At 42.7% G+C, this 57,671-nt stretch carries 30 protein-coding genes (1 of these 30 only partly in view); 25 read left to right on the forward strand and 5 right to left on the reverse strand.

Annotated features, from left to right (window positions below):
• The first annotated feature begins 97 nt into the window (after window positions 1-97).
• From HWQ44_RS02090 to HWQ44_RS02155, 14 genes are all read left to right on the forward strand, one after another.
• Window positions 98-5,545 (forward strand): phytase, encoded by a 5,448-nt coding sequence (locus tag HWQ44_RS02090; protein ID WP_292714077.1) that lies wholly within the window; start codon window positions 98-100, stop codon window positions 5,543-5,545.
• A 617-nt stretch (window positions 5,546-6,162) separates the two neighbouring features.
• Complete coding sequence (locus HWQ44_RS02095; protein ID WP_292714079.1) at window positions 6,163-10,935, forward strand: esterase-like activity of phytase family protein; 4,773 nt, start codon at window positions 6,163-6,165, stop codon at window positions 10,933-10,935.
• Window positions 10,936-11,322: 387 nt separating this feature from the next.
• Window positions 11,323-13,998, forward strand: a complete 2,676-nt coding sequence (locus HWQ44_RS02100; protein WP_292714081.1) for an alkaline phosphatase family protein — start codon at window positions 11,323-11,325, stop codon at window positions 13,996-13,998.
• An 852-nt stretch (window positions 13,999-14,850) separates the two neighbouring features.
• Window positions 14,851-16,878 (forward strand): non-ribosomal peptide synthetase, encoded by a 2,028-nt coding sequence (locus HWQ44_RS02105; protein WP_292714083.1) that lies wholly within the window; start codon window positions 14,851-14,853, stop codon window positions 16,876-16,878.
• A gap of 3 nt (window positions 16,879-16,881) precedes the next feature.
• Complete coding sequence (locus tag HWQ44_RS02110; protein ID WP_292714085.1) at window positions 16,882-21,834, forward strand: type I polyketide synthase; 4,953 nt, start codon at window positions 16,882-16,884, stop codon at window positions 21,832-21,834.
• A 277-nt stretch (window positions 21,835-22,111) separates the two neighbouring features.
• A complete protein-coding gene (locus tag HWQ44_RS02115) occupies window positions 22,112-23,248 on the forward strand; it encodes an acyltransferase (protein WP_292714087.1) in 1,137 nt (378 codons plus the stop codon).
• 75 nt (window positions 23,249-23,323) lie between these two features.
• A complete protein-coding gene (locus HWQ44_RS02120; RefSeq protein ID WP_292714089.1) occupies window positions 23,324-26,605 on the forward strand; it encodes an amino acid adenylation domain-containing protein in 3,282 nt (1,093 codons plus the stop codon).
• Entirely contained in the window at window positions 26,602-30,897 is a 4,296-nt protein-coding gene (locus tag HWQ44_RS02125; RefSeq protein ID WP_292714091.1) for an amino acid adenylation domain-containing protein, read from the forward strand. The genes HWQ44_RS02120 and HWQ44_RS02125 overlap by 4 nt, the downstream gene beginning before the upstream one ends.
• Window positions 30,898-31,411: 514 nt before the next feature.
• Window positions 31,412-34,054, forward strand: a complete 2,643-nt coding sequence (locus HWQ44_RS02130) for an FG-GAP-like repeat-containing protein (protein ID WP_292714093.1) — start codon at window positions 31,412-31,414, stop codon at window positions 34,052-34,054.
• A 577-nt stretch (window positions 34,055-34,631) separates the two neighbouring features.
• Window positions 34,632-34,787, forward strand: a complete 156-nt coding sequence (locus tag HWQ44_RS02135; protein WP_292714095.1) for a hypothetical protein — start codon at window positions 34,632-34,634, stop codon at window positions 34,785-34,787.
• 85 nt (window positions 34,788-34,872) lie between these two features.
• Window positions 34,873-37,884: a peptidase domain-containing ABC transporter gene (locus HWQ44_RS02140; protein WP_292714096.1), complete on the forward strand. Its 3,012-nt coding sequence runs from the start codon at window positions 34,873-34,875 to the stop codon at window positions 37,882-37,884.
• An 88-nt stretch (window positions 37,885-37,972) separates the two neighbouring features.
• Window positions 37,973-39,556: an HlyD family efflux transporter periplasmic adaptor subunit gene (locus HWQ44_RS02145; RefSeq protein WP_292714098.1), complete on the forward strand. Its 1,584-nt coding sequence runs from the start codon at window positions 37,973-37,975 to the stop codon at window positions 39,554-39,556.
• Between the two features lie 216 nt (window positions 39,557-39,772).
• A complete protein-coding gene (locus HWQ44_RS02150) occupies window positions 39,773-40,270 on the forward strand; it encodes a DUF427 domain-containing protein (protein ID WP_292714190.1) in 498 nt (165 codons plus the stop codon).
• 37 nt (window positions 40,271-40,307) lie between these two features.
• Window positions 40,308-40,835 carry a GrpB family protein gene (locus tag HWQ44_RS02155; RefSeq protein ID WP_292714100.1) on the forward strand — a complete coding sequence of 176 codons (528 nt, stop codon included), beginning with the start codon at window positions 40,308-40,310 and terminating at the stop codon, window positions 40,833-40,835.
• 445 nt (window positions 40,836-41,280) lie between these two features.
• Here HWQ44_RS02155 and HWQ44_RS02160 read toward each other — a convergent pair whose 3' ends face one another.
• Window positions 41,281-42,279, reverse strand: coding sequence for a zinc ABC transporter substrate-binding protein (locus HWQ44_RS02160; protein WP_292714102.1), 999 nt, complete (start codon window positions 42,277-42,279; stop codon window positions 41,281-41,283).
• A gap of 762 nt (window positions 42,280-43,041) precedes the next feature.
• Here HWQ44_RS02160 and HWQ44_RS02165 point away from each other — a divergent pair.
• The 6 genes from HWQ44_RS02165 to HWQ44_RS02190 all read left to right on the forward strand — a co-directional run bounded on the left by HWQ44_RS02165 (window position 43,042) and on the right by HWQ44_RS02190 (window position 48,048).
• A complete protein-coding gene (locus HWQ44_RS02165) occupies window positions 43,042-43,377 on the forward strand; it encodes a hypothetical protein (protein ID WP_292714104.1) in 336 nt (111 codons plus the stop codon).
• 405 nt (window positions 43,378-43,782) lie between these two features.
• The gene (locus HWQ44_RS02170; RefSeq protein ID WP_292714106.1) at window positions 43,783-44,133 is read left to right on the forward strand and encodes a YtxH domain-containing protein; all 351 of its coding nucleotides are present in this window, start codon (window positions 43,783-43,785) and stop codon (window positions 44,131-44,133) included.
• 11 nt (window positions 44,134-44,144) lie between these two features.
• Window positions 44,145-44,687 (forward strand): DUF948 domain-containing protein, encoded by a 543-nt coding sequence (locus HWQ44_RS02175; RefSeq protein WP_292714108.1) that lies wholly within the window; start codon window positions 44,145-44,147, stop codon window positions 44,685-44,687.
• A gap of 267 nt (window positions 44,688-44,954) precedes the next feature.
• A complete protein-coding gene (locus tag HWQ44_RS02180; protein ID WP_292714109.1) occupies window positions 44,955-45,764 on the forward strand; it encodes a TPM domain-containing protein in 810 nt (269 codons plus the stop codon).
• Window positions 45,765-45,902: 138 nt separating this feature from the next.
• Window positions 45,903-46,532, forward strand: a complete 630-nt coding sequence (locus tag HWQ44_RS02185) for a precorrin-8X methylmutase (RefSeq protein ID WP_292714111.1) — start codon at window positions 45,903-45,905, stop codon at window positions 46,530-46,532.
• A gap of 100 nt (window positions 46,533-46,632) precedes the next feature.
• A complete protein-coding gene (locus HWQ44_RS02190; protein WP_292714113.1) occupies window positions 46,633-48,048 on the forward strand; it encodes a right-handed parallel beta-helix repeat-containing protein in 1,416 nt (471 codons plus the stop codon).
• A 352-nt stretch (window positions 48,049-48,400) separates the two neighbouring features.
• Here HWQ44_RS02190 and HWQ44_RS02195 read toward each other — a convergent pair whose 3' ends face one another.
• The 4 genes from HWQ44_RS02195 to HWQ44_RS02210 all read right to left on the reverse strand — a co-directional run bounded on the left by HWQ44_RS02195 (window position 48,401) and on the right by HWQ44_RS02210 (window position 52,472).
• The gene (locus HWQ44_RS02195) at window positions 48,401-49,087 is read right to left on the reverse strand and encodes a phosphate ABC transporter permease (protein ID WP_292714115.1); all 687 of its coding nucleotides are present in this window, start codon (window positions 49,085-49,087) and stop codon (window positions 48,401-48,403) included.
• A 39-nt stretch (window positions 49,088-49,126) separates the two neighbouring features.
• Window positions 49,127-49,963: a 4-hydroxy-tetrahydrodipicolinate reductase gene (dapB, locus tag HWQ44_RS02200; protein WP_292714117.1), complete on the reverse strand. Its 837-nt coding sequence runs from the start codon at window positions 49,961-49,963 to the stop codon at window positions 49,127-49,129.
• Between the two features lie 491 nt (window positions 49,964-50,454).
• Window positions 50,455-51,234 carry a 3-methyl-2-oxobutanoate hydroxymethyltransferase gene (gene panB / locus HWQ44_RS02205; RefSeq protein ID WP_292714118.1) on the reverse strand — a complete coding sequence of 260 codons (780 nt, stop codon included), beginning with the start codon at window positions 51,232-51,234 and terminating at the stop codon, window positions 50,455-50,457.
• A gap of 131 nt (window positions 51,235-51,365) precedes the next feature.
• Window positions 51,366-52,472 carry a two-component regulator propeller domain-containing protein gene (locus HWQ44_RS02210; RefSeq protein WP_292714120.1) on the reverse strand — a complete coding sequence of 369 codons (1,107 nt, stop codon included), beginning with the start codon at window positions 52,470-52,472 and terminating at the stop codon, window positions 51,366-51,368.
• Between the two features lie 796 nt (window positions 52,473-53,268).
• On the opposite strand from HWQ44_RS02210, the gene HWQ44_RS02215 reads away from it, so the two are divergent.
• The 5 genes from HWQ44_RS02215 to psbP form a co-directional block, all read left to right on the forward strand.
• On the forward strand, window positions 53,269-54,699 hold the full coding sequence (locus tag HWQ44_RS02215) for a form I ribulose bisphosphate carboxylase large subunit (RefSeq protein WP_292714122.1): 1,431 nt from the start codon (window positions 53,269-53,271) through the stop codon (window positions 54,697-54,699).
• 100 nt (window positions 54,700-54,799) lie between these two features.
• Window positions 54,800-55,207, forward strand: coding sequence for a chaperonin family protein RbcX (locus HWQ44_RS02220; RefSeq protein ID WP_292714135.1), 408 nt, complete (start codon window positions 54,800-54,802; stop codon window positions 55,205-55,207).
• Between the two features lie 45 nt (window positions 55,208-55,252).
• Window positions 55,253-55,582, forward strand: coding sequence for a ribulose bisphosphate carboxylase small subunit (locus HWQ44_RS02225; protein ID WP_292714139.1), 330 nt, complete (start codon window positions 55,253-55,255; stop codon window positions 55,580-55,582).
• Window positions 55,583-56,073: 491 nt separating this feature from the next.
• Window positions 56,074-57,441, forward strand: a complete 1,368-nt coding sequence (locus HWQ44_RS02230) for an MFS transporter (RefSeq protein ID WP_292714193.1) — start codon at window positions 56,074-56,076, stop codon at window positions 57,439-57,441.
• A gap of 209 nt (window positions 57,442-57,650) precedes the next feature.
• Window positions 57,651-57,671, forward strand: the 5' end (the start) of a protein-coding gene (psbP, locus tag HWQ44_RS02235; RefSeq protein WP_292714142.1) for a photosystem II reaction center PsbP. 525 nt of this gene lie beyond the right edge of the window; 21 of the gene's 546 nt are visible here — the first part of the coding sequence; it begins with the start codon at window positions 57,651-57,653; its stop codon lies beyond the right edge, outside the window.

A 57,671-nucleotide genomic window follows, 5' to 3' on the forward strand; every position in this document is an offset into this window, starting at 1 on the left:
AAAAGTGTTTGAAATGATGGCTTTTGCAAGAAACGTCTATTACTCACTCCCAATTTTCAAAGCATTCTCATATCTGAAATCTATCTCAGAATTAAACATGGTAACTACTAATACAATTCGCTTTTCCCAGTTCAACGCTTCTTTGAATCGGAACGCTGAAGGTCAGTTAGTCAGTGATTTATCTACCCCTGACAATGCTCAAGCAAAGGCGGTTGCTGAGATTATCCAGCGTAATAACCCGGATGTGTTGCTAATTAACGAGTTTGACTACTCCCCGGAGGCAGTTCAACTATTCCGACAAAATTATTTAGCCGTTAGCCAGAATGGTACAACTCCTGTTGATTACCCCTACTTCTACATCGCTCCTTCAAATACAGGTATTGCTTCTGGGTTTGACTTAAACAACGACGGTACAGCGGTTACGACCCCAGGTGCAGCCGGATATGGCGATGATGCTTTCGGATTCGGGAATTTTCCTGGTCAATACGGGATATTGCTACTGTCTAAATATCCCATCGACACTGCCAACGTCCGCACCTTCCAAAACTTCCTTTGGAAGGATATGCCCAACGCCTTGCTTCCCGATGATCCGACAACACCACAGCCAAATGATTGGTATTCTGAGAAGGAATTAGCAGTTCTCCGCCTCTCTTCTAAAAGTCACTGGGATGTACCCATCCAGGTAAACGGCGAGACAATTCACATTCTCGCCAGCCACCCCACACCCCCAACCTTTGATGGTGTGGAAGACCGCAACGGTAAGCGCAATCACGACGAGATCCGCTTTTGGGCAGACTATATTACCCCTGGTAAAGGTGATTACATCTATGATGATGAAGATAAAACAGGTGGTATTGCTGCTGGGTCAAGCTTTGTAATTGTGGGCGATCAAAATGCTGACCCATTAGATGGTGACAGTTATGACAACGCTATCCGGCAATTATTCCAAAATCCTAATATTAATACTAATGTCATCCCTACTAGTCTGGGTGGCCCCCAACAAGCAGACTTACAAGCTGGTGCAAACGCTAGTCAAAATGGTAATCCTAGCTTTGATACCGCAGACTTTGCAGATACGACTCCCGGAAACCTGCGGACTGACTATGTGCTACCCTCATCTGACCTGACAATTGCCAATTCAGGAGTATTTTGGCCTCTAAATACCGATTCCACGTTTTCTTTGGTAGGTACTTTTCCCTTCCCCAGTTCTGACCATCGTTTGGTGTTTGCAGATGTACAAGCTAGGCCAACTGAAGCAGGTAAAACCATTCCCAGTGTTGGATTTGTGGGGCAAACTACCTTCGTTACTGGCTTTATTCCTCCTGGCGCGGCGGGAACGGTAAATGGGGTACAAACTCCAGTGGGTGGACTTTCTGGTGTCACCTACGATGCTGTTAACAATCGCTATTACGCTATCTCAGACGATCGCTCCCAAGTTGCCCCTGCCCGTTTTTATACCTTTACTGCCGATTCTGGAGTGACTTTTACTAATGTTACTCCCCTAAAAGATACCAACGGCAATTTTTTTGCAACCAACAGCCTCGACACAGAAGGCATTGCTTTAACTAACAATGGCACAGTCTTCATCTCTTCAGAAGGCGAAGTTAATCCTACTGCTGGTCGCGTTACCAATCCCTTTATTAAAGAGTTTTCGCTGACCACAGGGCAAGAAGTGGCATCGCTACCTGTTCCCAGCAAATTCCTACCAGTAGTTGAAGATACCAACAGCAACGGTATTGTCGATGCGGGTGATATGCAGATATCAGGTGTTTACAATAACTTAGCCTTTGAAAGCCTCACCATCACACCTGACCAGAAAACCCTATTCACCGCCACTGAAAACGCACTGTCTCAAGATGGATTAAAGGCTTCACTCACAAGTGGCAGCCCTTCCCGGATTCTGCAATATAATCTGGTTACTGGACAACCAGAAAAAGAATACCTCTACATTACCGATGCGATTCCCGAAGCGCCCAACCCTAGCACAGGTTCAGCTGACAATGGTTTGGCAGACTTATTAGCGATCGATAATCGTGGTACTTTCCTAGCGTTGGAACGTTCCTTTGCTCAAGGTGTAGGCAACACCATCAAAATCTACGAAGTTTCTTTGCAAGGTGCAACTGACATTAGTTTCTACGATTCTCTAAATAATTTGAGTGCTGAACAACTAGCAGCAATCAAACCCGCTCAAAAGCGCTTACTGTTGAATTTAACTGACCTGAATCTGCCAACTGATGCAAACCACCCGATTACAGGAGTGGATAACATTGAAGGTATTGCCTTCGGCTCCAAACTAGCAGATGGTCGTCAGTCGATTGTGCTGGTGAGTGACAACAACTTTGGTAGCACTCAATATACCCAAATCCTCACCTTGGGTGCAGACTTAGTTCCTACTGCTGCACCCACACTAGAAACTCGTCCTGCTTTATTTGACGATGAAGATCCAGCACTACCTGCTGTAGATCAAAATGCTGATGCTGATGACCCTGCCATCTATGTCAATGCCACAAATGCAGCTGATAGTCTAGTCCTAACCTCAGTCAAAAATGCTGGATTGCGGGTTTATAACCTGTCTGGTAATTTATTGCAAACAGTTAATCCCGGTGGCATTCGCTACAACAACATTGACCTGCAATACGGTTTTAAATTAGGCAATCAATCTATTGATATTGCTGTCGCTAGCGATCGCCAAAATGATAAACTAGCAATCTTCAAAATTAACCCCAACCCCAACACCCCCGGAGAATACCTGGAAGATATCACCGATAGCAATATTGCTACTATCTTCCAAGCATCACCTTTTGAACCTCCCTATTCCGCATCAACTCGCAGTTCTTACGGACTTACCTTATACCGTAGCTCCGTAACTAATGATTACTATGTCTTTACCAGTCGCCGCCAAACTGGAGATATAGCTCAATTCAAATTAATCGACAAAGGTAATGGCCAAATTGGCGCGGAACTGGTGCGGGAGTTCACCATCCCTTCGCCCACTACAGCAGGGCGTTCTCCCCAAACAGAGGGTATGGTGGTTGACCAAGAAACAGGCTTTCTCTACATAGCCCAAGAAGATGTGGGCATCTGGAAATTCCAGGCAGAACCGGACGGTGGTACAATAGGCAAGCTGATCGATCGCGTTCGTTTTGAGGGTGGTTCTCACCTCACTGATGATGCCGAAGGGTTAACCATTTACTACGGCAAAAACGGCACAGGCTACTTGCTAGCATCCAGCCAAGGCGATAGTACCTTTGTTGCCTACACACGTGAAGGTAACAACGAATATGTGGGTAACTTTGCCATTGGTAACAATGGGCCAATTGACAGTGTACAAGAGTCAGATGGTGCTGATGTGATTAACGTGCCACTGGGGCCTAACTTCCCATTTGGTTTATTTGTCACCCAAGACGGCTCCAATGAACCCGCCAAGACCATCGATAGCGAAAACGTCAGTTCTAACTTTAAGCTGGTGCCTTGGGAGAATATAGCCAATTCTTTCCCCAATTCTTTAAATATCGACACCACTAGTTACGATCCTCGCAATCCTGTCGCCCAACCCAAACTGACTATCTATGAATTTGAAAACCTACCCAAACTAGGCACAACCTCTGAAAATCAAGATATTTTCTTGGGTGGTTTTTCTGGGTTGTATTTCCAAGGGTTTGCAGCAAATGGCAACCTGAAATTTGTCACCAACACAGATCGGGGCCCCAATGGAGAACCTGATGGTGTCAAAAGACCATTTTTATTACCCGATTTCCAGCCAGAAATAGTCAGTTTTGAACTCAACCGCACCACAGGTGAAATCAGCATTACCAACAGAACAGAACTATTCCGCCAAGATGGAACGACCCCATTAACGGGATTGCCCAATTTGCAAGCTGTAGGAAACGGTTTAGCCTACACAGATGAAATTGCTGTTGACTTAGACAACAAGGTTTTAGCTAACGATCCTTTGGGCGCTGACTTAGAAGGAATTGTAGTTGCGGAAAATGGTGATTACTGGATGGTAGATGAGTATCGTCCCTCTATTTACCACTTTGATGTTGATGGTAAGTTAATCGAGCGCTTTATCCCTCAAGGAACTGCCACAGCACCCAACCCAGATCAACCAACGGGAACTTTTGGCACTGAGGTATTGCCAGCAGTTTATGCCCAACGCCGCAATAACCGAGGATTTGAAGCTGTTGCGTTAGAAGGTAATAAATTATATGCCTTTATTCAGAGTCCAATTGATAATCCAGATGTCGCCAATGATGCGACTTCCAAAGCTTCTCTCAATCTCCGAATTCTAGAGTTTGATATTGTCAGCAAGCAGGTAACAGGAGAGTATTTATATCGCCTAGAAGGTCTACCAGCAACCGATAAGATTGGCGATGCAGTTTCTTTGGGTAACGGCAAATTTGCAGTAGTTGAACGAGATGACAATGCTACATCTGCTGGCAATAAACTAATTTACCAAATTGATTTAGCTGACGCGACCAACATCAACAACCCTGCTAAATTTACCTTGCCAGTTGGTAAAACTATTGAACAATTGACCTCTGCGGAGTTAGCTACTGCCAATATTACCCCTGTCAGCAAGAGTTTAATTGCTAATGCTGCTCAGTTGGGTTATACCGGGGTGGAAAAATTAGAAGGTCTAGCATTGGTAGCACCCAATACTCTAGCCTTGATTAATGACAACGACTTCAACATTACAGGTAATACGGCTGCGGAGAAACTTGGCATTCTCGAACTACCCAATAATCTGACAACTGTGCAGCCTACTTTCCCGAACAGTTTTGGTTCTAGCAACAGCGATACTGTCAATCTTGAGCCAGGACAATTCTTTAGTGCAGGTGACGGAGCAGACTTTGTAGAGGGTACTCAAGATAACAAAATCCTGGCTGGAAACGGAGATGACACAGTGCTTGCAGGAAATAACTCTTCAGTTTCCGGGGAAGATGGTAGCGATCGCATATTTATTGGTCAAAATGGCCCAGTTCAAAATACCAGTGTCGATGGTGGCAGTGGTGATGATGCTATTACCGTGGTGGAAGCCAGTGGTAGCAATAATTTGTTTGGAGCAGCAGGTGATGATACTCTCACAGTAATTGAAGGTTCTCGTCAATCATTATTCGGTGGTTCAGGTAACGACACCCTTAGCAGTAGCGGTAGCAATAACCGTCTCAACGGTGGTTCTGGCGATGACAAACTCTTCTCTAATGTTAATGATTCCCTGTTTGGTGGCGATGGTGATGATGTGCTATTTGCTGGTCAACAGGGTGGCGATCGCCTTAGTGGTGGTACTGGTGCTGACCAATTTTGGATTGCTAACGCCAGTCTGCCAACTAGCAAGAACATTGTGACTGATTTTACAGTTGGCATTGATAAAATCGGGTTTGGCGGTGTTGGTATCACTCAATTTAGTGCTTTAACACTGTTGCAACAGGGTAGTGACACTATCGTGAAAACCGGAAATACAGAGTTAGCTTCATTGCTGGGAATTACAGCAACTAGCCTTACAGCAAATGATTTCGTTTTTTCTGCCAGTATTGTCGCTTAATTTGTTCGCCTTGTTACAGCTTCATTACACAACTAAAGTTAATGAAGCTGTACTTCATTATTATTGCAAAAGCAATTAAAGATAAGGGTTATAAAAAAATGATTATCTGAAGAAACTGACAATAAATGCATCATGTCAGTGTAGAAAAATAATCTTTCACATCATCAAAAATATGCAAGAAGTTGTTAACTACACATTTGGTACAAGATTACAATACAAGATTTCTTAACCACCCCACAATTTTTTCACAACTTTGGCTATGTATGTTAATTAATATGCGATTTTCATCGTTAATTTTGATACAAAAATGCTCTAGTGATATCAAGTCCGGTTAATTACTTATGATTACCGCATTCGTGCAAAAATCAGGAAAACCTCTTTCTCCCTGCTCCCTGCCCCCTGCACCCCTGCGGTCTAAATGATAAGTCTTTACCCGAACATGATATGAGATATCAATTGTAGTGGTGGTTGACATTTTATAGTTCAGACTCAACAAGCTTACAAGTCAATTACATCTTTGAAGCCTAAAACTATTAGTTTTTACTCACCATATTACTTTTTTGATTCCACTGGAGCGAAGACCATCTCAACAATTAAACACAGGGAGATTCTCTTTCATGGCTAAGAACGTCATCATTATGATTGGGGATGGTATGGGCTGGGAAATGGCTCGTGCTGCATCCATCTATAAAGAGATTCAAAATGGTAAGACAGGCGCTAATCTGAGTGATTTTTATACACAAGGTAAGGGTCAAGGACTCAACTTTCAAACACTCCAAGGCTACGGTTTGGCAACCACCTATGGGACAACGATCGCTGGTATTAATGGAGTTTTTAGTACTGCTAATTCCGCTCTTGACGGGACTAATCCGATCACAGGAGAAAGCCCAGTTCGCCCTGGTTTCACCTTCGATCCAACTTTTAACCAAGGTAATACCCCAACAGGTGGTGCAAAAGTCAGTGATGCTGCTGTTGGAAACCTAGTAGGTTATGACCCTACCAAAGGTGGTGTTAACCCCTGGACTCCCGGTAACGATCCTGAATACATTAAGTACAGCTATCCTGACTCTGCAAACACCGCAACAACTCTGTACACTGGTGTCAAAACCTACAACAACGCTGTTGGCGTTGATATTTTCGAGAATCCTTTAGAAACAATTCTCAAAACTGCGAACGAAGTTGGTAAATCTACTGGTTTAGTAACTTCAGTTCCCATTGATCATGCAACACCTGCCGCTGCTGCTGCCAACGTTAATCGTCGCAGCAAGTATGATGCTGACTATCCGGCATTAGACAACATCCTGCAACAGCAACTCCGTGTCTATCAACCAACAGTATTACTTGGTGGTGGACACCCACTCTCTGCACCTGGAGACTTATTACCAGCAGGGGTTGAGCCAAATACGAGCAATGAATACATTAGTCAATCTACCTACACAGAACTTAGCACTAAACCAACAAACAACCTCTACGATTACACCTTTTTGGAGAGGGGTGAGAATGCTGCCCAGAAACTAGCTGAAACTGCGGCGACAATCGATCCAGAAAAAGGCGATCGCCTCTTCGGTCTGTACGGTGCGCGTGGTCAAAATGGTAATTTGCCTGTAAGTTCTGCTAACGGCGACTACAGCACTACTGGTTTAGATATGTTCAGCGTTTTCACTAACCAAGGTGATAACGCCAAAGTAGACACCACACGTCCCCTGCTTCCCGGAGAGACGGATGCATCTTTCATTGCCAAAGAGGTTAACGAAAACCCAACTCTCAATGACTTGACAAATGCTGCATTAGATGTATTAGGTAAAGACCCGGATGGTTTCTGGTTAATGGTTGAGGGTGGCGATATTGATTGGTCTGCCCATGATAACAACATAGACAACTTGATTGGCACCACATTGGATTTCGATAAGGCAGTTGGATCTACGATTGACTGGATTGAAAAAAATGGTGGTTGGGAAGAAAACCAACTGATCGTTACGGCTGACCACGATCACTACCTGACTCTCGACGGTAATTTTCCGACTTTAGTAAAAAATCAAGGTGCTGAAGCATTAACCAATTTGGATACTCCAGCAGAAGTTGGACATTACTGGGGGTCTGATCCCAATGTCAAGTATGGTTGGGGAACTCACACCAACCGTCCCGTACCTGTTTACTACCAAGGTGCTGGTTCTGAAGTGTTAAATAGCTTGGTAGGTAAAGGTTATAACGCCTACGGTTCTGATATTCCAGGAATTGCGGGTTTAAACGATCAAACCCACATCTACCAAACGATGTTTGCTTCAATAGTGCCAAAAGTTGAGTTAGTAGGTTTTGCCTCTTTACCTGCTGATACCTTTAGTGATGGGCCAGCTTCTGGTGCAGACGTTTCAGCAAATGGCAGAACTGGGCCTTTTCCAGGACAGCCAATTCAAGGCTTTAGCGGTGTCCAATTTGCTAACAGTAACTCTTTGTACTTCCTGTCAGATAACGGTTATGGTAGCAAAGATAATAGTGAAGACTTTCTATTGCGGATCAATCGTCTAGACCCGAATTTTAAGGGAACAGAAAATGGCGATGGCACTGTTAAAGTTTTAGATTACATTCAACTGTCTGACCCTAACAACAAAGTTCCTTTTGAAATTGTGAATGAGGGAACTACTGGAAGATTACTGACTGGTGCAGACTTTGATGTAGAGTCATTCGTCTTTGATAAAGATGGGACAATCTGGATTGGAGACGAGTTTGGCCCCTACTTGCTGCATTTTGATGCCACTGGTAAGTTATTAGAGGCTCCCATTGCTACACCCGACCAATTCAAAACGTTAGATGGAGAAGCACCTAAAGTTATTGGTCACAGAGGTGCAAGTGGCTATCGTCCAGAGCATACCTTAGAGTCTTATAAGCAAGCAATTGCACGAGGCGCTGACTTTATTGAGCCTGACTTGGTTGTGACAAAAGATGGTGTGCTAATTGCCCGCCATGAGCCAGCTTTAGCAGTTTTGAACGCTGATGGTACTGTCAATTTCAACAATACAACCACAGATGTTTACAAACATCCAGAGTTTGCCGATCGCAAGAAAACGGTAAGTTTAGATGGAAACACAATTACAGGTTGGTTTGCAGAAGACTTCACTTTAGCTGAAATCAAGACTTTACGCGCAGAAGAACGTCTACCTTTCCGAGATCATTCCTTTGACGATCAATTTGAAATTCCTACCTTCACGGAAGTGATCGACTTGGTTAAGCAAGTAGAAGCTGAAACAGGTAAAAAAATTGGCATCTACCCTGAAACTAAGCATCCAACCTATTTTGCCGATGAAGCCACTTATGTAGGCACTACGGACAAAATTAATAGAAATATCAGCCAGTTACTAATTGATACGCTCAAGACAAATAACTTCACTGACCCCAGTCGCATTTTCATCCAGTCCTTTGAAGTGGGCAACCTCAAAGAACTGCACGATCATATTATGCCTGCGGCAGGGGTTGATATTCCACTTGTCCAACTTTTAGATGCAAGTGACATTGATATCAACGGCAAAATCATCGAAAGTCAGCCTTATGATTTGAAGGTAAATGGTGACACTCGCACCTATGGCGACTTGCGAACTCCAGAAGGCTTGGCTGAAGTTGCCACTTATGCTGATGGCATTGGCCCTTGGAAGCGGATGATTGTTAGTGTCAAAGGTACTGATGCTAATGGTGATGGCAAAGCCGATGATGTGAATGGGGATGGAGCAGTTAATGATGCTGACAAGACTACATTACCTCCTTCAACCTTAATTCAAGATGCTCACAACGCTGGTTTACAGGTTCACCCTTATACCTTCCGGGCGGAAGATCAGTATTTGGCAGCAGATTACAAAGGCCAGCTAGCACTAGAAATTCAGCAGTTCTATCAATTAGGTGTAGACGCGCTATTTAGTGATTTCCCAGATATCGCGGATGAAGTACGGGATCGACTCAGAGACGATCCTCAGTATAATGTAGTGCGATCGCCACAAAACCCAGATGTACTTTCAGGTGATGCCTTTGCTAACTTGGGTGGTTCCAAAGGTTTTGAAGGTGGAGCAATTAATCCCAGCAAAACCAAGCTTTATTTCCTATTAGAAGGTACTGTTCAAGGCGATACTCCCGGTGCTTTGCGGATTAACGAATTTGATTTAGCTAGCCACAAGTACACTGATAAAAAGCTGTACTACAGATTGGATAATGCTGCAAATGCGATCGGGGATTTAGCAGTCATTAATGATAATGAATACCTAGTCATTGAACGGGATAACAATCAAGGGGCTGCGGCTAAATTTAAGAGGATCTACAAAATAGATTTGTCTAAAACAGATTCTAATGGCTACGTCGCTAAAGAAGAAGTTGCAGACTTGTTAAATATCCAAGACCCCAACGACCTGAATGGGGATGGTAAGACAACCTTCAACTTCCCATTCCAAACCATTGAAAATGTTTTAGTTGTTGACAAAAATACCATTTTGGTAGCTAATGACAACAATTATCCCTTCTCTACAGGTCGTCCTGGGAACGATCCTCAAAATCCAGTCATAGACAACAATGAGATTCTCCAACTGAAGTTAGAGAAGCCCCTTAATCTTGCTCCTGGCTTAGGTCAACCTCAAGCTGAAGAAATTGATTTTGGCTCCACTACCAGCGATGATATTACCGTTCAGCCAAATCAAACCTTATTCACAGGTGACGGAGCAGATTTTGTAGAGGGTACTAAAGGTAACACAATCCAGACTGGAAACGGTGAAGACACGGTACTAGTCGGCAGTGACTCTTCAGTGTCCACAGGAGAGGGTAACGATCGGATATTTATTGGTCAAAACGGCCCGGTTCAAAATATTACTGCTGATGGTGGCAATGGTAATGATGTTATTACCGTAGTGGAAGCCAGTGGAAGTAATAATTTACTTGGGGCGGCAGGTGATGATACTCTCTCTGTAGTTGAAGGTTCTCGTCAATCATTATTCGGCGGCTCAGGTAACGATACCCTTAGCAGTAGCGGTAGCAATAACCGTCTCAACGGTGGTTCTGGCGATGATAAACTCTTCTCTAATGTTAATGATTCCCTGTTTGGTGGCGATGGCGATGATGTGCTATTTGCTGGTCAACAGGGCGGTAATCGCCTCAGTGGTGGTACTGGTGCCGATCAATTCTGGATTGCTAACGCCAGTTTGCCAACTAGCAAGAACATTGTGACTGATTTTGCGATCGCCATTGATAAAATCGGGCTTGGCGGTGTTGGGATCGCACAATTTAGTGCTTTAACACTGTTGCAACAGGGTAGTGACACTATCGTGAAAACCGGAAATACAGAGTTGGTTTCATTGCTGGGAATTGCAGCAACTAGCCTTACAGCAAATGATTTCGTTTTTTCTGCTAGTGTCGTTTAACCAAAAGATGATTACAGCTTAGATTCAACATTCATTCATTAGTTAAGCTGTAGCGATTTTGCTAATGCGGGGGAATGATATTCCCTCGCTTTTTATATCTATTAGTAATTTTATCTTTAAAAATTCTTCTCCTTTTTGTCCTAAATCTTAACTTGTTTATAACTTTCCTTAAACATTGAACAACTATCTTTTGAGACAGTAACCAAAGTTAAGTTCATTTAATTATCTGCACTATTTTGTGTGGACACTAAGCATTTTGTCGCCAAATACTACTTATGTTTCTGTAGCCAATAATTTTTGCTGAGGTTGAGTGTAATTAATCGCTCAGTCCATAGACACACAATTGCTGTGATTAATTGTACTCACAATACTTAAGGAGTAGTCGACATGGCTGATACAAATGGCAACGGTAGAAATGTCATTATTTTTGTTGCAGATGGATTGCGTAACGGTTCTGTAAACCCCACTGATACCCCGACTTTATATAGCATCCGTCAGCAAGGAGTTAATTTCGCCAATAGTCATTCGCTATTTCCGACATTTACCACCCCGAATGCATCTGCGATCGCCACGGGGCATTATCTTAGTGATACAGGTGACTTTAGCAACACTATCTACACTGGTTTTCCGAGTCCTAATGCCAATGGTAGTGTCACACCATTCATCGAAAATGATGCGGTTTTGGGGGATATCGATGAAAAATTCCCCGGTAACAACTTTTTAGATGAAGAGTCACTTCTAGCTTATGCGCGATCGCAGGGTTTTAACACAGCAGCAGTTGGTAAATTAGGGCCTGTTGCCATCCAAGATGTTACCCAAGTTAATCGAGAAGGTGGTACTACAGGTACTATTCCTACTCCCGATACAATAATTATTGATGACAGTACGAATGGTGCAACACCGCCGACTACAACTGCTGGTTCACCTTCTGCTGTTCCACTCGATCCTGATATTGTTGCTCGCTTACAAGCCGCTGGTTTAGATGTAAAACCGACACCGCGAGTCCAGCCAGCTGGTAACAATACAACTCCAGGCACATTGGATGCCAATGTGGCTCAACAAAAATACTTTGCAGATGCCACTACCAAAGTAATTTTACCCAAGTTTCAGGAAGATGCTAAACCATTTGCATTAGTTTACTGGTCAAGAGATCCTGATGGTAGTCAACACAATCAAGGTGATAGCTTAAACACTTTGACACCAGGTATTAATGGCCCTACTTCCAAAGCTGGGGTTAAAAATGCTGATGATAATTTAAAGCAGCTTCTTGACTATCTTAAAAGCACTGGCTTAGACAAGACTACTGATGTCTTTGTTACTTCCGACCACGGTTTTTCTACCATCAGCAAACAAGCTATTGATAGCCAAGGCACAAAAACTACAAGTTATGCTGCCACCCAAACTTACACTGGCGTAAATCCGGGATTTCTACCAGCAGGCTTTGTGGCGATTGATTTGGCTCACGATCTCGGTCTACCCCTATACGATCCTAACCCTACAACTCTCCCCCCAGACCTCAACCACATCCAATATACGACTGTTGATGCCACACAAGGTCAACGTCCTATTTCTGGGAATGGTGTAATTGGTGGTACAGGTGAGGTAATTAATGGCCAACTCGATCCAGGTACAAAGATAGTTGTAGCTGCTAATGGTGGATCTGACTTGATTTATCTGCCCAATGGCAATGCTAACTTTGCTAAACAGGTAGTGAATTTGCTTTCACAAAAAGACTACATCAGTGGTATTTTTGTAGACGATGCCTATGGAACCATTCCAGGTGCTTTACCACTGAGTGTGATCGGGCTAAAAGGTGATGCTAAGACACCAGTTCCATCTATAGTTATCAACTTCAAAAGCTTTAGCACCGACCCAAGCAACCCAAACAACCCACAAGCTCAAGTAGAAATTGCTGATACAACTTTGCAGCAAGGGCAGGGGATGCATGGCAGCTTTGGTCGAGGTGATACCTTCAATAATATGGAGGCTATTGGCCCTGACTTTAAACAAGGCTATGTGGACTATGCGCCCGTTAGTAATGCTGATGTAACGCCTACACTTGCTCGGATTCTGGGGTTAGACATTCCCAGTAATGGCGATTTGAAAGGTCGTGCTATTACGGAAGCACTGGTGGGAGGCCCAGATGTGGTTCCCTCCACAAAAGAAGTCTTGACTTCGGAAGAAACTACTAATGGTCAAGCAACAATTCTGGATTCTCAAAGTGTAGGCAATACTCAGTACTTTACAGCCGCAGGGTTTGATGGTCGCACTGTTGGACTAACAACACTAGACCTTCAATTTGGTTCTACCAGTAGCGATGATGTCAGCCTTAAGCCAAATCAAACCTTATTAACAGGTGACAGAGCAGACTTTGTAGAAGGTAATAAAGGTAACAAAATTCTGACTGGGAAGGGTGATGACACGGTGGTGGTCGGCAATAACTCCTCAGTGTTCACAGGGGATGGTAACGATCAGGTCTTGATTGGCGCAAATAGTCCTGCTAGCAACACTAGCGCCGATGGTGGCAATGGTGATGACCAAATTACCGTAGTCGAAGCCAGTGGTAATAATAATTTGTTTGGAGGCGCGGGTGCTGATACTCTCACAGTAGTTGAAGGTTCTCGTCAATTATCTTTCGGTGGCTCAGGCAATGACACCCTCAAGAGCGAAGGTAGCAATAACCGTCTGTATGGTGGTTCTGGAGATGATAAACTCTTCTCCGGTGTCAATGATTCGCTGTTTGGTGGGGATGGTGATGATGTGCTGTTTGCTGGTCAACAGGGTAGTAATAACCTGAGTGGTGGTGCTGGTGCTGACCAGTTCTGGATTGTTAACGCCAGTCTGCCATCTAGTAAGAACATCGTGACTGATTTTGCGATCGGTATTGATAAAATTGGGCTGGGCGGGATTGGCGTCACTCAGTTTAGTGCCCTAACCCTATTGCAACAGGGTGCTGACACTATCGTAAAAACCGGAAATACAGAGTTGGCTTCATTACTGCAAATTACCGCAACTAGCCTGACGGCAAATGACTTCGTTTTCTCTGCTAGTGTTGTGGCTTAGTTTGTTGGCCTAGTGCAGCACGGCAGAAATAACTATCAGTTGAAACAGCGGTTTTCAATTACGTAGACTACAGCAAATAGTTGGTTATTGTGGGGTGGGCATTGTAATGCTCACCCTATTCTCGTTTCGCTGGAGTCCAACCTACCTCGAAGAGTTTACATTACTTATCAGTTGCTAAAATCGCAGTATTCCTTGTTCCTCAAGGTATTAATTCTTCTTGTTATCTCAAAATAAGTCTGCGTACAGTTAATATTCCCATTGCAAACATCTCTAAAGTTTTAATTTTCAATGAAGATGTATTGAAATTAACTACGATTTTGGGGAAATAGGTCAGAATGAGAGAACTAAATCTTAGAGTCAGTGCCATTTCATACAAAAATTGTAGGATTGCGGCATAATTTGTTGTTAAATTAGTTTTTTAATATCATTTCAAAGAAAATAGTATGACCATAAAAGCTAAGTAAAACTACTAATAATAAAACATAGAAAAGTGCTTTTTTTCTTTTAATTTTATCTGTTTCTCTAAATACGAAAAATAACAACATCATCTTAAATACAATAAAATTCTCGTTACGCATTTATCTCGGAACAATATCGGACTCGATTTACATGGTTCACTAGGTTATCCAAAAATCTATATCATTAACATACAAAAATATCTTTTTTGTGAAGTTTGGAACAACCTTTAATCTTTTTCCGTCAGTCCGTCAGTAATCATTCTGGTTTTGTATATTCTAGTTTTAGTAGCAACATCAACTGCATCGCTAACCCATAAATCTGTTTAGTTAAAAATGCAGTACTACTTAAAAACCAGACGTTTTGTAAAAAATATATTTTTGCTTCAAGTTAAATATGAAACTAATAACTAATTCATTGGCTGAAAATCAAAATGACTTGCTGGCAGATGAGGGTCAAATCTCATTATCACAAAATAACTTAGAACGAGATAATTTAATATTACCTATTTTACAAAAATCCGAAAAACACCTGCTGTTACAGTGGAATCATACTCAAACTGATTATCCTCAGCAAGCATGTATTCATCAGTTGTTTGAAGCACAAGTAGAGAAAACACCTGATGCTGTAGCATTAATCTTTAATAATCAGCAGCTCACCTATAGAGATTTGAATATTCGTGCTAATCAACTAGCACAATATCTGCAAACACTAGGGGTAGGAACAGAAACTCTTGTAGGCATCTGCATAGAGCGCTCCTTAGAAATGGTTGTAGCACTTTTAGCTATCCTCAAAGCAGGTGGAGCTTATGTACCATTAGATCCAGGGTATCCACAAGAGCGTTTAGCTTTCATGCTATCAGATACTCACGTACTAGTACTATTGACTAAAAAAGAACTAGTTGCCAAATTACCTACTCATACAGCATTTGTAATTTGCCTAGATACACATTGGAATGGAATAGCCAAAAATAAAACAGAGAACCTAAGCACTAGAGTAACTGCTGATAACTTGGCTTATGTCATGTATACATCAGGTTCTACAGGTACACCTAAGGGTGTTAGTGTTATCCATCAAGGTGTAGTTAGGTTAGTCAAAGAAACTAATTATGCTCATCTCACGGCTGAAGAAATAATTCTGCAACTTGCTCCTATTTCTTTCGATGCTTCAACTTTTGAAATTTGGGGTTGCTTGATTAACGGCGGGAAATTAGTAATTTGTCCTCCTCATACACCATCTTTAGAAGAATTGGGGCAAATTATTCAGCAATACCAAATTACTACTCTTTGGCTGACAGCCGGCTTATTCCATCTCATCGTGGATGAAAAAATTGATGCTTTAAAATCCTTGCGTCAACTTTTAGCGGGTGGTGATGTTTTATCTGTTCCCCATGTGCAGAAGTTTCTGCAAACTGTAGAGAACTGTCAGCTAATTAATGGTTATGGACCAACTGAGAATACAACTTTTACCTGCTGTCATCTGATAACAGCGCCACTACAAGCAAATGTTTCGATTCCTATTGGTCGCCCAATTGCTAATACCCAAGTTTATATATTAGATAACAACCTCCAATCAGTATCAATTGGAGAAGCTGGTGAATTGTACATTGGTGGTGATGGATTAGCTAGAGGCTATTTAAACCGTGCCGATTTGACTGCCGAAAAATTTATTTATCACTCCTTTGATAGTAATTTAGCAACGCGCCTTTACAAGACTGGAGATTTAGCTCGTTATCTTCCAGATGGCAATATCGAGTTTTTAGGTAGGATTGACAACCAAGTAAAAATTCGTGGTTTCCGAATTGAACTAGGAGAAATTGAGCGGGAGATTGCACAACATCCTGATGTTCGGGAAATTGTCGTTTTAGCTCGTCAGGATGAAGCAGGTGAAAAGCAGTTAACGGCTTATATTATTCCTCAGTATAACAGTAAATATACGCACAATAAATTGCGGGGTTTCTTACAGCAGCGACTACCTAATTATATGGTGCCATCGGCGTTTGTGATGTTAGAATCACTGCCTTTGACTGCAAATGGCAAAGTAGATAGACATAAATTGCCAGCACCAGGTAGAGAACGTCCGCAACTCGAACAAGCTTATATTTCTCCCCAAACCGATTTAGAGCGTCTGCTTGCAGGTATTTTATCTGAACTGCTCAAAATCGATCGCGTTGGGATTGATGATAATTTCTTTGATTTGGGAGCAACGTCAATCTCAATTCTACAAGTTGCTGCGCGAGTGCAACAGGAACTTGGTATTGAGCTATCTGCTGTGAAACTATTTCAATATTCAACAATTGGCTCTTTAGCAAACTATTTGCATTCAAACCAGAATAGTCAACCGTCTTCTGACAAGCTGCAAAATCGCGCCCAACGTCAACAAGCAGCTCGGAATCGTCGCCGTAATCATCAACAAGGTGTTTAAGTAATGGTAAATATGCAAACCTCAGATAACCAAGATCCTATTGATGGTGTCGCCATTATTGGCATGGTAGGAAGATTTCCTGGCGCTGGAAATGTAGATGAGTTTTGGCGCAATCTGTGTGAGGGATTAGAGTCAACGACTTTTTTTCAAGATGAAGAACTAGACCCTAGTATTGACCCGAACCTTTGCAAAGATCCTAGCTACGTGAAAGCTAGAGGAATCATTCCTGGGGGCGAAACTTTTGATGCTGCTTTCTTTGGTATTAATCCACTGGAAGCTGTGGTGATGGACCCACAAGCCAGAGTTTTTCTAGAGTTGGTTTATGAAGCCCTAGAAAATGCTGGTTATGAATCAGAGTCTTTTGAGGGTTTGATTGGTTTATACGCTGGTTGCGGTCAAAATACTTATTTTGCTAACCACATTTCTGGACGTATGGAAATTGTCGATCGCATCGGCGAGTTCCAGACGATGCTAGCAAATGAAAAAGACTTTTTAACAACCCGTGCTGCTTACAAGCTCAACCTCAAGGGGCCGGCTGTCAGCGTTAATACGGCTTGCTCTACTTCTTTAGTAGCAATTATTCAAGCTTGCCAAGCCTTAAGCAGCTATCAGTGTGATATGGCTTTAGCTGGTGGTGTATCTATGACTACACCTCAAAATAGCGGTTATATGGCTCAAGAAGGCAGTATGCTGTCTGGGGATGGGCATTGTCGTCCCTTTGATGTCAGCGCTCAGGGCACAATGTTCAACAATGGCGCAGGAGTGGTTGTTCTAAAGCGTTTAGAAGATGCACTCAATGATGGCGATCGCATCTATGCTGTAATTCGGGGTTCTGGTATCAATAATGACGGCGCTGATAAGGTGAGCTTTACGGCTCCCAGTGTAGACGGACAAGCAGAGGCCATTGCAATGGCGCAAGCTGATGCTAACTTTCACCCAGAAACCATCTCTTATATTGAAGCTCACGGCACGGCTACACCTTTAGGTGACCCGATTGAAATTGAAGCGCTGACGCAAGCATTTCGGGTACATACAGATGCTAAACAATTTTGTGCGATCGGTTCTCTTAAAAGCAATGTCGGACATTTAGTTGCGGCGGCTGGAGTAGCAGGGTTAATTAAAACCGCTCTCGCCCTGCATTATAAAAAGATTCCACCTAGTTTAAATTTTGAGGCTCCCAACCCGAAGATTGACTTTGCCAACAGCCCATTCTATGTAAATACCAAACTAGCTGAATGGTCAGAAGGTGAAACTCCGCGACGAGCCGGTGTGAGTTCTTTTGGTGTCGGCGGGACTAATGCTCATATTGTGCTAGAAGAAGCGCCACAAATCCAAAGTTCAGGATCTTCGCGCCCGCAGCAGCTATTGTTGCTCTCAGCAAAAACTAGTGAAGCTTTAGAGGCTGCAACAGCAAATTTACAGCAGCATTTGCAATACAATGCCGAAATTAACTTGGCTGATGTAGCTTATACCCTACAGCGAGGGCGCAAAGCTTTTAACTACCGACGCAGTATAGTTTGTCACGATATAACAGATGCGATCGCAGCGCTGCAATCTTTAGATTCAAATCAAGTAAATACCCGGCATATAGAAATCCGCAATCCAGCCGTTGTCTTCATGTTCCCCGGACAAGGATCGCAATATGTGAACATGGGACTGAATCTCTACAACCGCGAACCTGTGTTTCAGGAGGTAGTAGATGAATGTGCTGAAATCCTTAAACCTTTGCTGGGTAAGGATTTACGAGAAATTATGTATCCAGTAGCGAGCGATGCCTACGGCGGGCTACGCCTACGCGAAACTGCGGCTATATCCCTACGGCAAACCTGCTTTACCCAACCAGCATTATTCGTCATTGAATACGCTTTAGCGCAGTTGTGGCAAAGTTGGGGAGTCAAGCCCCAAGCCATGATTGGCCACAGTATTGGTGAATTTGTCGCTGCTTGTATAGCGGGTGTATTTACCTTAGAAGATGCGCTGATGTTGGTTGCAACTCGCGGTCGCTTCATGTGGGAGTTACCAGAAGGGGCGATGCTCTCAGTCCGCCTCCCAGCCAAAGAGGTAGAGCCGCGATTGAGTGCAGAACTAGCGATCGCTGCAATTAATGGCCCTTCCTTGTGCGTAGTTTCTGGCCCCACAGAGGCGATCGCGGCTCTGCAAAAACAACTAGAAAACGAAGAAGTTGTTTGTCGCTATTTACACACTTCCCACGCTTTCCACTCTCCCATGATGGATAGCATCATTGCCCCCTTTGCTAAGGTAGTTGGGAAAGTTAAATTATCGCCACCCCAAATTCCCTTTGTATCCACAGTTACCGCTGACTGGATTACAGCCCAGCAAGCAACTGATCCGATGTATTGGGCAACACATCTGCGTCAGACTGTGCGATTTGCGGAGGGCGTACAAACTCTATGGCAGCAACCAGAACGCTTACTGTTAGAGGTCGGGCCACGAATCACAACTACAACCTTAGCCCGCCAACAAGCAAAAGATATTAAACAACAGATAGCGATTCCTTCTCTGGGTGATAATGCTGACAACGAAGCCGAATGGACAGCATTACTCAAGGCAGTAGGACAACTGTGGCTAGCAGGAGTATCTATTGACTGGAGCAACTTCTATCAAAGAGAAACGCGACAACGAATTTCCCTGCCTACCTATCCCTTTGAACGCCAACGCTTCTGGATTGATCCTCCACCTCATCCCAATCGTGCAGCAACTCCTAAACTACCAAATCCCCAATTATTAAAAAAGACCCAAGCTATGACAACATCCCCTCAGCAAAAGCTCATTCCACTGCTCAAAGAAATTATTGAAGAAACTTCAGGCTTGGAAATCGCTAGTGTTGACGACTCGACAACATTTTTAGAAATGGGATTAGATTCCTTATCTCTGACGCAAGTTGGGCTAGCGTTGAAGAAAAAATTTAAAGTCAAAGTCACACTTAGGCAGTTACTAGAAATTTACCCCAATTTAGGAACACTGGCTGACTTTATCAATTCAGCCTTGTCTACTGAAACTTTATCCGCATTAGGATTAATAGAAACCGTTGCAGACTCCATTCAACAAGCACCATTACCAGCACCTGTAACCACATCACCCACTTTGGTAGTGCATGAAGTTCATACAAATGGATCTGCACCTCAGATTTCCCCCCAACCTGCTGCATCCAGTTTCCTAGAAAATGTGATTAATCAGCAGCTGCAAATCATGACTCAGCAATTGTCACTATTGGGTAACAATAGCCAATCGCTAACAATCCCAGTTGTACCTGCGGCGACATCTCAAAATAATGGTGTCAAGCCACAAAATGCTGTATCTATTCCCCCAACTCAAATCAGCAAAGAATCAGCATCGGTAGAAACAGAGTCAAATGGTGCTAAAAAGGCATTTGGTGCGGCTGCTCGAATTGAAAAGACACAAACTAAAACTCTGACAGCGCAACAACGCACTCATTTAGACAAAATTATCCAAAGATATACAAAACGGACTCAAAAATCCAAAGAATATACTCAAACTCATCGCCCTTACTTAGCAGATCCCAGAACTGTTTCCGGGTTTAATCCGACGATGAAAGAGATGGTTTACCCCATTGTGGTGTCTCGTTCATCTGGTTCTAAACTTTGGGATGTTGATGGCAATGAATATGTCGATTTAAGCAATGGCTTTGGCTTGAATTTATTTGGTTGGTCGCCACCTTTCATTACCGAAGCAATTGAAGCACAACTCAAACTCGGTATGGAAATTGGGCCACAAACTCCCCTAGTTGGAGAAGTAGCAAAGCTGATGTGTGAGTTGACTAACTTTGACCGAGCAGCTTTTTGCAACACAGGTTCGGAAGCGGTGTTAGGAGCGATGCGGATGGCACGCACTATCACAGGACGTAACTTAATCGCCATCTTTTCTGGAGCTTATCACGGTATTTTGGATGAAGTCATTGTTCGGGGTACAAAAAAACTCCGATCAATTCCGGCTGCTCCTGGTATCCCACCCGAAATGGTAGAGAATATTTTGGTGGTGGACTATGATTCGCCTGAGTCTCTAGAAATCCTCAGAAGTCGGGCTGATGAGTTAGCAGCAGTGATGGTGGAATCTGTGCAAAGCCGTCGCCCTGAATACCAACCCAAGGAATTCCTCCAGCAATTACGTGATTTCACGGAAGAAGCTGGTATCGCTCTGATTTTTGATGAAATCGTTACCGGATTCAGAATTCATCCAGGTGGCGCTCAAGCACATTTCGGTATCAAAGCTGATATAGCAACCTACGGTAAAATTGTGGGCGGTGGGCTACCAATTGGAGTCATTGCTGGCAAATCACAATATATGGACGCTTTGGATGGTGGGTTTTGGCAGTTTGGCGATGACTCCGTTCCAGAGGTAGGCGTGACTTACTTTGCCGGTACTTTTGTCCGCCATCCTTTAGCACTAGCAGCCGCCAAAGCAGTACTTCAGCATTTAAAACAGAGTGGCCCCAGCTTGCAGCAAAATCTTAACGCCAGAACCGATAAGTTTGTAGCGGAACTCATGGGTTATTTCCAGCAAGTTCAAGCACCGTTCACAGCCTATAATTTTGGCTCCCTGTTCATGGTGAAATCTGCACCAGAGTTTCCCTACGGAGATTTACTATTTTACTTGCTACGGGATAAAGGAGTGCATACTTGGGATCACCGTCCTTGCTTCTTGACGACAGCCCATTCCGAAGCCGATCTGGCTTTTGTAATGGCAGCCTTTAAAGAAAGTATTGCCGAAATGCAATCTGCTGGCTTTTTGTCTGCACCGCCTATAGAAGTAACAAACTGCGATCGCAATGGAGCAGAAATTACCAATAACAGCCTACGCAATCGTCCTCCGCAACCTAATGCCAAATTAGGACGAGATCCCCAAGGAAACCCCGCTTGGTATATTCCCGATGCCGAGCGTCCTGGGAAATATCTACAAGTTGCAAGTGTTTCCTGAAGTGTTTTGAAACAGTAATTTTCTTCAAGAAAGGAGCAAAAAATCTTCCGCCACTAAGCTTTTGATATGACTTTGATAGCTTCCTTTGATAAAAATTTACCTCACTAGGCTATGAATTAATCGATAGTTAAACATGAGGTTGTACCTGTTACATTCCGTTGTTTTGGTCAGGTCAAGCTGACCAAAACATAAGTAACTGATAAAAAGTATATTCAGTAAACAAGCAAATAATAGCCAAATACTTACATTTCACTCATGATTAAACTTAAAAAAATCAATGTATAAACACATTAAATCTCTTACTTCTCTGCGCGGTATAGCAGCTTTTTTTGTTGTTATACACCATTTCTCCTATTACACTTTACCTAAAACTGGTTCAATTCTATCAGCCTATAGCGATTTTTTTAAAAATGGATATCTGTGGGTCGATTTTTTCTTTATCTTGAGTGGTTTTATCATGACCCACGTTTATGTTGGGGATTTTTCATTAAAGGTTAATTCGTCTAATTATCGTTCATATTTGTTATCACGTTTTGCCAGAATTTATCCTCTGCATATATTTATTTTGTCTCTATTTGTTGGATTAGAAATCATAAAAATATTTTTACTACATACTTCTGCCTTCACGGGTAAATTTAACTTAACAGCCCTTTTTGCTAACGGTTTCCTTCTACAAGCCTTCGACTTAAATTGTCCACCTTTATTTTGGTGTGATACTTACTGGAATGAACCTGCTTGGTCAATTAGCGTAGAGTTTGTTATTTACTGTATCTTTCCATTTTTATTATTCTTCTTATTAAGAAATAGCCCCAAAAAAGATTTAATAATTTATAGTTTTACTCTCCTTAGCATATTACTAATAATCGCCTTTACCCGCGGCAATTTAGATAGTATTATTGGCATACCTTCAATAGCTAGATGCGGGCTAGAGTGTGTACTCGGTATTATAACTTATAAAGTCTATTATAGAGGTAATTATAAAAAGTATTTCAATCTTAATTTACTAGCAATTATAGCTATAACTTGGATAATTCTGATTATGAATTACTACTGGTCTTATTGGCGTAGCCTTCACGATTGGCTAGTTTTACCAGCTTTTTGTCTCCTGATTTTAGCTTTTTCTGTCAACAATAATAGTGTGATATCAAAGTTTTTGAGTTCCCAGTTGATGCTATATCTCGGCACTATATCTTACTCAATTTATATGGTTCATTGGTTTCTTCAAGAGTTGTTAAAAATATTTTGGCTTTATGAATTTCACAACGCCTTTGGCAAAGGATTTACAGAATATGAAACATTGACATCTTTAGGACTATTTCTTATGATTGTACTATTGACAGCATCATTGACATATAGATTTGTAGAAGTCCCTGCGCGTAATTATTTAAAATCTACAATCTTCGCTAAACAATGAATTGAGCGTCAGTAGTTTATCAAGACTGATTTAAATTTAACCACATTCAATAAACTGAGAAAATAATAGAGTTTTATGAGCTTATCACCTGTAGATTACCAATCCAGATTAACTGCGGTTGATTTTGATCCATTTGCAGATGGAGAATTACTTCTAACCGCCCCTGCCACGGAATCACAAAAAGAAATTTGGGCTTCTGTACAAATGGGGGATGCTGCCAATTGTGCTTATAATGAATCGCAATCTCTGAGACTCAAAGGCGAACTTGATGTCAAAGTTCTCCAGTCTGCGATTGAAGAGTTAGTACAACGTCATGAAGCACTACGGACAACTTTTAGCACCGATGGCAATACACTCTGCATTGTTGCTTCTCGGCAAATTGAAATCCCTATTATTAATCTTTCTAACCTGGAACCACAGGAACAACAGGAAAAATTAGCTAGTATCTTGCGACAAGAGGTAGAGCAACCTTTTGATTTGGAACATGGCCCCCTATTTCGGGCAAAAATTGTCAAATTGCAGCCGCAGGAGCATCTAGCTATCTTGACAGCCCATCATATTATTTGTGATGGTTGGTCTTGGGCGGTGCTGATGCCAGATTTGGGTAAACTTTATTCTGGCTTGCAACAGGGTATTGTTCCTGAATTAGAAGAACCAGACTACTTAAGTGAATATGCGACTTTGCAGGAAGAAGAGGCGGATAGTCCAGAAGCGATCGCTACAGAACAATACTGGTTGGAACAATTCGCTGACTCTGTACCTGTACTGGATTTCCCTAGCGATCGCCCCCGTCCACCACTCAGAACTTTTAACGCCGCCCGCGAAGATTGGCATTTAAATCCCGAACTAGTTGCCAACCTCAAACAACTAGGGACAAAACTCGGTTGTAGCTTTATGACTACGATCCTGGGAGGATTTGAGGTTTGGCTACACCGTCTGACAGGACAAAACGACTTGGTTGTAGGTATTCCAGCCGCCGGACAAGCTGCTTTGGGTCAATATAATCTCGTAGGTCACTGCGTAAATTTACTACCTTTGCGTAGCCAAATTAATGGCGAAAAATCTTTCAGCGACTACTTGCGATCGCGGCGATCGGCTGTCTTAGATGCTTACGATCATCAACAATTTACCTTTGGCAGTCTGGTCAAAAAATTAGTTTTACCACGGGATTCTAGCCGCATTCCCTTAGTTCCCATTACATTTAATATCGATCAGGGTTTAGATAGTGATAAACTCCCCTTCACTGGGCTAGAGGTAGAATTTTTCTCTAACCCCCGCGCTTTTGAGAATTTTGAACTGTTCATCAACGCCACAGAATTACATGGTCAAATGACCCTGGAATGTCAGTACAACACTAATTTATTTGATGCTGACACTATCCGCCACCGCATGGCAGAGTTTGAAACTTTGTTATTGGGTATAGTTGCTAACCCCAATCAAGCTATTGCTAAATTGCCCATTTTACCAGCAGTAGAGCAACAGTTATTAGCAACATGGAACCAGACTCAAACAGACTATCCCCAACATAAATGCATTCATCAGTTATTTGAGGAGCAGGTAGAGCGTACCCCTGATGCTGTGGCATTGGTATTTCAAGAACAACAACTTACTTATCGAGATTTAGATATTCGCGCCAACCAATTAGCGCAATACCTGCAAACATTAGGAGTGGGCGCAGATGTTCTTGTAGGAATCTGCGTGAATCGCTCCTTAGAAATGGTGGTAGGTCTTTTAGGGATTCTGAAAGCAGGTGGAGCTTACGTACCTCTAGATCCGGGTTATCCGCAAGAACGCTTGGCTTTCATGCTTTCAGACACCCAGATCAAATTACTATTGACTCAAAAACAACTAGTTGATAAATTACCCGATCACGCCGCCAGTGTAATTTGTCTAGATACCGATTGGGATACAATCAACCAAAAAACACCAGAGAATTCAATTACTAGTGTTAAAGCTAATAACTTGGCTTATGTAATGTACACGTCTGGTTCTACAGGTCAGCCCAAAGGTGTTAGTGTTATCCATCAAGGTGTAATTAGATTAGTCAAAGACACTAATTATGTAAATCTCACTACCAAAGAAGTATTTCTGCAAATTAGTCCCGTCTCCTTTGACGCTTCAACCTTTGAAATTTGGGGTTGTTTGCTTAACGGTGGAAAACTAGTAATCTTTCGTCCCCATACCCCATCTTTAGACGAATTAGGGCAAATTATTCAGCAATACCAGGTGACAACCCTGTGGTTAACAGCGGGTTTATTCCATCTAATAGTCGATGAAAAAATTGATGCTTTAAAACCCTTACGCCAACTTTTAGCAGGTGGTGATGTTTTATCGGTTCCTCATGTCCAGAAATTTCTTAACACAGTAGAAAACTGTAAACTGATTAATGGTTACGGGCCGACAGAAAGTACAACTTTTACCTGCTGTTATGAAATTACAGCACCACTAAAGCCAGGGACTTCTATTCCTATTGGTCGCCCCATTGCTAATACCCAAGTTTATATCTTGGACTCCCATTTACAACCTGTCCCGATTGGAATCACAGGTGAGTTGTATATTGGTGGCGATGGTCTAGCACGAGAATATTTCAATCGCCCGGATTTGACTGCTGAAAGATTTATTGCCAATCCTTTTAGCTCAGATCCCCAATCACGCTTATATAAAAGTGGAGACTTAGCTCGCTATTTACCAGATGGAAAGATTGAATACCTAGGTCGGGTTGACAATCAGGTAAAAGTAAGCGGTTTCCGCATAGAATTGGCTGAAATTGAAATCGCATTTTTGCAATATCCAGCAATAAAAGAAGCGGTCGTAATTGTTCGAGAAGATACTCCTGGAGAGAAATTACTAGTTGGTTATTTTGTCGCAGAAGTTGGTCAAGATAACCCACAAATAATCTCAGAATTACGGCGATTCTTGAAACAACAGCTTCCAGAATATATGGTGCCAAAGATTTTTATGGCACTGGAAGCCTTACCGCTAAATGCTAACGGCAAAGTTGATCGTCGGGCACTACCAAAGCCTGATTCTTTCCGTCCAGAATTGGAAGCAAATTATGTAGCGCCTCGCACTCCCATTGAGCAGCAGATTGCAGATATCTGGACACAGGTTTTAAATGTCAAGCAGGTTGGGATTTACGACAACTTTTTTGAACTAGGTGGATATTCTCTATTAGGAATTCAAGTGGTTTCTCGACTGCGCCAAGCCTTGCAAGTAGAAATTCTCATGTCCAATCTATTTGAATTACCAACGGTAGCAGATTTGGCTGAACGAGTTGAGACTCTGCGTTGGGCAGCCCAAGGTGTTCAGGCCGCTGATAGTGAAACGGCTGATGATTACGAGGAAGGTGAGCTATGAAAACATTGGATGAACTACTATCTGAGCTACGTCAGCGCGATGTCAAACTTTGGCTAGAGGGCGAACGCTTACGCTATCGGGCAGCAAAAGATAGTCTCACACCAGAATTGCTCACCGAGTTAAAAACTCAAAAAGCCGAAATCATCAACTTTCTGCGACAAATTACTACAGCCGCCAGTTCACAGATTCCCCCAATTGTCGCTTGTGAACGGAATGGCAACTTGCCGCTTTCCTTTGGTCAGCAACGGATATGGTTCCTCCATCAGTTTGAACCCAACAGTTCCTCAAATAATATGCCCGTTGTGGTGCGTTTTACGGGGAATCTCAATGTTGCAGTCTTGGAGGAAAGTTTAAGAGAAGTCGTCCGCCGCCATGAAGTTCTGCGGACAACTTTTCCAGCAGTGAATGGAAAACCCACTCAAGTCATCGCCACTGATGTTTCTTTGACACTGCCAATAATTGACTTGCGGCAAGTACCAGATGAACAACGGGAAGCGGAAGCTCTCTTACTGGCAACGAAAGAAGCTCATCAACCCTTTGATCTCGCCAATGGCCCGATTTTGCGGTTGCTGCTGCTGCGATTGAGCGATCGCGAGCATCTGCTAATCTGGAATATGCACTGCATAGTTTGTGATGGAGCTTCTTCCGATATATTTTATCAAGACTTCACTACCATCTATAAAGCATTGTCGGCAGGGAAAGCTTCTCCTTTAACTCCTTTACCAGTGCAGTATGTCGATTTTACCAATTGGCAATATCAGTGGCTCCAAGGAGAGGTTTTAGAGTCACAGGTAAACTACTGGAAGCAAAAGCTAGAAGGCAATTTACCGATCATTGAGTTACCTTACGATCATCCCCGTCCTCATGGTGTGCAGACATATCGAGGCGATCGCGCTGCCCTGCTGCTATCAAAGACGCTGAACCATGCCCTGACAGACCTGAGTCAAAAATGGGGTGTTACCCTGTTTATGACCCTACTGACAGTGTTTGAGCTATTGCTCTACCGTTATTCTGGACAAGAAGACCTACTCATTAGCTTTGCCAGTGCAAGCCGGGGACAGGTAGAAACCGAGCGGTTGATTGGATTTTTCTCTAATACTCTTGTAATGCGGGGTAACTTAGCAGGAAACCCAACTTTCCGACAATTGTTAGACCGCGTGCGTAAGGATTGCTTAGAGGCTTATACCCATCAAGACCTACCCTTTGAGAGACTAATTGAAGAACTTAGACCAGAACAACAAAGTCGGAACAGTTCGCCTTTATTTCAAGTAAAGTTCTCCCTCAATCCTCCTTGGTCGAATGGTCGTGGCATGGGAGCATTGCAACTACCTGATTTGAGTATCACTTCTCTATTTGGCTACATTTATCATGGCAAGACCAAATACGATCTGACATTAGTCTTGCGGGAACAGGATAATGGTCTGGGTATGGTATTTGATTATAATGCCGAAATGTTTGATGCCAGTACCATAGAGCGGATGTTGGGACACTTCAAAACTTTACTCGAAGGTATTGTTGCTAATCCCGATCAGCCGATATCTGAATTACCTCTGTTGACAGCAGGTGAACAACATCAAGTGTTGGTTAATTGGCATGGCAAGCAGACTAATTATCCCCACAATACTTGTATCCATCAGTGGTTTGAAACTCGAGCTAAACGAACTCCAAATAATATTGCAGTAAGTTTTGAAAATCAGCAACTAACCTATCAGGAACTCAACCAGCGTGCAAATCAACTAGCCCACTATTTGCAAACTCTAGGGGTAAAATCGGGAACACTCGTCGGTCTTGATATGGAGCCTTCCCTAGAGATGATTGTGGGGCTGTTGGGTATTTTGAAAGCAGGCGGAACTTACGTATCCATAGCTCCAACATCTGGGCAAGATCGTCTGGCTTTCATTTTAGAAGATGCCCAAATATCTTTAGTGTTAACCCAAAGCTCATTAGTTGAGAAACTCTCTGAGCATCAGCTACAAGTTATCTGTTTGGATAGTGATTGGAAAGGTATCGCACTACACGCGACTGAAAATCTGCAATATTACATCACAGATCAGACTCTAGCCTGTGTGATGTATGTGTCCGGCGGCAATGGAAAACCCAACGGCATAGCCATTACCCACCGTAATCTCGTCACCCATAGTCTAGCAATCAGTGACACTTGGGAGTTGACCCAGAGCGATCGCCTACTACTAATACCTAGTATCAGTTGCGATTCTTTCATTGAATCACTGTTTCCCACTTGGATTGCTGGTGCGATCGCAATTCTCCAGTCTCAAGAGCTACAAAACTCGACGGCGCAGTTTTTCTCATTCATTGCTCAACAACAGATTACTGTTGTTAATTTACCAACTTATTTTTGGTATGAGTTAGTTAACGAGCCATCTGTATCTGCACAAACCTTGCCAGTCAGCTTGCGCTTAGTCATGGTTGGTGGTGAAAAAGTCTCACGCCATGCTTATTTTACTTGGGTAGAAAAAGTTGGTAAGCGATCGCGCTGGCTAAATGCTTACGGGTCACTAGAAACAACTTTAACCGCCACGGTTTACGATCCAGAAACTGCCACTGAAGCTAGCAACACTCGGTCAGAAATTCCTATAGGGAGAGCGATCGCCAATACCAAAGTCTACATTCTCGATCAGCGATCGCAACCTCTGCCAGTTGGCGTTACTGGGGAAATCTACATCAGCGGTATCGGTGTTGCAGACTACTTTAACCGTCCCGACTTAACTTCTGAGAAATTTATCCCCAATCCTTTTAACAGCGAATCTGGGGCATACCTTTACAAAAGTGGCGACTTAGGACGCTACTTAAGTGATGGCAATATTGAGTTTCTGGGCCGCCTAGACAATCAGGCTAAAATTTGCGGCTTTCGCGTTGAGTTGACAGAAATTGAAACAATTTTAAGTCAATATCCAGGCGGACAAAAAACTGTGGTAATTGCCAAAGAAGATGTTCCTAGGGATAAACATTTAGTTGCTTATGTTGTCCCCAAAGAAGGGGAGACTTTTGGAAGTGAGCAACTACTGAGTTTTCTCCAGCAAAAGTTGCCTGAGCATTTATTACCTTCTGCCTTTGTCATAGTCGATTCTCTACCATTGAGTGCTAATGGCCAAGTTGATCGCAAAGCCTTATCTGCGCTTAATCCAACTAATTCTAAAATAGAAAAAACATTTGCTACAGCAGAAAATCCATTACAACTTCAATTAACAGAAATCTGGGAAAATATTTTAGGAGTTCATCCGATTGGAATAACAGACAACTTTTTTGATTTGGGTGGACACTCACTGCTGGCAGTCCGTCTGTTTTCTGAGATTGAAAAGATTGTAGGCAAAAACTTAGCTCTATCCATCCTCTTGCAAGCCCCAACTATTGAGCAATTAGCTAATATTGTTGAGCGAGAAAGATGCTCAAAACTTGGAGTTGCGGCGACACCAACAGTTGATGTCAAATCTGAAACATCAATTCCTTGGTCATCTTTAGTACCTATTCAGCCCAACGGTTCTAAGCCTCCTTTCTTTTGTGTACATGGTTTGGGTGGAGAAGTTCTACGTTTCCGGGAATTGGCAGTGCATTTAGGATCAGATCAACCATTTTATGGACTGCAACCACAAGGGTTAGATGGAAAACAACTTCCTTATACCCGGATTGAAGAGATGGCAGCGCACTACATTCAACAAATCCAGACTATTCAGCCCCATGAGCCTTATTTAATCGGCGGCTACTCCTCTGGCGGTATAATTGCTTACGAGATGGCTCGGCAATTGGTTATGCAAGGCAAGAAAGTAGCTTTGCTAGTTTTATTTGATACTTACGGTTCCAGAAATATTGCATCTGTGCCATTAGCCTCTCGCCATTGGAAGAGTCTTTTAGCAATTGCATCTAACTATGTTATTGAGCAGGTAAAAGGAAATACAGAGCGATTTAAGTATCAGATCAAAGAGATCCTCTGGCGGATTGTCTTTCAGTTTCACCTGAGCCTCGGCCGCCCCTTACCTTACTCCAACCGGAAATTCATGGTAGAAGAGGCCACCAGACAAGCGCTCAGAAAATATGTTCTACAAGTTTACTCAGGTCAAGCAACCGTATTCCGAACAGAAGATGGTCTTGTAGTTGGACAACGGGAGGCTGATGCCAAAATGGGTTGGGGTAAATTGGCATTAGGGGGAGTGGATATCTATGATATTTCTGGGATTCATAATTCCATTTTTAAAGAACCCCATGTACGATCTGTGTCTGAAAAAATGAAGGCTTGCATAGATCAAATTATTGCAGAAACCATAGGAAAGAAGTAATATCATGTTCGGGTAAAGACTCATCATTTAGACCGCAGGGGTGCAGGGGGCAGGGAGCAGGGAGAAAGAGGTTTTCCTGATTTTTGCACGGATGCGGTAATCATAAGTAATTAACCGGACTTGATATAACTCAGTGAAGTAAAAAACTTAAGTCTCTAAGCCTGATATAAAGCCTGTTTTGCTTCTGACTCTCCAAATTTCCGTGGACGATCAAAGTTATTTCTGAATTGTGCTTTAGTAATAGTTTGACAACCTCATCTCACTTGCGGGATGGGGTTGTTTTATTTGCGGGTAATAACTTTCACCGACAGCTTTATCTATGTGTAAATGCGATCGCCAATAAAGCCTTTGCATAAGTCCCAAGCTAGACTTTACTCAGTTTATTTACTGAGGTGATTAACCCTATTTACACAATAAGCTATATAGTACATTCCTCCCTTGCTAACAAAGAATATTATTTTTATGAGCAAAAACAGGTGTGAGGAAAGCTAAAACATTTTTAATAAAAGCAATCATGAGCGTATCATTTACAAATGCCACTAACTTTCTAGCTGGGACAAATCCCAATTCCGTTACTGCGGCAGATATTGATGGTGACGGTAAAAAGGACTTGGTGGTAGCTAACTCTGATGACAACAATGTTTCGGTGCTGCTGAACGATGGCAGTGGCGGCTTTGGCACTGCCACCAACTACACAGTTGGCACAAATCCCAATGCCGTTGCTGTAGCAGATTTTGACGGTGACGGCAAACTGGATTTTGTGGTAACGAACTCCAGTGACAATAATGTCTCAGTGCTGCTGAACGATGGCAGTGGCGGCTTTGGCACTGCTACCAACTTTGCAGTTGGGACAAATCCCAATGCCGTTGCTGTAGCAGATTTTGACGGTGACGGCAAACTAGACTTGGTGGTAGCTAACTCTGATGACAACAATGTATCAGTGCTGCTGAACGATGGCAGTGGCGGCTTTGGCACTGCCACCAACTTCGCAGTTGGCACAAATCCCAATGCCGTTGCTGTAGCAGACTTTGACGGTGACGGCAAACTAGACTTGGTGGTAGCTAACTCTGATGACAACAATGTATCAGTGCTGCTGAACGATGGCAGTGGCGGCTTTGGCACTGCCACCAACTTTGCAGTTGGGACAAATCCTCGTTCCGTTGCTGTAGCAGACTTTGACGGTGACGGCAAACTAGATTTTGTGGTAGCTAACTCTGATGACAACAATGTATCAGTGCTGCTGAACGATGGTAGTGGCGGCTTTGGCACTGCCACCAACTTTGCAGTTGGGACAAATCCTCGTTCCGTTGCAGTAGTAGACATTGACGGTGACGGCAAACTGGACTTAGTGGTAGCTAACTCTGATGACAACAATGTTTCAGTACTGCTGAACGATGGCAGTGGCGGCTTTGGCACTGCCACCAACTTCACGGTCGCTTCAAGTCCTGCTGCTATTGCTGTGGAAGACTTTGACGGTGACGGCAAACTGGATTTTGTGGTAGCTAACTCCGGTTCTAGCAATGTATCTGTATTGCTAAATACTTCCAATTCTGACCCCACAAACTTAATGTTGAGTGCTACATCTGTCGATGAGAATGTAGCTGCTGCAAGTCAAATTGGCACTTTCACCACCACTGACCCAGACACTAATGACCAGCATACCTATAGTTTAATAGCGGGTACTGGCGATAGTGATAACGCCCTATTCACCATTGTCGGCAATAGCCTACAAATAAATAATTCTCCTAACTTTGAAAGCAAATCAACTTACAACATCCGAGTAGCTAGCACAGATCTTGGTGGACTCGTCTTTGAGAAGCAGTTAGTTCTCAATGTCAATGACCTCAACGAAAAGCCCACAGACTTGACATTTAACGCTATCAGCGATGACGATGATGAAAAAATTATCGGCATCTTCAGCACCATTGATCCAGACCAAAATGATCAGCACACTTATAGTTTGGTGGCAGGCACTGGTGATACTGATAATGATGCATTCATCATCAAGGACGATAGCTTAAAAATTAAATCTGACGTGACTAAATCTAGTTACAAAATCCGCGTCCGCACTACTGACATTGATGGACTTTCTTTTGATAAAGAGTTGGCTGTTAATATTGATGGATTTGGGTCTACTACAAATACCCAAGTGACAACAATTTTCCAGTTGGTCAATATTACTCAAAATATCTTTATCGTCAATAGTAAAGTTAAGGGTCGTAAAGGAAAGCTTTCTCTTAAGATTAAAAACAACACCGCTAAAGAGGTAAATGAACTATGTGTATTTGCTGTTGACGATGAAGAAGGTAGGATTAACGGCATAGCCCCTGGTGCAGAGGGTTATACGCGAGTGGCTCTAGAGCGCTCAAAGGTGATTTTCTCCTCCATTGCTAAACTACCCAAGGGTTTTAAGCACGCTGACCTGAAAAATATCTTAGAATTCGAGTCTGGTACAAAACTCAGATTCTATCTGGTATCCAACAGTACTACTCAGGCTGTACTGTCTGGAAAAACCTCTTTCTCAAGTGTCCTTTTTTCCTCACCTACAAATAGCAACACAGATGAGGAAGGGTTTTCTCTCAACTTTCAGAATTTGGTTGTAAATATTCAAGCAACCAATGAAGAAGTATCCTTAGGTACTGGTCTGCAAGGCAAATCTCAAGGCGAACTGATTGATTTACGGAGTGTGACACAATCAGTAAAAGCTGAATTTGCAGTCAATAGAGAAGCATCTTACAACAACTTTATCGGCTTCTATCAAGTGGCTGATGAAAATGGTGGTATTGACACTAATAGCGATGGCATAGCAGATATCCTTGTTGGACAGGCTGGTTACGCCAAAGCTGCTGTGCGTGGGCGTGTTGCAGGCATTGACTTGATGGTGAAGAACCAAGGTACTGCAAAATACACTGGCAGTTTTGGGCCTAATTCTTTGTTTGCACCATTTATTATTGTAGATGGTAAACCCGATGCAATTCTCGATAGCAATAACAATAAAAAGGTTTACTTCTCATTCTTGGGCGCTAACTCAGATAAGGTAGATCATATTCGGTTGTTGGGGAATAACACCTTTGGTTTTGAAGATTTACCAAATGGTGGTGACAAAGATTACAACGATGTGATTGTGCAGGTGAATTTGAGTGTCAATGCTGCGTAATATCAAATGCAAGTAATTACTTAGCAAAATCGAACAACCTCATCCCGGTTGCGGGGTGGGGTTATTTTATCCGTAGCGATTAGATAAACTTGATATTAATTAAATTAGTAAATTTACTGAAGGCAGTTATTGGCTTTCCTTCATAAATTTAATAGTTGATTCCTCTAGGTGACAAAAAGTCTTCACCTTTACTTTTCCGGTTAATTTTTATTAAATTAAGCTAGCAAAAAAGTGATGAAGAATTCTTTAATAATCGGGTATGGGTGCTGTTCAACGAGGAAAACTTACTGTCTTTCGCCATTAGTGATACTGTCAATCCCTGTATTTCAGAATTTGTCAAAAATAATTCAGAAATTTAAAGTTTTTTTTATTACATAATTGTTAACTAGGGTATTTACTTAGGAAAACATCTGTGATAGTTTCATGTTGATGAGCATAAATTAGAATCCGCGACACAAAGTTTAACAACCGCATTTCTGTGTCTTAGTTTGATAATTAGTATCCATCTTGCATACTTGCAATGCTAAATATTGATTTTAAACTTGTATAAATTATGTGGCGTTAACCAAGTGATAACTTGTCCTCCATCTATTTACACTATATTTGTCTTAAACAATGCATAACAGTAGGAACTCGTGATGGAAATGCAGGTATGGAATTAGACGAAGCTACTCTCTGTACTTTTACAGATGGCATACTGAATACCACAGAAATATTGCAGGTGGTGGCATAAAACCAAACACTGCCACTGTTAGTAAAAGAGATACTTTCTAATATTTTCGGCTTTATTCCTCACTTTTACCTTCAACTTGTTTTATATGACTTATATTAAGAACACTTTTCCCGAATTTCTCACCGCCCTAGAAGGGTTTGAGCAGTTACCAGATGGAGCGATCGCTAATTTATCAGAACAGCTGCAAGCTTGGCGCTATCGCATAGGTCAGAAAATCATCGGTAAAGAAAGCCTCCCAGAACGCATCACGATCATTTATGAAGGACAAGTGCGCCTGTTGGGATACGACCCCCAGACGCAAATGCCAATCACCCTAAAATTACTGCAACCAGGGGAAATTATCGGCGAAATTGGTTTGTTGCGCGATGTCGCCTGTGAGACTGCGATCGCTTCCACCGAAGTAGTATGTTTAACCTTGAGTGCATCAGCATATTTTAGCTTTCTGGCTTCATACCCAGCTTTTGCCGAAGCTCGTAAGAACCGCAGTTATTTGGTAGAAGTTTTCGATATTCTCGGTTCCTATTGGCAAAAACAAGCGATCGCGACTTTAAATCTCAGAGAACTGGCAGAAAAAGCCTTACCACAGGCGAAAGTACAATACTTACCTCTAGGAAAAACTCCATTCAACCAACTCGATAGCGAAAGCGCCTGGTTTGTGAGTGGTGGTGGTACAGTAACAAATTTATCTGTTGGCGATCGCTTAGAATCAGACGATGACAGAGACAAAATCCAGGTCATCGGTCAAAACCCCGCGCGGCTACTTGGTATACATCCGTCAGATTTGATCTTAGAAGATAGTCATCAGATAGAACTTGTGGTAAGTGACACCACATTAGACAGAGATAGCGCCGACGACCTAGATATTATTCCCTACGCATCAGACGAAGTAGTTCCACCGACAGCCCCCCAAAACTCAAAGAATTCGTCAAAACAGAAATACCCATTTTTTGGTGGTAAGGGAGAACTAAATACAGCCTTCGCCTGCTTCCAAATGATCGCGAAGCACCTAGAAATGCCATTTCGTCGAGAGGTGGTTCGCCGGATATTAACCGAGCAAGTCAAACGTCAGGGGACTATATCGTTTCAAGTTACTGCTTACCTGGCAGAATTAATCGGACTTAAGGCACAGTTGGTAGAGCTACCAGTCGCTTCAATGACGCGCATTCCTACACCAGCATTGATTCGCTATGGTGATAGTTTTGCGGTTTTATATGAAGCGGATGCAAATACCGTGGTTGTAGGTGTCCCATCCCAAGGAATTGTCCGCTGTAAACCCGCTCAATTGGTTGAGCAATTAGATGTTGATCCAACCAACTTTCCGCCCCAAGTTAGGGTATTGCTGCTCACTGCTACTAAAGAAACACCCCAAGAACGCTTTAGTTTACGGTGGTTTTTGCCCTATTTGTCACGCCACCGTCGAGTCCTGATAGAGGTTTTTATCGCTTCCTTTTTCGTGCAGTTGGCAGCGTTGGCAAATCCGCTAGTCGTTCAGTTAATTATCGACAAAGTTATCACTCAAAATAGTATTGGTACACTACATATTTTAGGAGTTTTGCTATTAGTAGTCGGGCTATTTGAAGCAGTCTTGACTACCTTACGAACCTACTTATTTGTCGATACCACTAATCGGATCGACATGGGTTTAGGGTCGCAAATTATCGACCACTTACTACGTCTACCGCTGCGCTATTTTGAACGCCGACCGGTGGGTGAACTTTCCACACGCATCAACGAATTGGAAAATATCCGCCAATTCTTAACTGGTACGGCCTTAACAGTGGGGTTAGATGCTCTGTTTTCGGTGGTCTATATCGGTGTAATGCTGATTTACAGTTGGCAACTAACCTTAGTCGGCTTAAGCACGATTCCCGTGTTTATCGTGATTACCTTGATTGCTTCTCCCACTATTAGCAGACAGTTACGTGCCAAAGCCGAACGCAACGCCGAAACTCAATCTTATTTAGTGGAGGTGATGTCAGGAATTCAAACAGTAAAAGCGCAAAATATCGAATTGCGATCGCGCTTTTCTTGGCAAGAGCGTTACGCTCGATTTGTCGCCGCTGGTTTTAAAACAGTTGTAACTTCCACCCTCGCTAACTCTACCAGCAACTTTCTCAACAAACTCAGTAGCTTACTAGTTTTGTGGGTAGGAGCTTATTTAGTACTGAAACAAGAATTGACTTTAGGCGAATTAATTGCCTTTAGGATTATATCGGGTTATGTCACCAGCCCAATATTGCGCTTAGCTCAACTCTGGCAAAGCTTCCAAGAAACTGCCTTGTCTTTAGAGCGTTTAAGCGATATTGTCGATACACCCCAAGAAGGAGAAACAGACCGCTACAATATACCCTTACCTACGATCAAGGGAGCAGTGAAATACGAAAATGTTTCCTTCCGCTTTGGGACAAGTGGGCCACTGCAACTTTCTAATGTCAACCTGGAATTTGAGCCAGGTAAATTTATCGGCATTGTCGGACAAAGTGGGTCTGGTAAAAGTACGATGATGAAATTACTGCTGAGACTTTACGAAACTGAGTCCGGCAGAATTTTGATTGATGGTTATGATATTGCTAAAGTGGAACTTTATTCACTGCGACGACAAATTGGTGTAGTTCCTCAAGAAACATTGTTGTTTGACGGCAGCGTTCAAGAAAATATTGCCCTCACGAATCCCGATGCCACAACCGAAGAAATTATCGAAGCGGCTCAGGTTGCGTGTGCCCACGAGTTTGTCATGAACTTGCCCAACGGTTACAACACGCGGGTAGGAGAACGGGGTTCTGCACTTTCAGGTGGACAACGACAAAGAATTGCGATCGCTCGTTCTGTTTTACAACGACCAAAATTATTAGTTTTAGATGAAGCAACTAGCGCATTAGATTATCCCACAGAACGGCAAATCTGTCTCAACTTAGCCAAAGCATTCAAGGGGGATACAGTATTTTTTATTACCCACCGACTGAACACCGTGAGTAATGCAGACATGATTGTTGTAATGGATAATAGCAGGGTTATAGAACAAGGTAGCCATCAAGAATTAATGGCTACTAAAGGTCATTATTATTACCTGTATCAGCAACAAGATGTTAACTTGTAACTTAGTCATTGCTGTGGGCAAAGTTTTTTGGCATTGGTAAACATTGCCCACCCTACAAAAAATCCAAAATCCAAAATCCAAAATCCTTATGACTCAACTTAATGGAAATCACCTCAACGGCAATCAGAAAAACGGCAATCAGAAGAATGGAGTTAAGCAAGATTCACGAGTCCTGACAAAACAACAGAAAGCTGCTCAAGAATCTTTAACTAACTCAAACACTCAGGACTTTGAGCAATCCATTGTCTTGCGCCAATCTCCAATTTGGTCGCGTACAATCATGGTGACACTAATCGGGCTAGCCTGTTTTGGAATTGCTTGGGCTTATTTTGCCAAAATTGAGCAAGTAGTGCCAGCGACAGGGCAATTAAAACCGCAAGGAACAGTCAAAGAAGTTCAGGCTCCTGTTAGTGGAGTTGTAAAAACAGTTAATATTAAAGATGGACAAGAAGTAAAGCCCGGAGATTTACTGCTAACTTTTGATTCCATAGCCTCTGTTGCCGAATTAAATTCTTTGAATAAAATTCGCCTTGCATTAATTAAAGAAAACCAGATTTATCGCCGATTGATGGGTGCAAGTACCGCCACTGGATCTGAACTGTTATATTTGCGCGGTAATTTGCCTCAAGAAACTGCTTTTCTGCTGAAAAGTCGGGCAGCGTTAGTAGCAGAAAATGAATTATTCCGCACTCAATTAAAAAATTCTGGTCAAGATTCTGGAGTAGGAATTGATGAACAACAACTTCTACGAGTTGCTAAACAGGAATTAGACTCTCGCTCCTCATCAGCACGATTGGAAGTAGAAAAAACCAAAAAACAACTTACTCAAAATCAAATTAAACTGGAAGATAGTAAATCAAGTTTAGCTATTCAACAGGGGATTTTAGATAAGTTGAAGATATTAGCAGAAGAAGGTGGCATTTCTCAGCTTCAGTATCTCAACCAGCAACAAGAAGTACAAAATCGCACAGCAGAAGTAGCGCAACTAGGTGAGGAACTGAAACGCCTCCAGTTTGATATAGAAAAAGGACAACAAGAGTTAAGCAATACGGTGGCTGTTTCTGATAAAAACATTTTGGATAAGATTGCTGAGAACAAACAGCGGATTGCCACAATCGATAGCCAATTCATGAAAGTTTTGCTGGATAATGAGCAGCGTTTGGCAGATGTCAATAGTAAAATATCTCAATCACAGTTAAACGTTAAATATCAAGAACTTCGCGCACCTGTAGCTGGAACAGTTTTCGATTTGCAAGCAAAAAACCCTGGGTTTGTCGCAACTCCAACTACAAAACTGCTGCAAATTGTCCCCAATGAAAACTATATAGCTGAAGTTTTCATCACTAACAAAGATATTGGATTTGTGCGAAAAGGTATGAAGGTAGATGTCAGAATTGACTCCTTCCCTTACAGCGAGTTTGGCGATATCAAGGGAGAAGTGATTGGGATAGGGTCAGATGCATTACCGCCAGACCAAACACATCAGTTTTATAGATTTCCGGCAAAAGTCTCATTAGATAAACAATCCTTAGTGATTAAGGGTAAAAAAGTCACCTTACAATCAGGTATGTCCATCAGTGCCAATATAAAAGTGCGCGAAGAACGGACTGTGCTTAGTTTATTCACTGAGTTGTTTACCAAGCAAGTTGATGCTCTTAAAGAGGTACGATGAAGAGTGCTGAGTTAAAAAACCGCAGTGGCTCCAGAAAGGTAGTTGCTCTTAGCCTTCTCTTTCAGAGACACTGAGGTGAAGGCGTCGAGTAGTCGCCTACGATGGCAAACTTGTCTTCAGCGCTACTTCACAAAGTACATCAATACTAATACTTTTTCGTCACTCAGCACGGGCTAAATGCCTCGCTACCCCTAACAGCACTCAGCACTCTTCATGATGGTTAATTCTCAACGCATCGAACCCGCTCCCGGACAAGAATCAGTTTGGGATTATCCCCGCCCTCCTCGTTTGGAGGACACAAGTAAACATATCCAAATAATCTTTAACGGAGTAATAATTGCAGATACCCACAACGCCAAACGTGTTTTAGAAACTAGTCATCCTCCTTCTTACTACATTCCTCCTGCGGATATCAAAATGGAATATCTACAGATGACACCGCAATCTAGCTTTTGTGAGTGGAAGGGGAGTGCTGGTTACTACATAATCCGAGTTGGTGATAAAGAAGTCCATAATGCTGCCTGGTTCTACCCCAATCCCACACCAGCTTTTGAATCTATCAAGGACTATGTAGCTTTTTATGCTCATTTAATGGATAAATGCTACGTTAATGGCGAAGAGGTACAATCACAACCAGGTAACTTCTATGGCGGTTGGATAACCAGTGATATTGTTGGGCCATTCAAAGGCGCTCCTGGTACTTGGGGATGGTGAGTCAAGTCGCTTCTCGAAATTAAAAATTGCAGTCAGTATGAAAGTAGAAGTAGTACCGCACGATTCTACATGGCGCGGCAAATTTGAGGATGAATCAAAGCATGTTGCGCTTACATTAGGTGAAAATGTAGTTGCTATTCACCATATTGGCAGCACGGCAATTCCACATATCTACGCGAAACCCATTATTGATTTGTTAGTTGAAGTTGAAAACATCGCCAAAGTGGATGATTGTAGTTTGGGTATGGAAGCGTTAGGTTATGAAGTAATGGGCGAGTTCGGCATACCAGGTCGCCGCTTCTTTCGTAAAGATAATAAAACAGGCACAAGAACGCATCATATCCATATCTTCACGACCAGAACATCGTCAGTAGAACGACACTTAGCATTTCGAGATTACATGATTGTACATCCCGAAGATGCACAAAAATATAGTGAATTAAAACGTAAGTTAGCGAAGCAGTATCCTAACGATATCATTGGATATATGAATGGGAAAGATGGGTTTATCAAAGAGATGCAAAGGAAAGCATTGGTATGGTGTACACTTGATAAATTTGAATAATATCAAGTTCGGGTGATTACTTATAATAAAATTTTTCAATGTAGGTTGGGTTGTAGCAACCCTGTAGGAGTAAGGCATTGAAACCCAACATCAACAAAGTTCAAATGTTGGGTTTTGTTCTCGACTCAACCTACTACAGATATTCTAAGTGTTTAGCCGAACCTGACATAACACAATCCCTTTTACCTATTTCTTCTAACGTGAGTTCGACAAGTCTTATTTGACCTCTCCCCCAGCCCCTATCCGACGCCCAGAGGGGAGCAAAGAGCTTAATTTTTCGTTTCTCCTCCCTTTCCGTTTCGGAGAGGGAGGCTGGGAGGGAGAGGTTCATCGAACTCACTTCTTCTTACGTTTAAAACACCAATCCTATCCTCAAAGAATAGGCTAATAAGCTGAGTTTTCTGTAATATCAAAAACCTCAGACTTTAGGGGTACTAAATTTATCTTATGGGTATCTAGCAGCTTTCATTTCAAACATCAAATATGTCCCTCCTAGTCCTTCCACAATTGTGCGTGTATTAGCAATCATCATTTTCTGATAAGTGTCACCGTCACTTCCTGGTTCACCAAGTCCCTCAGCATAAAGCTTCCTGTCAGAAATTTTCACTTCAGCTTCTTTGGCTACGGATTGAATCAAATTAGGATTAATTTCCACCTCAGCAAAAATTGTTGACACTTTAGCCTGCTTAATGTTTGTAGCCAAATTTCTCACTCGTTCGGCTGTTAGTTTTTCGTTAGTACTAATACTTTGCAATCCTCCTGCCAATGAAATACCGTATGCTTTCGCGTAATAACTCAGCGCATCAGAGGTTGTGACTAACTTGCGTTCTTTGGTAGGAATACTGGCAATTCTTGACTTAATCCATCTATCTAGTTGAGTGAGTTCATTTGTAACTTTTTTGGTATTGCTGGTATAAGCCTCTGCATCACTAGATTGTATTTTTCTCAAGTTACTATTAATTACTTCCACCATTCTGATCGTATTTTTGGTATTGTGCCAAAGATGAGGATCAGTTACATTCTTACCGCCTGCCTGAAATTTTTGTGGCTTAGGTACCGCAAGTTGACCGACGGCTATTTTTGGTGCAGAGTTTTTAGTCGCTTTAATTAATTTGATCAGATTTGGTTCAAAATTGTAACCAGTATAAAGAATAAGATTAGCCTGCTCAATGGCTTTACGATCTTCCGGTTTTGGTTTATAAAATTGGGGGTTGGTTGTAGGGGAAATTAAGCAGGTGAGGTTAACTGTATTCCCGGCAATCTGCCTAGTTAAGTCACACAGTACGCTTGTAGTTGCCACAACTTGGGGAAGATTCTCATTTACCTGGCTGCTAGTCTGAGTGAATGTAGTTCTTGCAGCTTGATTTCCACACCCAACAAATCCAATTGTCAAGGTAACAAAAAAAGCTCGGAAGAAATTATTCAATGGTGATTTTTTTGACATCCTCAACTCCTACTGGATGTATAAAAAAGATAATCATTATCGATAAAGTAAGTTTTAGTGAAATACCAGAGGGAAGTCTTCAGCAGGGAAGAGGTTAAGGGGAGACAGGGAAGCCTTTGGCTGAGAAAAGGGTAAAGGTTAGGGAAAAAATTAATCGACTTTTCCCTTTTCTCTTTTCTAGTCAACACCCAGCAATTTTTGGTTGGTGAACCACTAGTGAGGTTTTTACAGGCAAAATATTAGTTAACTTCACGCGACAAGCTGGAAAACTGGTAGAGGTAGGAGCACAATAATAAAGGCGATGCTGGGCTGGAGAGCCTCCAGGAGTGTAGTTTTCTCACCGTCTGTTGAAGGGGCTATACCACTATGCTTACACACCACAAAGGTCGCAAATTGACTAGAATTATCAGCTTAAGGAGTGGGACGTAGTAATGATGGGGCTTATTGAGCATACGGGTTGATTTCGCAAACCGAGTCGTGAATCTAAGGCAATTGTAGCTGTGGTTTTGCGAAGTGTGGATATATCATTGTTACAAAATTGGCAAATTGGCGATTTTTTAGCCATCAGCCTTTGTTACACTAATTTTCACCTAGTAAAGCCTTTCAAGAGCGCTCAGAGCATCATCTAACTACTCTTTATTACCATAATCTAGGCTGTACTTTATGCCATAATTTTTACCCTCTAGTTTCTTCATCATTAAATAACAGCCAAGTCAAGTATATAGAACAATTCCTCAAAGCTAATATTGGTGAAGATAAACAATGGTTATTTTAGTTATTCTCGTTAACACCCTCATTTCGCTGATACTACTCTATGTAGCTTGGCGGGTGTGGCAACTCAAGCAGCAGCTAGCATACATAACAGATAGGTTAACCGCTTATGAAAGTTGTACCCATGCAACACTGAAGAAAGCACCCGAAAATATTTATCTCAGCCAGCAGAATATTTATAAATTACGGCAAAGAAATCAAGCACTACAAATACAAATCCAACAAGTCCGGCAAATTATCAGTCTACTTTTGCTAGGACGACAAATCTGGCAGCGTTATTTTCCTAAACTAGAGTTAACATCTGGAAAAAGAACAGTTGCAAAATGAGTTATGTCAGGTTCATCTGAACATTTATAATTAGGGCTGACACAGGGACACGGAGATAAGTTGGTAGCCATAACCCTCAGGAGGCATTGGCGCAAAAGCGATCGCTCCTTGTTTTCATCACCTAATCTTAAAGCTTGCTAGCAAGCGCCTCTCCGTCAGGAAGCAGGTACGGAACTATGCAAGATGTGGTGACAGAGAGGCTCGCCATAAGGCTTACCGGAGGTATCAAAACTTTGAGAGATACGGGGAGTTGGAATTATAAGTAATTAATGCTTTTGATATTCATGAATAAAAGCAACTTTTATGGCTGATATTTTGTCACGATAGATTAACTGGATAAAATCGGTTGAGTCTTACAAGGGGAGAAAACCCACCTAAAATAGGTGTAAGGAGAGAAACAAAAAAATGTCTAATAACCGTTCTGGAGTATTTATTGGCGGTTTGATGCTGGGAGCTACCATCGGTGCTTTGACCGGTTTGCTCGTAGCTCCACGCACAGGGCGCGAAACGCGTAAAATTTTGAAAAAATCTGCCAATGCTATCCCAGAATTGGCAGAGGATTTATCAACGAGTGTGCAAATCCAGGCCGATCGTCTTTCTGCTAGCGCACTACGAAACTGGGATGAAACTTTAGATAGATTACGGGAAGCGATCGCAGCAGGTGTAGATGCCAGTCAGCGAGAAAGCCAAGTCTTGAAGCGACAAACATCTGTTGAAGACTCAGATTCGCTTCCTCAGCAATTAGAACGCTCATAAATGACATAACCGTGATTGAACCCCTGTTTTGGTTGGGACTTTCCTTACTTTTAGTAGCCACAAGCTTGACTGCGGTTTTAGTGGTGGCAATATCGGCTTTCCAGGAGTTAGCACGTGCGGCTCGCAGTGCAGAAAAACTATTTGATACCCTATCACGGGAGTTACCGCCCACTCTAGAAGCTATCCGTGTCACTGGCTTAGAAATCACTGACTTAACTGATGATGTCAGTGAAGGTGTAAAAAGTGCTAGTCAAGTCGTGAAGCAAGTTGACCAAAGTCTTGATAGTGCAAGAATTCAGGCTCAAAATCTGCAAGCAGGTACACGCAGCATCTTAATTGGCGCGAAAGCTGCTTGGAAAAACTTCACGCGCCAAAAACCAGCGAGGCGAATAAGCGATCGCACCTCAAGTAATGAAAAACCACCATTAAGGGACTTGCGAGAACGAGAAGTGCTCAGGCCAGAAAATCGCCGAATCAAAGCAGAATTGTACCGTACTAATGAGGGTTACAACGACGCTGCTAGCTGGGAAAACAATTTCGATGACGAAGATTGAATGAGGGTATGGGGCAAAACAGTTGTGTTAGCGATAGCTAGGGTTTAGCCCGTTCCGAGTTCTAAATAAGTTAGATTCCCCACTCAATACTCAGCACTCCTGAAGAGCATTGGTTATTTTTCTTCATCTCCCTCACTCCCCAAAAACCTTTTGCTTTGATCCCTTAGATTAGAGTAAAGTAAACAAGTGTAAAGAACTATCATTTTTCTAGTACTCTTTTAAAACAACCTGTTCGCTTTTACCGTTGATATTTGTATAAAAACGTCCATGCAATCTTGTTTTTGGCGACGAATTCTCGTATCTATTGCAATATTTTTCCTGGCTGGGTCAATTTGGGTGATGCATTCTCCCCCAGCACTGGCTTATGACAATCCTGAGTTACTCCCTAACACCTTTACCCCAGTTGTAGATTTAGCTAAATCTCTACCTGTGCTGCAAGAAGAAAAGCTTGTCAAAGATTTAGAGCAGTTTGAAGCCGACACGGGCTGGAAACTGCGAGTACTGACCCAGTATGACCGCACTCCAGGTCGCGCAGTTATAAAATATTGGGGTTTGGATGACAAAAGCATTCTACTAGTTGCTGATTCTCGTGGCGGTAACATCCTCAGTTTTAGTGTCGGTGATGCTGTTTATGAACTTTTACCCCGGACTTTTTGGATAGAACTGCAAACCCGCTTCGGTAACTTGTACTTTGTCCGCGAACAAGGCGAAGACCAAGCCATTCTGCAAGCCTTAGAATCGGTTAAAGGCTGTTTGCTCAAGGGAGGTTGCAATGTTGTCCCCGGACTGCCACGAGAGCAATGGATTCTCACCTTGATTACCTCAATTATTGGTGGAGTGATTTGTGGATTTGCAGCTCAACCCCGCGAGAAAGGACAAGTTTTTGCTTGGCAATGGGCTTTAATTTTCTCACCTTTGTGGGGAATCTTGTTTATTGCCTTTGGGATTGGGCCAGTGGTGACACGCACAAGCGACTGGTTGCCTTTAGTTCGCAATATCTCTGGGTTTCTTATTGGCGTCTTGGTTGCCTACCTATCTCCTATTTTCAGTCGGTCTTCTTCTAGTAATGAGTTATGAGTACCAAAGATTTGAGCGGCGGCGCTGTTGGCTCAAACTTTTCGCTGAGTTATGAGTTAATTAAAAACTTATAACTCCTAACTCCTAACTCTCTGAAGCTGATAAGCTGAAAGCTAATATTTGAGAAGCTCAACAAAAATGGAATGGCACGTAACTGATGCTCAAAGTTTAGCAATCATTGATAGTGAAATTGATATTCATGTCTTTTCACCCGCAGAGTATGAGATTGTACGTCGGGTAATCTACGCCACGGCTGACTTTGAGTATAAGTCTTTGATTCGCTTTTCTGAGCGTGCCTTGCAAGCTGGAGCAGCAGCACTAGCCGCGCGAACCACGATTGTGGTAGATGTGCCGATGGTACAAGTAGGTATTGCCTACGACATTCAAAACACCTTTGCTAATCCGGTGTATTGCAGCATGGAAGCTCTAACACGCCCTCAAAAAGAAAAAACTCGTGCAGCCTGGGGAATAGAAACCTTAGCAAAGCGTTATCCAGAGGGCATTTTTGTGGTTGGTCAAGCGCAAACAGCACTGACTGCACTAGTGGATTTAATTGAAGCTGAGGAAATTAGACCTGCTTTAATAATTGCGACTCCAGTGGGATTTGTAAATGTTGATGAAGCTAAGGAACGTTTACAAGACTCTCTAGTTCCTCACATTACAATTGACAGTCGTAAAGGTAATGCAGTTGTAGCAGCTGCGATCGTTGATGGGTTGGTAGACTTGGCTTGGCAAGCCTATGGACAAGATGGAAATCGGGGGAGTTAGGAAAGTCGCCTCTATTGTATTCTGTATCCAAAAGAGTATTCAAAATCACTGAATATCCTGATATTTTTGTTAAGTAGTACCGATCAAGGAGTCTTTTCTTGTGGTAATTCCAGGTTTCAAGTTAAGCGCATATCTTGCAATTCCCGTGGTATTAGGTCTTTTGGCTGAACGAGAAAGGGTAAAAGTATATTTAGTTGAAAATATCCCTCAGGTATTCACTAACAAGGAAATGAGCCTATCCAGCCGCCAGCTAATCAGCACTAAGGGAACTCCGAAAACATACTATGTTAGTGGTACTGGAAACGACAAAAATAGCGGAGTTTCTTCCTCATCCCCTTTTAAGACCATTCAAAAGGCGGCAAATCTTACTAAGCCTGGGGACACTGTACTCATTATGAACGGAGTGTACACGAATGCAAGTCCGGGTGGAAATGTAGTATCTATTAGTCGTTCTGGAACAGCAAATGCATGGATTAAGTTTAAAGCATATCCTGGGCATCAGCCGAAAATTCAGCACAATGGATGGAATGGAATTTCTATTGGCAATGGAGCGTCATATATTGAGATAAATGGGCTGGAGGTCGTAGGAAACAATGCCAATATAAACCTTGATTATGCGATGAGTCAGAAAACTAACAAGCTAAACCCGCTGACGAATGGAAACTGCATCAATATTGATGGACGAACAAATGGTCATAGTCACCATATACGTATTCTCAACAACAAGGTACATGGGTGTGGAGGAGCAGGCATTTCAGCGATTGAATCGGACTATGTGACAGTATCTAATAATGTGGTGTTCGATAATGCCTGGTACAGCGTTTATGGTTGCAGTGGCATTTCGATGTTGAACAATTGGAATTCTGACAACAACCGCGGATACAAGATGTTTGTGACTAACAACAAGTCCTACAACAATCGCATGTACATCCCTTGGATTGCAGTCGGAAAGATTACAGACGGGAATGGCATTATTATCGATAGTTCAAGAAACGATCAGAATAACTCAAAATTGGATGCATATAAAGGACGTACTTTAGTTCAAAACAATCTTACATTTAATAATGGTGGATCAGGTATTCATGCATTTTTCAGCGATCATGTTGATATTGTAAATAACACAGCTGTTTTAAATAATCAAACTCCAGAACTTAAAGGTGGCCAAATATTTGCTCATACGTCATCAGACGTCAGAATCCTAAGGAACATTCTTTATGCTTTTCCTGGGAAAGGTATTAATATCAATACTAAAAACAAAAACGTTATTTATGATTATAATATCTACATTAATAGTTCTAATATAAGTGTTAAAGGGCCTCACGATATTGTTGCAGACTCACAGTTTTTAAGCAATTATCCCACTCTAGAAAAAATATCTGGTAATTGGAAATTGCAGCTGGATAAACAAAATCCGCCAACGCGGACTTATGTAGAGCCTAAATCGGCAGGTTTTGTTTGTGGGACAGTAACTTATCGTTTGCAAGGGAAACTCATCAAAGTGGGATGTTCTCGTTAGCAAGAAGGCAGGAGGTACAAGGCAGAAGAGATTTATCCCGAATCTAAATGCTCGAATCTCCTGGATGACCATCAGGAAACCTTGCAATTGAACTAAGGATTGGGGATTGGGGACTATTAAGATTTGGATGAGGATTCAGACCTCAAGCAAATCTTAAAGGAATTTCTTGCCCAGTCCCCATTCCTCCCAAACTTGCTGCGCTGTTGGCGAGTGCGTCTGTAAAAAAGTTGGGGAGGAATGGGCATAACCAGTTGAAAGTAAACTACCAAAATATCTGTGATAGGTGGCTTGTAATTAGTGTAGGTCTGTTTCTGGTGTGTGTGTGAAAGAGAAGCCTATGCTGATTACTTTTTTAATCCTCTACTCTCCGACGCCGCCGACGCGGCTTTTGTTGTTGGTCTTCACGCAAGCGGCGACCGACTTCGTTAAAGAAATCTCGCCGCAGATAAGGATAATCGCTAACCCACAAGTCACGATTGGGAAAGTATATATCGCTGAATTCTTCAATACTGCTCAAATCTGGACGATTTGACATCACTACCATTTCTGCAATTTGGCCGCGAGTAATAACTTTGTGGGCAGGACGCAATGGTGCTACAAACTCAATGCTAAATCCTGTGTCATCACCGAGTTCTAAGTTTATCTGTTTTTCTCGGTTTTCTATAATCACCAATTCGCCTTTGTTGTTGACTGTTTCGGTTTTACCCATCAACTGGTCTGTAATCCACCAATCTAGGACTCGACCACGGAAAAAGCCACCGTACTTATAACGGCGGCATTGTAAATTCCGCATACTTGCTTGAAACACTGGATACCACAGCCAAAAAAAGGTGCTAATTACCCCAAGCACAAATACTATTGAAGCAAACTCAAGCTTGAAAACAACTGTTACAAGCAAAATAACAACTACTGCAACTACAGAAATTAACAGCCGTTGCAAAAAATTTGAGAACTTCCCCCAGTAGTACTTGTACTGCAAACCAGTGGCAATTAGGGGGACAACTTGTTCAAATTTCTGGCGAGTCAGTGGTACTAACATGAATGCTGATTAATGAATGCCCAATAGTGGGTTGAAAGTTTAAAGTATCTTTTCTAATCCATATACTAACGACTTTAGCGCTAATACTTTGCGAATCGCTAGTAGCACTCCTGGCATATAACAAGCGCGATCGCTCGTATCATGTCGTAAAGTATAAATCTGTCCCGCTGCGCCAAAAATGACTTCCTGATGGGCAATCAATCCCGGCAAGCGCACGCTATGAATTCTAATCCCTTCATCTGCGATACTGCCCCTAGCTCCTGGTAATTTTTCCGTTTCTTCTACAAGAGCAGGGTTAAAAGTTTTACCCAATTCTCCTAATAACTGCGCCGTTTGAATGGCAGTACCACTGGGAGCATCAGCTTTTTGGTTGTGATGCAGTTCGATAATTTCCACATGGTCAAAATATTTCGAGGCTGCGATCGCAGCTTGTTGCAACAGTACCATGCCAATGGAAAAATTAGGAATAATTAGACAACCAGTGCTAGCTTTGTCGGCAAAGTCTGCCAAGTCTTGAATTTGTTTTGGACTTAACCCAGTGGTGCCGACTACAGGACGAATACCGTAAGCGATCGCACTGCGAATATTGTCATAAACTGAATCGGGATGGGTAAAGTCTACAATCACCCCTGGAGGTGACTGTCTGTCACCAGCCACATACCCCAACATCGGTTCTAATTGATTGGTAATTGGCACTTCTAGAGGTTCGCTTAAACCTGCCAACTCTCCAGCATCTTTATCTTGATGTTCCAAACTGTGGTCAATTGCACCCACTAGGTTTAAGTCAGGTGCTTGCGCCACCGCCTTAATCACTTCACGGCCCATTTTGCCAGCAGCACCGTTGACAATAATCGGGATAGGAGCTTGATTCGTCATAGGTCGAGAAATACTTTTTGAGTCAACAAGGGAATTGTAAAGACTTTGGCGATCTAGTAGCTAGCTTCTCAAATTTTTGGCTTAATTCCACCTACCCTGAATCGTGCAGCTAATCGCTTAGTTTTTCTACTCCCTAAAAGATCGGTTCTCGTTTTCATCTCACTATCTTACCCAGTAACCCGTTTTATTTTCCGATCGCACTGCCTTGATAAGTAGTCCTTATAGAATATATCAGCCTTTGTTTGTCAAGTCTAGTTGACCATTTGCAATATTATTGTTATATTTATTTACATAACTTAGTAAATCGCCAAAGTAAGCTGCATAGTTAAAATTGCACCTTGTTTATTAACTATCTAGTTTTGGTTACGTAGGGTGTTAACTAAGAAAAACAGACTTCGGTTTTACAATATCTCATCGACATTTGGACTTCTCCCATCTACCTCGGCTATTAAGTCGGGGTTTTTTATGTTCTCGATTAGCAGCTTATTTCTTTAACTTTTCTCAGGAAACTTTCGCTCTCGCACTTCCACGGCATAATCTTGCACAGCTTTGGTAATCGTCTCGCGCAAATTCGTATAAACTTTGGCGAATGGTGGATGCTTCTCTGCCAGTCCAAGGACATCTGAGGTAACTAAAACTTGTCCATCGCAGTGAATTCCCGCACCGATACCAATTGTGGGAATACTTAATTTTTGTGAAATCTGCATTGCTAAATCTGCGGGTATATGCTCTAAGACGAGAGAAAATACACCTGCTTGTTCGAGAGCGATCGCTTCTTGTAAAATTCTCTCACTGGCTTCTTGCGTCTTTCCTTGTTGTCGCAAACCCAGTTGATGTATTGATTGTGGTGTCAAACCCACATGACCCATGACCGGAATTCCGGCTTCTACTAAACGAGCCACAGTTTGGGCGATCGCTGGATAGCCACCTTCCAATTTTACCGCTTGAGCGCCCGTTTCCTTCAGTACCCGCCCAGCTGAGTGCATCGCTTGTTGGAGACTTTCTTGATACGTCAGAAATGGTAAATCTACAACTACTAATGCGCGCTTAACCCCACGGCGCACAGATTTGGCGTGATATATGATTTCATCCAAAGTGATTGGCAGTGTTGTTTCATACCCTAGAACTACTGCCATAGAGTCACCCACGAGGATTAAGTCTACACCAGCTGCATCGAGGAGTTGAGCGATCGCATAATCCCAGGCGGTCAACGCCACAATTGAACGTCCCTGTTGTTTCCATTGAATTAATTGCTGGGTAGTGATTGCCATTTATTTGAGTGCTGAGTAGTGTTAGCGTTAGCGGGGCGTTTAGCCCGTGCTGAGTGCTGAGTTAGAAGTTAGGAGTTTTGAATTGAAAAAATTCTTTAACTTATAACTCCTAACTCATAACTCTTAACGAATCATTTAACAGCGCGACTGAAAGCAATATGGGGTTTTGCACTGTCTGTTTTGGGCATTAACCAAGCTAGACCTTCACTAGTGCCGATCCATAATTTATTACCAATGTCAGGTGCAAGGGCAAGAATCCGACTAGAAGGAAGTCCAGCAACTTCTCCGTCTAAAATAGCTCCTGTATTTGGATTTAATCGTAACAAACCATTATTAGTCCCGACCCAGAGACTACCATCTTTAGCAAAACGTACCGCTGTCACGTCACGCCCACGCAGGCGAGTCACAGACCGCAACACTGCACCAGTTTTTGGGTTAATAACTAGCAAATTATTCGGCATTCCCGCCCAAATTAACCCTTCTGGACTAATAGCTAAAGCTTGTACAGTCGTCCCTGGCAAATCGGCTATCCGTTTCATAATCGTTGCACTAGCAGTATTTACCCGCACCAATCCATCAAGAGTGCCAACCCACAGTTGACCTTCAGCATCTAAAGTCAGGGTGTTGGCGCTGACACCAGGCAGATTTTTTAAAGTTGTCATAATCAAGCCTTGGTCGGGACTAATTAGAGCTAAACCGCTATCGGTTCCAGTCCATAAATAACCTCGCTTGTCAAGTAACAGCGACAATACTCGTTTAGAAGGTAAAAATAAATTCTGTGCGGTGATTTCGTTAGTGCGGGGATCTACTCGAACTAGTCCCTCGTAACTTCCTACCCACAAACGTCCTACTTTGTCTTGGGCTAAAGCACCAATGGCAACATTCGGTAAGCTAACACGAGAAACAATCTTGCCGGTTTTAGGATCAATCCGCGATAGTCCCCGCCAAGAACCTACCCAAAGATTACCTGTAACATCTCCCAGTAAGTTACCGACACGATAATCAGTTACTGGCGAATTTTCTTGTACTCCCCGTTCATCAGGCAAAGGTTCTACTCGCGGTGGCGGTGGGGAAGTTGGATAAGCAGGGGTCAAATCAGATGAATTAATATCAGGGGTTTTTTGTGCCCATCCCATATTTGGCGAAGCTATCAACCCTAGCAGAATAGAAGTAATCAATAAACTAGTACGCTTGCAAAACAATACCACGGTGACATTTCCTTTGGAGACAGTACCCATAGCCGTTACCTAAACGGGCTTTGAGTTAATTCCAGTGTTCCCCTAGCTGGGATTTTTTAAACATTGGGGATTGGGGCATCAGGGATGAGGGGGGAGTGTGGGGAGATTATAAAAAAGCTTTGCAGCCTTTCCACACTCTCAATGCCCAATCACCATTTATGACACTTTGTAAAGTATTTGTAACAAAAAGTTTAAATCTTTATGTAATAACAAAATTAAATAGATAAGTTAAAAACTTTCAAAGAATAACTTATCGAATTCTTGATATATTGTGAAACAAGTTACAAATTACGTGGCGTGCAATTTTTTTATCTTTCGCTCACCACTTTGCTAAATCTCTGTCAAGTAAATTCTTTTCTGGTATCTTTTCTATCAACGGAGAAGGTATGAGGAGTGTAAAGGCGGGAATGTGTGCCAGCCAGCCCAATCCCCTGAATATCCCAATTTATGGGGGAATTATCTAAATCAAGCCGCAAAACGCGGAAGTTTTGGTGAAATTGAGAAGGTTTAGTTGGGTGCAAAGAAGAGGTAAAAAAGAATTTTAATTTTTAGCAAGAGGGAACAGTAGAAGCGCTAGGTCGTGTACCCCTAGAAGGGGAAAACACTGGTGAGGAGGGCTACCACAGCTACCAAAGTGTCCGCCGCAAAAAAACTGCTAACCTCTGCCAAAGGCAACTCCTAACAAAAAAAATTTCCTGATCTTCCCCTCGCTGAAGGGGCAAGAGCGGGGTGAGGGGAAGTTGCACGAAACGTGATTTGATAATTAAAAAGAGTGATTTCAGGGAAGGATAAAATTATGTCTTACGCTCAAACGAAGACTCAGAGCAAATCTGGGTATAAAGCCGGGGTTCAAGATTACAGACTAACTTATTACACACCGGATTACACACCAAAAGATACCGATCTTCTAGCTGCGTTCCGTATGACACCTCAGCCTGGTGTTCCTCCCGAAGAAGCAGGTGCGGCTGTAGCGGCTGAATCTTCCACAGGTACTTGGACAACTGTGTGGACAGATTTGCTCACCGACCTCGATCGCTACAAAGGTCGTTGCTATGATATCGAACCAGTTCCCGGCGAAGACAACCAGTACATTTGTTACGTTGCCTATCCTTTGGACTTGTTTGAAGAAGGTTCTGTAACCAACGTATTGACCTCAATTGTTGGTAACGTATTTGGTTTCAAAGCTCTGCGCGCACTGCGTCTAGAAGACATCCGTTTCCCAGTAGCTTACATCAAGACCTTCCAAGGGCCTCCTCACGGTATCCAAGTTGAGCGCGATAAATTAAACAAATACGGTCGTCCTTTGTTGGGTTGTACCATTAAGCCCAAATTGGGTCTTTCCGCTAAGAACTACGGACGCGCTGTATACGAGTGCTTACGCGGTGGTTTGGACTTCACCAAAGACGACGAAAACATCAACTCCGCACCATTCCAAAGATGGCGCGATCGCTTCTTGTTCGTTGCTGAAGCAATCAGCAAAGCTCAAGCTGAAACCGGTGAAATCAAAGGTCACTACCTCAACGTGACCGCCCCCACCTGTGAAGAAATGCTGAAGCGGGCTGAGTACGCTAAAGAACTCAAACAGCCCATCATCATGCATGACTACCTAACCGCAGGTTTCACCGCTAACACCACATTGGCTCGTTGGTGCCGCGATAACGGTATCTTGCTGCACATTCACCGGGCTATGCACGCTGTAATTGACCGTCAAAAGAACCACGGTATCCACTTCCGTGTATTGGCTAAAGCCCTACGTTTATCTGGTGGCGATCACATCCACACTGGTACAGTAGTTGGTAAGTTGGAAGGTGAGCGCGGCATCACAATGGGCTTCGTTGACCTGTTGCGTGAAAACTACATTGAGCAAGACAAGTCTCGTGGTATTTACTTTACCCAAGACTGGGCTTCTCTACCTGGTGTAATGGCAGTTGCTTCTGGTGGTATCCACGTATGGCACATGCCCGCCCTAGTAGAAATCTTTGGTGATGACTCCGTACTACAATTCGGTGGTGGTACTCTAGGACACCCTTGGGGTAACGCTCCTGGGGCAACCGCTAACCGCGTCGCCTTGGAAGCCGTTGTTCAAGCTCGTAACGAAGGCCGCAACTTGGCTCGTGAAGGTAACGATATCATCCGCGAAGCTGCCAAGTGGTCTCCTGAACTGGCTGTTGCTTGCGAACTGTGGAAAGAAATCAAGTTCGAGTTTGAAGCAATGGATACCGTCTGATCTGGGTTAACAGTTAAGAGTTAAGAGTTAAGAGTTAGGATTTGCATTAATTCATAACTCATAACTCATAATTCATAACTCTTTAGGGCTGGGGTCAAGCATGAATCTTAAGCAAATTGCGAAGGACACAGCCAAAACTCTCCAAAGCTATCTGACTTATCAGGCTCTAAGGACAGTATTGGCACAGCTAGGCGAAACAAATCCTCCATTAGAACTTTGGCTGCATAACTTTTCGTCTGGCAAAATTCAGAATGGTGAGTCATTCATTGAGCAACTGTTGCAAGAAAAACCAGATTTGGCTTTGCGAATCATGACTGTCAGAGAACACATTGCCGAAGAAATTGCAGAATTTTTACCGGAAATGGTTCGCACTGGCATTCAGCAAGCCAACATGGAACAGCGTCGCCAGCATTTAGAACGCATCACACGAATAGACACATCTAACCCCAGTCTGCAACCAGAACAGCAAACAACTTCAGATCAGAATTTGGATAACTTATCCAATTAGTTCGGTCAATCTACTAGTACAAATCGCAACCCATTATCAAAAGCTATGCAAACTTTACCAAAAGAGCGTCGTTACGAAACCCTTTCTTATCTGCCCCCTCTGTCTGACGCTCAAATTGCCAAGCAGATCCAGTACATTTTGAATCAAGGTTACATTCCAGCGATCGAGTTTAACGAAACTTCTGTGCCAACAGAATTATATTGGACAATGTGGAAGTTGCCTTTGTTCGGTGCTAAATCTACTCAAGAAGTACTGAGCGAAGTTCAAGCATGTCGTTCTCAATTCAACACCAGCTATATCCGGGTTGTGGGTTTTGACAACATCAAGCAGTGCCAAATTCTCAGCTTTCTAGTTCACAAACCCAACAAATACTAAGCCTAGTAAGTTGGAATTAATCATGGGATAGTTGAAGCAATTTGTCTATCCCTGTATAGGAGAGGTAGAATTATCTGCCTCTCCTTTTTTATAAATAGGTGTTCTTAAAAGCCCCCAACACCCCTAACCCCTGGAGCGTTTGCGTCAGCAGGGGGTGGGGTTCTTTATTTTTGATTTATGCAAGAGGTCTATTTTAACGTGAGTTCGATGAACCTCTCCCTCCCAGCCTCCCTTTCCGTTTCCGAGAGGGAGGAGAAACCAAAAATTAAGCTTTTTGCTCCCCTCTGGGCGTCGGAGAGAAGCTGGGGAAGAGGTCAAATAAGACTTGTCGAACTCACGTTATTTTAAACTTTTGCAAAGCATGGTGATACGGGTAATAATTAAATGCCCCCCTATGGGATATGCTTAAAAGTAATTACCAGAAAACATTTAAGACATATCCCCCATGAAAAAGGGATAAATTACCTTTAAGAAACACCGACCGGAGCATGATGAACAGGCTTCATCTCTTTCACAGTTTGAGAAACCCTGTGTTTGCGCGGCTTTACGCGGCTCAAACCACCAATTTATTAGGGGATGCGCTGACTTGGGTAGGTTTGGCTCTCCTTGCTTTCGAGTTAGCTGGAGATAATAGCGCGATTGTACTTTCCTTTGCTTTGACGTTGCGGATCGCTGCGTTTGTCTTGCTGTCTCCCTTGGCAGGAGCTTTAGCTGACCGTGTTGACCGCAAGTCGATACTGGTAGCAACGCATTGTGTACGGATGGTTCTTGTCAGTCTGTTACCTTTTGTGACGCAAGTGTGGCAAGTGTATGCCCTAATATTTGCTCTTAACGTCTTCAATGCCTTCTTCACGCCGATTTACCAAGCTACAATTCCTTTGGTGACGGGTGAGAATGATTATGCAGGTGCGATCGCTCTTTCCAGTGCCACTTACCAATTATTAGGAGTACTTGGCCCTGGTGTTGCTGGCAGCGTCGCCGCTTTCATCGGTGCGAGACAAGTTTTCTTTTTGGATGCCGTAACTTTCTTTGTAGCGGCAGTATTGATTTTTACCCTACCTGGTCAGTTAAGAGTAGAGCCAAATCAACAGCCATCAAGTACGAGTGCTAGAACCTGGCGAGATATCAAAGACGGTACAAACCGCCTTTTTAGTGATCCACCCATTCGATATGCTCTCTTCATGCAGTTGGTTGCATCGATTGCTGGAGCGCAGATTTTGGTCAATACCATTGGCTATGTCCAGGGGACACTGAAACTAGGAAATGTTCAGTACGGCTGGGTAATGGCTGCTTTTGGTATCGGTGCAACCCTTTCAGCAGTGGCTTTTGGTGTAATAAGTCAACGCTTTTCCAGAAGTTCCTTTATGCTGTTCGGTGGAGTTTTGATAACTTTGTCCCTACTACCTGCAAATTATGCTTCTTTGAGTGGATTGATGATTTTGTGGCTATTGGCTGGTTTTGGACAAAACTGTGTGAATTTACCCACCCAAACATTGATTGCAGATCGCATTCCCCGTGATGCTCAAGGACGTGTTTACGGCGCCCACTTTGCTTGGAGTCACTTGTGGTGGGCAATTTCCTATCCCTTAGCTGGGTGGCTAGGAAGCAAATTTCCTGAAGGTGAATTCCTGTATGGGAGCTTAATTGGTTTAGGATTGCTAGTTGTGGTGCAACTTGCCCTAAAGCCCCCAGTTGATGAATATGAACACGTCCATGAAAATATGTGGCACGAACACTTACACGTCCACGATGAACATCATCAGCACAACCATCACCAGGGGATACTAGAGTCCGAACCCCATACCCATTCTCATCAACACAAATTGATCCGCCACTTTCACCCCTACTCTGACACCTGACAAAGTAATGACGCTCTTTCGCGCCAATGCCTTTGCTTGGAAAGAATTTTAGGTTTTGTAGAGATATACACCAGCGAGTATTTGCTGACATTTGGGCATTTAACCCTCACCATCTAATGCATTATCCGAAGCGTCCCGGTTGGTGGGAGAATAAAGACGAGAAATGATGCAAGTCTTGTGTTATCTCCAGCCCAAAGGAATCTGTAGAAATGTGGAAACGAATTGTATTA

Origin of the sequence: Nostoc sp. JL34 (genome assembly GCF_017114945.1) — a bacterium.
Classification (GTDB): Bacteria; Cyanobacteriota; Cyanobacteriia; order Cyanobacteriales; family Nostocaceae; genus Nostoc.

Excerpts from the sequence above, each read along its gene's own strand:
- HWQ44_RS02115 (WP_292714087.1), top strand. The coding sequence starts at position 22,112 with ATGTATAAACACATTAAATCTCTTACTTCTCTGCGCGGTATAGCAGCT.
- HWQ44_RS02140 (WP_292714096.1), top strand. The coding sequence starts at position 34,873 with ATGACTTATATTAAGAACACTTTTCCCGAATTTCTCACCGCCCTAGAA.
- panB (WP_292714118.1), bottom strand. The coding sequence starts at position 51,234 with ATGGCAATCACTACCCAGCAATTAATTCAATGGAAACAACAGGGACGT.
- HWQ44_RS02120 (WP_292714089.1), top strand. The coding sequence starts at position 23,324 with ATGAGCTTATCACCTGTAGATTACCAATCCAGATTAACTGCGGTTGAT.
- HWQ44_RS02180 (WP_292714109.1), top strand. The coding sequence starts at position 44,955 with ATGCAATCTTGTTTTTGGCGACGAATTCTCGTATCTATTGCAATATTT.
- HWQ44_RS02230 (WP_292714193.1), top strand. The coding sequence starts at position 56,074 with ATGAACAGGCTTCATCTCTTTCACAGTTTGAGAAACCCTGTGTTTGCG.
- HWQ44_RS02220 (WP_292714135.1), top strand. The coding sequence starts at position 54,800 with ATGAATCTTAAGCAAATTGCGAAGGACACAGCCAAAACTCTCCAAAGC.
- HWQ44_RS02100 (WP_292714081.1), top strand. The coding sequence starts at position 11,323 with ATGGCTGATACAAATGGCAACGGTAGAAATGTCATTATTTTTGTTGCA.
- HWQ44_RS02130 (WP_292714093.1), top strand. The coding sequence starts at position 31,412 with ATGAGCGTATCATTTACAAATGCCACTAACTTTCTAGCTGGGACAAAT.
- HWQ44_RS02170 (WP_292714106.1), top strand. The coding sequence starts at position 43,783 with ATGTCTAATAACCGTTCTGGAGTATTTATTGGCGGTTTGATGCTGGGA.
- dapB (WP_292714117.1), bottom strand. The coding sequence starts at position 49,963 with ATGACGAATCAAGCTCCTATCCCGATTATTGTCAACGGTGCTGCTGGC.
- HWQ44_RS02095 (WP_292714079.1), top strand. The coding sequence starts at position 6,163 with ATGGCTAAGAACGTCATCATTATGATTGGGGATGGTATGGGCTGGGAA.
- HWQ44_RS02215 (WP_292714122.1), top strand. The coding sequence starts at position 53,269 with ATGTCTTACGCTCAAACGAAGACTCAGAGCAAATCTGGGTATAAAGCC.
- HWQ44_RS02145 (WP_292714098.1), top strand. The coding sequence starts at position 37,973 with ATGACTCAACTTAATGGAAATCACCTCAACGGCAATCAGAAAAACGGC.
- HWQ44_RS02125 (WP_292714091.1), top strand. The coding sequence starts at position 26,602 with ATGAAAACATTGGATGAACTACTATCTGAGCTACGTCAGCGCGATGTC.
- HWQ44_RS02105 (WP_292714083.1), top strand. The coding sequence starts at position 14,851 with ATGAAACTAATAACTAATTCATTGGCTGAAAATCAAAATGACTTGCTG.
- HWQ44_RS02210 (WP_292714120.1), bottom strand. The coding sequence starts at position 52,472 with ATGGGTACTGTCTCCAAAGGAAATGTCACCGTGGTATTGTTTTGCAAG.
- HWQ44_RS02090 (WP_292714077.1), top strand. The coding sequence starts at position 98 with ATGGTAACTACTAATACAATTCGCTTTTCCCAGTTCAACGCTTCTTTG.
- HWQ44_RS02155 (WP_292714100.1), top strand. The coding sequence starts at position 40,308 with ATGAAAGTAGAAGTAGTACCGCACGATTCTACATGGCGCGGCAAATTT.
- HWQ44_RS02165 (WP_292714104.1), top strand. The coding sequence starts at position 43,042 with ATGGTTATTTTAGTTATTCTCGTTAACACCCTCATTTCGCTGATACTA.
- HWQ44_RS02195 (WP_292714115.1), bottom strand. The coding sequence starts at position 49,087 with ATGTTAGTACCACTGACTCGCCAGAAATTTGAACAAGTTGTCCCCCTA.
- HWQ44_RS02160 (WP_292714102.1), bottom strand. The coding sequence starts at position 42,279 with ATGTCAAAAAAATCACCATTGAATAATTTCTTCCGAGCTTTTTTTGTT.
- HWQ44_RS02150 (WP_292714190.1), top strand. The coding sequence starts at position 39,773 with ATGGTTAATTCTCAACGCATCGAACCCGCTCCCGGACAAGAATCAGTT.
- HWQ44_RS02225 (WP_292714139.1), top strand. The coding sequence starts at position 55,253 with ATGCAAACTTTACCAAAAGAGCGTCGTTACGAAACCCTTTCTTATCTG.
- HWQ44_RS02185 (WP_292714111.1), top strand. The coding sequence starts at position 45,903 with ATGGAATGGCACGTAACTGATGCTCAAAGTTTAGCAATCATTGATAGT.
- HWQ44_RS02110 (WP_292714085.1), top strand. The coding sequence starts at position 16,882 with ATGGTAAATATGCAAACCTCAGATAACCAAGATCCTATTGATGGTGTC.